Source organism: Psychrobacter sp. FME5 (genome assembly GCF_014861375.1).
Classification (GTDB): domain Bacteria; phylum Pseudomonadota; class Gammaproteobacteria; order Pseudomonadales; family Moraxellaceae; genus Psychrobacter.
On the sequence record NZ_RRYX01000019.1, the window covers coordinates 1 to 42,370 of the forward strand.

Consider the following 42,370-nt stretch of genomic DNA (forward strand, 5'->3'; position numbering starts at 1 on the left):
ACCGTTCGCTATTTTTTTTGCCATCAATTTGTCGCCAATGTTCAACACGCCCTAATAGAGATCAATAGAAAACCAAACAACCACTAGGACGAATCTGATAAAAAGTATCCTAGAGTCTGTGACTATGAGCCTACTGATCTCGCTTTGACTGCGAAAAATATCTATGACTGTTTCACTTCCTTACTTATATTCTTTTCGTCGCTGTCCCTATGCCATGCGCGCGCGGCTTGGTCTTTTGTTTGCTGGATTGCAAGTAGAGCTGCGAGAGATAGTCCTTAAAAACAAACCAGCCCAAATGCTGGCCATTAGTCCGAAAGGCACCGTACCTGTATTACAGCGTATTGATGGGACTGTGATTGAAGAGAGTCGAGAGATAATGCTGTGGGCGCTTGAACAGCAAGACCCGCAAGGGCTGTTAGACTCAGAGACTTTGCCTCAGGCAAATGCTTTAATCGAGCAAAACGACAACGAGTTTAAATATTGGCTGGATCGTTATAAATATGCCGACCGCCATCTTGAAATGACCCAGACAGAATATCGCCAACAGGGTGAAGAATTTTTACAGGTTTTAGAAGCGATGCTCACTAAAAAAGCTTATCTACTGGGAGACAGTGCAAGCATTGCCGATATTGGCATTATGCCTTTTGTTCGCCAATTTGCCCATGTGGATCGTGAGGTATTTTACAGTTTACCATATCCAAAACTACAATCATGGCTACAAAATTGGCTTGAGCATCCCATCTTTTTGCAGGCTATGACTAAGTTTCAGCCATGGCAAGAAGAAGATGACGTGGTGGTTTTTCCTGCGTCTTTTATACCGTTATGTTAAAAGGGCTAAATGGCTATTGTGTACACTTGTACTCTTAGGTTAAGATGCACGCATAATATGTGGCCAATTAAATATGCGTGAGTCATCTACAAGGGAATGCTGAAAATGTCAGAAAGTGCAATTAAAAATAGCGAATTGGAACAGTTGGGTATCGTTTTAGAAGAGCAGGTTTTAGAGATTGGTGTTCAAAATGAGTATGCGGACAAGATAGCTGCTGAATATTTAGAGAAGCTCGCAAGCGCAAAAGGGGATAAAAATAGCGTCTTATATAAATCCTCTAAAGTGAAGGAACGTTATAAACAGTCAGACTTGCATCAGTCTATCAACCGTATTATTAATAAAATTGAGCCTTTGCGAGTCGCCATTATACGTGAGCACTTAGCATTGAAGCAGGCAGTCGCTGAAGGCAATAAGCAGGCAGCAGATGAGAGTATTAAGGCTATCGCGAAAAATAAAATGGAAAAAGGTAAGCTTGAAAAAAACCTTAACGCACTTATGAGTAGTGCAAATAAGCTTAAGCTTGCTAGCTAATAAGACAGCCAACCAGCCAAAACCTTCTACGTTATTTCTGTATAGCATAGAAGGTTTTTATATTTGAGAAACCCCATAACTAAATCACAAGTGATGCATATACCTCTTTTAGCTATCTATATACCACCATGTAAGGATATCAATAGTCATAGTAGCAACGTAACTTAAGTGATAATTTTCTGTTATGAATTCTTTAGCCATAAGCTGAATGGTTTTGTTATAACGCCATTGCATACATTGTGTAGGACACTGCACCTTTAATGTCTTTATACCTATTTTAGTAATGACAGTTTTTAGTAATGACAATAGGGATCATCGGGATAGCGAACACTAATATTTGAATGTTCAACAGACCCTGATAACAGCGTCTCTATTAAATATCCTCTTAATAACCAATTTGATAACCAAAGAGAGTGTTTTAGGGTGTGGTTTTTTACAATTATTAGGAAGTATCATGCGCACTATGAAGGATCGGATTCGCCATACTTTAGCCTTTCAAATAATAGGTTTATTAACTTTTGCCCCTTTAGCAAGTTGGGTGTTTGGATTTGAGATGCAATTGATGGGCACTATCGCCGTGGTAGGCTCTGTCACTGCGACCATTTGGAACTATATTTATAATTTGTTGTTTGATCATGCCTTATTGAAACTACGTGGAGACAGCCATAAAACAATCTCGCTACGAGTATTACATGCGTTGTTGTTCGAAGCAGGACTGCTATGCTTACTGTTACCATTTATTGCTTGGTACTTGCATATGAGCCTTTGGGAAGCCTTTAAAATGGACATTACTATGGCTACTTTTTATCTGGTATATGCTTTTATCTATAACTTGATTTATGACAAAATTTATCCTATACCGCCAGCAGTTAAATCTTTGGCTTAAAAAAACCACTTGTTATAGGCAATTCTAAATAAAATCGATACGATTGTCAGAAAGCCCAGAAGTAATAAGCCACGTGCTACTGTTATAAATTTTTCCTGCTTGCTTGCTGCTCGCAAGCGTGACAGAGGCTGCAAAAAATTTACTCCAGCAGCACTGTATCGTTTTTAAAGTGAATCAACTAGACCTCTTCCTTTTCAGTGACGTTAAGTTCCTGATTTGGGCGCTTATTCCCTTCTAAAATAACCATCATCTCAAATATCCCCACTATTTTTTGAATCTGTTGAACATTCAAGTATTGGGATCGCTGATATAACTACTTATGACAAGAGTTATCTGCAAGGCTGTTTAATATTCCACATGACTCGGCTGAGGCCTCGTTTATACATTTCTGCCGTAAAGCTATTAAATGTTGCTTTAACTGTGTCAACTCCTTCATCCGTATTTCCACAGCGTGAATATGCTCATCCAACAAGTTATTGACATCACCACACTCTCTGTCAGGCTCATCCCAATACTGTAGTAAGGTTCGAACTTCATCCAACGTCATGTCCAATGTACGGCAGTGTAGGATGAATTGTAGTCGTGCCATATGCGTTTCGCTATATAAACGATAATTGCCTGCGCTGCGTGAAGGCGCTGGTAACAACTGCTCTTTTTCATAATAGCGAATGGTTTCTACTGTGGCGCCTGTGCGTTTAGCAAGCTCACCAATTTTGATTGGCATAACAATCTCTAGAATCTAAAACATTAGAGTAACTATAATGTTTAATATCGGATAAATCAAATTTATAGGCTTGAATATAAAGGACATTGAACAGATATTGCATTCTAAAGTAAATTCACTATATCGATAAAAATCGACCATCACATTAATATATTTGATGTGCTATTCTTTTATATCCATTATGGTGATGACCGATGTCAGCATGCTTGTTAGAACAGCACCAAAACTTTTAGTCATTGTTATGGCTTATTGTCTTCAAGGAGTAATTCTATGAAACCTATTGACAATGAAAAACCTATCGAAGGCGGCAAGTACGATAAAGTACCTGAGCATTACAACGGTACAGTCTTTATTTGCCCCATGCATCCTGAAGTCAGAGATATCGAAGCGAGTGATTGTCCAATATGTGGGATGTTTCTTAAACCTGAAGATGAGGTTGCTGACTCAAGCGATAATGAAGACAAACAAGCACAATGTCATAGCACTGATTCAACCAATACCAATAATACTGATGTAAAATCCGTCAAAGGTGGCAAATACGACAAAGTGCCAGATGATTATGAGGGCACAGTCTACACCTGTCCCATGCATCCTGAGGTCAGAGATGTCGAGAATAGTGGCTGTCCAATATGCGGTATGGCGTTAGAGCCCGAAACGCTCACTGTCGGTGAAGAAGATACCTCAGAGCTTGACGATATGACCCGTCGTTTTTGGATCTGTACCGTACTCACTATCCCGCTTTTCTTGTACGCCATGAGCGATATGGTCGGGATAAATTTAGATAGCATTGGTCAATTTGCTATCTCTTCACAAGTCGCGCAGTGGATACAATTAGCCTTAGCAACCCCCGTTGTCGTTTGGGGTGCAGCGCCGTTCTTTGTTCGCGGTTGGCAATCGATAAAAAGCCGTAATCTAAATATGTTTACCTTAATCTCCTTGGGCGTAGGTGCCGCGTTCGGTTTCAGTCTAGTGGCCACTTTCTTCCCAGATATCTTCCCCGACAGCTTTAGAGACTCGGCTGGTCAAGTCGGTGTTTATTACGAAGCGGCCGCCGTTATTACTACCTTAGTCCTATTGGGCCAAGTTTTAGAATTAAAGGCTAGAAGCCAAACGTCAGGCGCGATTCGAGCGTTACTTGAGCTAGCTCCACCGACCGCGAGGCGAGTAAACGCTGAGGGCGCTGAGGAAGAAGTTGCTTTAGAGGAAGTCATCAGTGGCGATAAGCTGCGCGTCAAACCAGGTGAAAAGCTCCCCGTAGATGGCACCGTTATTGAGGGTAATAGTAATGTTGATGAATCGATGGTCACTGGTGAGCCGCTTGCTGTCGCTAAAGTGACAGGCGATGCCGTTACTGGGGGCACCGTCAATGGTACTGGCACTTTATTAATCGAAGCGGTCAATGTCGGTGACGATACCGTATTATCCAAAATCGTACAAATGGTTAGTGAGGCTCAGCGTAGTCGTGCGCCAATACAAAAAATAGTCGATCAAGTAGCGGGTTGGTTCGTGCCGATTGTGCTTATCTGTTCAGTCATCACTTTTATTGTTTGGGCTATTTTTGGACCTTCTCCCGCCATGGCTTTTGCCATCGTTAACGCTATCGCGGTACTCATCATAGCTTGCCCTTGTGCGCTCGGTCTAGCAACCCCCATGTCTATTATGGTTGGTACCGGTAAAGGCGCACAAAATGGCGTGCTTATCAAAAACGCTGAAGCGTTAGAGAGTATGGAAAAAGTCGATACCATTGTCGTTGACAAAACCGGAACGCTGACTGCTGGCAAGCCTGAATTAACGGCAATCGATGCGCTGGCAGACCAAGATGAAAATGAGTTTTTAGCGCTCGTAGCCGCTGTAGAAAGCGCTAGCGAGCATCCTTTAGCAGAAGCTATCGTTAGAGCTGCTGAGGACAAATCGCTTACTATTCCTAAAGCCAGTGATTTCAATTCAACAACTGGTGAAGGTGTACAAGCCATAGTCAATGGCAAGCAAGTCGCTATCGGTAACTCAAAACTGATGCAGAGCTTAAATAGTTTCGATAAAGAGCTATCAGGCAAAGCCGATATTCGCAGAAAAGAAGGCGAAACGGTGATGTTTGTGGCGATAGATGGTAAAGCCGCTGGTCTGGTTTCAGTCGCTGATCCGATCAAGCCCAGCACTGCCGATGCCATAAAATTGCTACATGACGCCGGATTAAAAGTTGTCATGTTAACCGGTGACAACGAAAAAACTGCAGCGGCCGTCGCCAATAAATTAGGCATTGACGAAGTACACGCTGACGTCTCACCCGAGGATAAAAACCGCATCGTCAAAGAGATGCAAGATAACGGTCAATTGGTAGCTATGGCAGGAGACGGTATTAATGACGCGCCTGCACTAGCGCAGGCTAATGTCGGTATCGCTATGGGTACTGGTACTGATGTAGCGATGGAGAGTGCCAGTATTACTCTAGTCAAGGGCGATCTAATGGGCATTGCTAAAGCCTATAAGCTTAGCCATTCAACCATGCGTAATATCAGACAAAACTTGTTTTTTGCCTTTATCTATAACGCTATTGGTATACCGATTGCCGCGGGCGTATTGTATCCAGCTTTTGGGCTATTGCTAAGTCCAATGATCGCCGCAGCTGCGATGAGCTTATCGTCAGTGTCGGTGATTGGTAATGCGCTTAGATTGCGTCGGTTAGAGTTATGATGTAATACCATTCACAAAATTAGAGTAGCAAGGAAAATGTGTGCAAGTGCTACGCACTATAGACTAAACGAGTTTGACACGGCTAATCGTACGTTTTGTGAATGGTGTAATGACACGCCCTAGTGCGCTTGGTTTATCTCATAAGCACTCGGCTCTCGTAATATAACTATCGGAACTGTCTGTTCTGCTGTCCAACGAATAAGTCCCATATTTGAAAATTGCTCAAGCCATCCCTTCATCGGCCAATGCAGCCATTTCTCATAAAAGCGATTGGCAGAGGACTTATGGATATTAAAATCCATACCAATTAAATACTTAGGATTCAGTTGTATACTTTGAAATTTGAAGCTACTTTAACAAGAGGTTCACTAAGCTTTTATTATGAGCAATGCCCTCAGCAACTTGTATGCTACTTTAAGATACGCATCCCTCAGGCTTAGACATCGAGCGCCACAACATATCAAATAGGGCATCAAAATTTGCATTTAGCGGCGTATCTGCTTGACGAATATTCTGCATAATGCCAAGTCGACTGACAAACCCCATAAACACATCAAATAAAATATGTAGTGGTACCGTATCAACGAGTACTCCTCGCTTTTGACCATCTTCTAATACACTCAAAAACGCGTTAATAAGCTCTTTATTCTTATAAATAGCAATGTTATGAAAACGCGCTATCGATACTTTAGATAGCACCATCACAGCGTCAGGCTGAGTATCTACAAAATCAAGACATACCCACAATGTCTTGCGTAAGCGATCCTCCACACTGTCAATACCTTGTAGGTGATCCATCATTCTCGCCGCCAACCTTCCCAGCACCAAGTCCATAATAGTGTAGAGCACCGTTTGTTTATCACCAAAATACTTATAGAGCGTTTGCAGCGACACGTTTGCCGCATTGGCAATCTGTATCATAGTGATATCGCTTGCATCATGACCTGCAAATAACTGGCGCACCGCTTTTTCTATTTTGTCTAAAGTAGCGGGTCGCATATCGGATAAAGGAGTCAAGGATGAGGGCTTACTCTGAGCCTCTTTTTTGGCAACGGTACTATTGGTTTTACTATTAGTCTTAGCATGAGTCTTGCTAACTCTATGATTAGAGTCAGCATCAGCACTGAGTTTTGGCTTTGAGCGAGTGGTTTTCATAGCTTATGGTTCCTTTATGGTAGTAGCTTTTGGATGGTTTTAGAGTTTATCGTAAATCAATAAAGATAATATATATTACCATTATAAAATAATTGATTGCACAAGTTGTATTAATTTTCTAATATAATAGCCATATGTATTAATGTTTAATTAGATTATAAGTATTTTATATAAAGGTAATATTTATTACCATTTTTTTATAAATACAATATAGCTGTTATTTTCCAACTCTATTTATCATCTGCAAAAAGGGATTTTTTATGACTGAGACTGCCTACATTTATGAGTCACTTCGCACACCACGTGGCAAAGGAAAAAAAGGTGGTTCGCTTTATCAAGCGCCGCCTATTTGGCTAGTTCGTACCTTGTTAAAGAAGATGCAGCAGCGTCATCACTTAGACACCAGCTTAGTTGATGATGTGGTGCTGGGCTGTGTAACTCCAGTTGGCGAACAAGGTTCTGATATTGCCCGTATTGCGGTCATTGATGCAGGCTGGGATCAGAGTGTCGCAGGCTTAACTTTATCTCGGTTTTGTGCGTCCGGTCTGGAGTCGATCAATCTTGCCGCTGCCAAAGTCATGTCAGGTATGGAGGATATGGTGGTCGCAGGTGGCGTTGAATCAATGAGTCGTGTCCCGATGGGCTCTGATGGTGGTGCGTGGTATATGGATCCACGCGTCAACGAGGCGACACACTTTGTTCCGCAAGGCGTTGGTGCAGATACCATAGCGACGTTGAAAGGTTTCAGTCGTACTGATGTCGACGAATTTGCCACCGAGTCGCACCGCCGTGCCGCTGCGGCGTGGGAACAAGGCTACTATGATAAATCAGTCGTCCCTGTTACTGACATGAATGGCATGCTGTTGTTAGACAAAGATGAAACCATTCGTCCAAACACAGATGTAGCCACTTTAGCTGGGCTTAATCCTTCTTTTGTTATGCCGGGAAAAATGGGTTTTGATAGCGTTATATTAGATAGATACACCACCATTGAACACGTCAACCACGTCCATCACGCGGGTAACTCGTCAGGCATTGTTGATGGCGCTGCGCTCTGTTTAGTCGGTAGCGCTGCTGCTGGCAAAAAGGCCGGTCTAAAACCTCGTGCCAAAATCACCATGGCTTCAGTCATTGGCTCGGAACCTGCCATCATGCTGACGGGTCCAACGCCTGCCTGTCAAAAAGCCCTTGATAAAGCTGGCATGCAAGCCTCGGATATTGACCTTTGGGAGATTAATGAAGCCTTTGCTGCCGTACCACTCAATACTGCCAACGACTTTGGCATCTCACTTGATATTGTCAACGTCAATGGTGGCGCTATCGCGATGGGTCATCCCCTTGGCGCGACAGGCGCGATGCTTATGACGACGGTACTTGACGAATTAGAACGTCGCGACTTGAAAACAGCGATGATCACCTTGTGCGTAGGCGGTGGTATGGGCATTGCGACTATCATTGAGCGCGTCTAGCACTGATAGGTTTTTAATGATTGTCATTAGTTTTTAGTGATTAAAGCGACATACAATAATATAAGAAGGACTTAATATGAGCACAAATAGCGTAGATGCCATCAATGCATTGAACCACTTTTCTGCCGAATCTGATAATGGAATTATCACTGTTATTATCGATCAAGCAGATCGTAAAATGAATGTCATCGGTGATGGTTTTACAGACTCCTTTGCTAAGATGACCGATAGCTTTATCAACGATGCGTCTGCCAAAGGTTTGATTTTAACCTCTGGTAAAGAAACCTTTGTCGTTGGTGCCGATATTGACCAATTGGCTAGTATCCAAACCGCTGAGCAAGCATTTGACTTAGTAGAAGATCTTAAAGGTAGCTTACGTAAACTTGAAATATCAGGAAAACCTGTCGCCGCCGCCATAACTGGAACGGCACTTGGCGGTGGCTTAGAGCTAGCATTGGCTTGTCATTATCGTATAGTGATTGATTCTCCTAAAACCAAGCTGGGTCTACCTGAGGTTAAGTTGGGTCTGTTGCCGGGCGGCGGTGGTACTCAGCGTTTACCGCGCTTGGTTGGTATTCAAGTAGCATTAGAGCTCATGACTCAAGGTAAAGAGCTGCGTCCAGCTGCTGCTAAAGACATGGGTCTGATTGATGCCGTGGCCACTGATCAAGCAGATATGCTAAAGCAGGCCAAAGACTGGATCAAAGCCAATCCTACTGCGCAGCAACCGTGGGATAAAAAAGGCTTTAAGATTCCAGGTGGTGATAGCAAAAACCCTAAAATAGTACCGATATTTTCTATTGCTCCTGCGATGGCCAATCAAAAATCACATGGCAATTATCCGGCCATCACCCACATTATGTCTTGCGTGTTTGAAGGCTGTTTGGTTGATATCGATACCGGTCTTGAGATTGAGTCACGCTACTTTGTCGCCTGTGTGCTCTCAGCTGAATCCAAAAATATGATTAATACCCTTTGGACACAGCTTAATAGCATCAAAAAAGGCCAATCACGACCTGAGGGTTTTGAGCGCTATAAAACTAAAAAGGTCGGTATTCTTGGTGCTGGCATGATGGGGGCAGGTATCGCTTATGTCTCAGCCAAAGCAGGCATGGAAGTGGTTCTTTTAGATACGGCGATCGAAGGTGCTGAAAAAGGCAAAAATTATTCTACTAAGTTGTTAGATAAGGCTATCAGCCGTGGTCGCTCAAACGAGGACAAAAAACAAGCGTTATTAGATAAAATCAAAACGACAGTTTCTTATGATGATCTAGAAGGCTGTGATTTAATTATCGAAGCGGTCTTCGAAGATGTAGATGTTAAAGCAGAATGTACTCGTAAGTCTGAAGCAGTGATACCAGAAACTGCTGTTTATGCCTCAAATACATCGACGCTACCTATTACTGAACTTGCGAAAGCGAGCACACGTCCAAACCAGTTCATTGGCCTGCATTTCTTCTCGCCAGTCGATAAGATGCCGTTGGTTGAGATTATCGTTGGTGAAGATACGGATGATGCAACCTTAGCCAAAGCCTTTGATTATGTCGGTCAAATTGCTAAGACGCCAATCGTCGTTAACGATAGCCGCGGTTTTTACACCTCTCGTGTATTCGGTACTTATGTCTCAGAAGGTATTGCAATGTTAAGTGAAGGCATACATCCGCGCAGCATCGAAGTGGCCGGTATGAAATCTGGCATGCCGGTGCCGCCACTGGCACTGCAAGATGAAGTATCGCTCAGTCTATCCTTACATGTGATGCAACAAGCTAAGCGGGCACTAGAAGCTGAAGGTAAAACGTTCACGCCACACCCTGCAATGCCAGTGGTTGAAAAAATGGTTAATGAGCTTGGCCGTGAAGGGAAGAAGGTCGCTAAAGGCTTCTATGATTACCCTGAAAATGCTGAAAAACGCTTATGGCCTGAGCTCACTGAGCTATATCCAACTAAAGACGAGCAACCATCGCAGCAAGACTTGGTAGACCGTTTATTATACGTTCAAGCTAATGAGACCGCGAAATGCTTCGAGGAAAATGTCGTACGTACCGTGGCGGATGCCAACATCGGCTCTATCTTTGGCTGGGGTTTTGCACCTAACCAAGGCGGTACGTTGCAGTTCATCAACTCAGTAGGTGTCGACAAATTTGTAGAGCATAGCCGCGAGCTTGCTAGCAAGTATGGTGAGCGTTTTGAACCGGCTCAAATTCTAGTAGATATGGCAGAAAAGGGTGAGGAGTTTGTAGATGGCTAATTCACCTCACTCTATGACAGATTGCTTAGATGGTTTGCGCGTCGTTGATTTGACACGCAATCTGCCAGGACCTTTTGCCACTAGACTGCTTGCAGACTTAGGTGCTGAGGTTATCAAGATTGAGCCCAAAAATGGAGATCCTGCGCGTGCATTGGGTGATTTGTTTACCGCGCTCAATCACGGTAAGACGATTGAGAAAGTTGACTTTCGTGACCCTAAAGGTATTGAAGCTATCAAAGCGCATCTTAAAGATGCGGATGTGATGATCGACAGCTTCCGCCCTGAAGTGCTTGAGGGTATGGGTTTAGATGCCAAAACCTTACATGCTCTTAACCCAAAGCTGGTCATGGTTTCAATCACGGGTTATGGCGTCGCTGATGGAATGTCTGACGACAGTAACGACTCTCAAATTAAGCCGCATATTAAACATAATTGGGCTAACAAAGCTGGTCACGACATCAACTTTATGGCGATGAGCGGCGTGCTTGACCAGCTCAAGACTGCCGCTGGCGAACAGGCCATGCCTAATATCCAGTTTGCTGATTTGGCAGGCGGTAGTGACACGGCAGTGATTGCCCTTTTGGCCGGCGTATTTTCAGCACAGCGTACCGGAAAAGGTCGTCACGTTGCGGTCAGTATGACGCACAGCTTATATCAGCATATGGTCATGCCTAAAGCGACTGGGAAGCTGGTAAAAAGCTTCACTGGTAAAAATCCAAAGCCGCAACATGATTTTTTAGGAGGCTTACTGCCTTGTTATCGTTTATACAAAACAGCCGACGAGCGTTATATGGCAGTAGGTTCGCTAGAGTTGAAGTTTTGGCAAGGTTTATGTGACGTTTTAGAATTGCCTGAGCTCAAAACCAAACACTGGCAAATGGGCGTCATGCCGAATACCACAGACAGTCAAGAAGCAGCTCAAGTGGTCGCTGATACCTTTGCCAGCCAGCCGCTTGCTTACTGGCAGCAGATTTTTGAGTCAGCAGATGTTTGCGTTACTCCGGTGTTGACGTTGGAGGAAGCTCGCGTGCATCCTTTATTTGCCCATCAAGATGAACATAGTGCGACACCAGGTTGGCAGTAAAGCATAGTCAGTCCTATATAAATCAGATACGGTGTCAGGCTCGCTTAGTCTACTATTTATAGTACTTTTACTCGCCTTCCTTGTATCCAAATTATATTGAACTGACTATAGCTTATCGAGTTAACCATCAATGATAAAAAACCAAGGAAGGTTTATTATGAAAAAGGTTTGGCTAGAGAATTATCCTAAAGGCGTCGTAGCTGATGTCTCAGCGACCAACCAATCCCTTTTAGAGCTATTTGAGCGCTCTTTTGCAAAATTTTCTCAAGATGAGCTGATCACCAATATGGGCGTGACTTATACCTACGCTCAGGTTGATGAGGCATCAAAAGTGGTTGCCGCTTGGATACAAAACCTAGGTCTTAAGCAAGGATCGGTGATTGCCATTATGATGCCTAATGTCAATCAGTATCTGCCTATCGTTATTGGTGCACTGCGAGCAGGTATGGTCATTACCTTGGTCAACCCGCTATACACAGCTCGAGAGCTTGAGTACCAACTTAATGACTCTGATTGTAAAGCCATCTTCATTTTGACGCCTTTTTGCGCAACGCTTGAAAAAATAGTCGGGGAAACGGGTATAAAAACCGTTGTGTGTAGCGATGTCGGCGATATGTTAGGCACTGTCAAAGGTAAAATCGTTGATTTGGCGGCCAAGTATGTCAAAAAATCGGTTCCAGCCCACACGCTTAAAACCAATAGCCAGTATAAAGTCTACGCCTATAAGTCCATCTTGAAAAAGGGTAAAGATATGAGCTATACCCGCCCTCAAGTTGGTGCTAAAGATGTGGCGTTGTTGACCTATACAGGTGGTACGACAGGTAAGGCTAAGGGTATTATTATCAGCCATCACAACATAGAGATTGCAACCATGCAGTATGAGGCTTGGTTTCAACCTATTTATGATGGAGTGACTAGCAAGGAGCAAATAAATACTATCGTTGCTTTGCCTCTATACCATATATTTGCTTTTGTAATCTCTATGGTAGGTGTCAGATTGGGTCAGCACCTGATGCTAATTACCAATCCGCGTGATATCGATGGTTTTATCAAAACACTCAAATCGCGTCCATTCCATCTTTTACCCGCAGTAAACACTTTATTTCAAGCGTTAATGGCGCATCCTCAGTTTAAAACCATTGATTTCTCTGAGCTAAAACTGTCTGTTGCTGGTGGTATGGCAGCGACGCCAGAAACGGCTAAAAAGTGGCTTAAAGCAACGGGTCATCCTATCTTAGAAGGTTGGGGTATGTCAGAGACCATGGGCGTAGGCACCGCCAATCCTTTTACCAATAAGGAGTTTAACGGTAGCATCGGCATGCCATTACCCGGTATAGATATCAGCATCCGTGATGAAGCTGGAAACGTTCTACAGTTAGGAGATGTAGGAGAGCTCTGTATCAAAGGCGATAATGTCATCTCTAGTTATCACAATATCGACAATGCGGGATTTTTCACCGCTGATGGTTACCTCAAAACAGGTGATATCGGCACTATGGATGATAAAGGCTACGTAAAAATATTCGATCGCAAAAAAGATATGATTATTGTGAGTGGTTTTAATGTTTATCCCAATGAAGTCGAAAATGTCATTGAAGCACATCCCAAGGTGGCTGAATGTTCGGTGGTCGGCGTTGATAGTGAATCACAAGGTCAATCAGTCAAAGCCTACGTGGTAAAGTCGGATTCTAGTGTCACGGAGGAAGAGATTAAAGCGTTTTGTAAAGAAAGCTTGGCAGGCTATAAATGTCCTCGTGACATTGAGTTTATCACCGAGTTGCCCAAGTCAACGGTTGGTAAAATACTGCGTCATGAACTGCGAAAAAAAGCCAATGAGGCGGCTTAAGATATAGTTTTTAGGGTAATTTTAATTACCGATATAACTGACTATTATTTTAATTGTTACTTGACTATAAGGGTGATCTTAACAAATAATAGGTCTTGCTAAGCAATAAGGATGTTATTTATGGTAATTTAAATTACCTATGATAAATATATAGTTTTTAAGATAAATACTTCTTACTTTTATCATAAAGAGTAAGAAGGGTGCTTTGCCTAAATAGTGGTTTTTTATAAACCTTATACCAACTCAAATTTAATAAACTATCAAGGAAGGTTTTATGGCTATCGCCTGTTTTAAACCGAAATGGATGGACGAAGAGATTGAGATGCTGCACGAGAGTGCGCTAAAACTTTTTAAAGATTGGGAGCAGCATGACGAAAAGTGGCGTGAAAGTGGCATGCTGGATCGCGAAGCGTGGTTAGAAGCTGGCGAAATGGGCTTTTTATGTGCCTCTATGCCAGAAGAGTATGGCGGAGCAGGCGGTGACTTTCGTCATGAAGCGGCATTAATTTATGCTCAGGCAGAAGCCAACCAAGCCGGGTTTGGCGGCTTTTTGCATTCAGGAATCGTAGCGCCTTATATCTTGCATCACGGAACAGAGGCGCAAAAGCAGAAATGGCTACCGAAGATGGCGACCGGTGAGCTTATTGGCGCTATTGCTATGACTGAGCCGGGTACAGGCTCTGATTTGCAAAACATCAAAACCTTTGCCGTCAAGGATGGTGATGACTATATTATCAATGGCTCAAAGACTTTTATTACCAATGGTCAATTAGGCAACTTAATCATCGTTGCTTGTAAAACGGATAGAGATCAGGGTGCTAAAGGCGTCTCGCTAATTGTGGTGGAAACCGACAATGCCCCAGGATTTGAGCGCGGTAAAAAGCTGAAAAAGCTAGGTTTGGCTTCACAAGATACCTCAGAGCTATTCTTTAGCAATATGCGTGTGCCGCAAACGAATTTGCTCGGTACCGTTGAAGGTATGGGTTTTATGCAGTTGATGCAAGAGTTACCGCAGGAACGCTTGATCGTAGCATTGGCAGGTATTGGCGCTATGAAACTAGCACTAGATTTGACCATTGACTATACCAAAGAACGTACTGCTTTTGGCAAACCAGTCTGGGGCTTTCAAAATACTCGTTTTAAACTGGCTGAGTGTAACAGTCATTATATCGCCGCAAGTGCGCTATGTGATGCCGCTATAGAAGCGTTGTTAGACAAAAAGCTTACTGTACAACATGCTGCATTAATTAAGTATTGGGTGACTGAAAAGCAATGTATCGTCATGGATGAATGCGTGCAATTATTTGGTGGCTATGGCTATATGATGGAATATCCTATCGCTCGACTCTATGCCGATGCACGGGTACAAAAAATCTATGGCGGCACCAATGAGATTATGAAGGAGCTTGCGGCACGTTTCATGTAAAAGTGGTTTGGTAAAACCACCTGATTTATATAGGTCAGGTGTCGGCAATTACCTTTTTTTGGGTGTTATGAACATACTTGTCATTTTGAATTTTTAACCTTTGATGAGTTTGCTAAATGAGATAACATCCAACTATTCAGAACGAACTTTCAAGGAGGAAAGTATGCTCGGACAAATGATGCACCGTCCATTGCTGATTAGTCATTTAATTGAACGTGCAGCCAAATATCATGGCGATACCCCAATTATCTCGCGTGAGACGGATGGTAGTACCACTCATTTGGATTGGAAACCCATACATAGTAATAGTAAGCGTCTGGCTAATACTTTAGTGAAGAGTTAGCGCTTGAGCCCGATGGTTGGTTCGATACAGGCGATATTGCAACCATCAACGAAGACGGGTATTTAAGAATTCGAGATCGTGCCAAAGACTTAATCAAGTCGGGTGGTGAGTGGATATCATCAGTAGAGCTAGAAGATATTGCTATGTCGTATCCTTCGGTAGCTATGGCAGCGGTTATTGGCGCCACACATCCGAAATGGGATGAACGTCCGATTATCATTACCCAATTGGCGGTTGGCGAGCAGGTAAGTGAAGAGGCGCTAATCGCTCATTATGAAGGTAAGGTAGCAAAATGGCAGCTTCCTAATGCTGTCATCTTTGTAGAAGCGGTTCCATTAAATGGTACTGGAAAAATGCTCAAAAAAGACTTGCGCGAGCAGTATGGTAATTACCTTATTGAGCGCAATTTAATCGATTAAATAAGCAATATTAAGACTTTTGTCTAAAAATAGAAAAGCTGTTGACCCTACAAAGTACTCAGGGTCAACAGCTTTTTTTAAAATGGATTTTAGGTAGTTCACTAGCTTATATAGCCCTAAATTGACCGATAAGACGCTTTGAGTAGTAGGGAGGAAATCATAGGTTTTTCAATTACAATAAATAGTGCTCTTGAACATATGCCACACACAGCTCATAAAAAGTTTGGGCTGGCGGGGAGATAGTTTTATTCGCCAGTTTAAATATACCGATTTGTCTGTTTAAAGAGGGATCAAGTAAACTTATCCAAACCAGCTCAGGCTCGTTAGAAGGAAAGGCAAGTTTCGGTAGGGTAGTGACACCTAAATCATTTCTTAATAATGAGAATAGGGAGGTTATGTTTTCTACCGTGTAGCGAGCTTTACGATTAAGGGCTTCAGCAGGTGTGTTTTCAAGTAGCTTACAAGTGCCATTATAGATAAATGGCTGCGTTAAGAGCTGTTGCCATTTTAGCCCTTTTTGCACTTCAGTTTTTGACGACTTTGATAGCTGCTCTGATAAACGGTTTAGCTCATTGCTTTTCAGGCAGACCACACCGATGGGGTCTGATATGAGCGGAGTAAAATCAATATCCGCTTGATTGATACTCGTACAGTTGCCTAATGCTAAATCAACTTCTCCTGTCAGCAAGCGATTTGCCACACCCACCGCATTATCATCTATCAAGACGACTTCGATATCCGGAAATTTTTTTGAATAGGCGACCAAGACGCTAGGCAGTAGCTTAGTCACCAATGATGGCACGCTGGCAATCCTTATCTTTCCTTTATCCCCTGAGGCGATTGCTTGTAAATCATCTTCTAATCCTTGATAAACACTAAGGAACTGCTGAATTTTGGGTACACAGCTTTCTCCAAAACTTGTCAACACCGCTTTATTTCCGACTTCAAATAAACGCTGATTCAGCGTCTTCTCTAACTCCTTTATAGATGCTGATATGGCTGCTTGCGAGCGACTGGCACGATTGGCGGCCGCGCGAAAGCCGCCTTCTTCTACTACAAATAAAAAATGTCTTAACTGCTGCAGTTTCATAGTGGTTAGCACCTTTATGCTTGCTGATATCTCGAAAAAACATGATGGCTTCAAGTGATAGATTAAATCTATCATATTTAATATTTAATTGGTTAGATTTATCATATTTAAATAGGTAGCATAAGGGTTAGAAAGTAAAGGATTGATGCAACCATCTACTTAAAGGATATAAGAAATGACTACCCACTCAACCAAACAAGCCGTAAAAACCTCGCTATATGCCTCTAAGTCGCCACTTGAGTGGGCAGTGACTAATAATGGCACCTTATATACTGCGCAAATCCCTATTGATGAAAATGGTGAGGTGGTCGCAGGTGGTATCGAAGCCCAAACTCGCCAAACACTTGATAATTTAAAGCATACCCTAGAATGTGCTAATACTAATATGGACTCGGTATTACAGGTATTAATTTATGTCACTGACCGCGACTATCTAAAAGTGGTCAATCAGGTTTATGCTGAATACTTCACCGCGCCTTTCCCAAATCGCGCTGCTTTAGTAATATCAGGATTGGCGCGTGAAGAAATGTTGGTCGAGCTAGTTGTTTATGCGGCTGTACCTTAGGCTTTCATTTGTAATTTTCTATTTATTTTATGACCCAAATCTATTGTATTCTTTATTTAAATAAACTCACTAAAAATTGTTATTAAGGATGTTCTTATGTCAACTCAAGTAACTCAACAAGACCCACAACGCTCACTTTATATCAACGGTGAATGGCAAGCAGGTAGCGATACGATTTCTAATATTAACCCATCTGATGTTACGGAAACCATCGGTGAGTTTGCTCAAGCCAGCAGTGACCAAGTACAAGATGCTATTGCAGCTGCGCGCCTTGCCCAGCCAAAATGGGAAAAGACGCCCATAGAAAAAAAGCAGTCAATTCTACAAGCCATTGGCGATGAGATGATTGCGCGTTGTGATGAGCTAGGTACTTTGCTATCACGCGAAGAAGGCAAACCGTTTGCGGAAGGTCGAGGCGAGATTTATCGCGCTGGTCAATTCTTTCATTATTATGCCGCTGAAGTATTACGCCAAATGGGCGACCTTGCTGACTCGGTACGTCCTGGGGTGAAAGTCGAGGTAACCCGTGAAGCGGTCGGAGTCGTCGCTATCATTTCTCCTTGGAACTTCCCAACTGCTACCGCTGTCTGGAAAATTGCACCAGCGTTAGCCTATGGTAATAGCGTCATTTGGAAGCCTGCGAATCTAACGCCAGCCAGTGCGGTGGCGTTGGCAGAAATTATTCACCGTCAAGGATTGCCAGAAGGCACGTTTAACTTGGTACTTGGTGGCGGCTCATCAGTTGGTGATGCGTTGATTAATTCAAAAGACATCGATGCGGTCAGCTTTACTGGCTCAGTCGCGACTGGTCGTAAAGTTGCGGCGGCAACCGCACCAAACTTTGTCCGTTGCCAGTTAGAGATGGGCAGTAAAAATGCCTTGGTCATCGCTGACGATGCTGATTTGCAAGTGGCTATTGATGCTGCCGTTGCTGGCGCGTTCGGTGGGTCGGGTCAGAAATGTACCGCCTCTTCACGTCTGATTGTGATGGACGGTATTCATGATGCTTTCGTTGATGGCGTTATTGCAAAAATGAAAACCTTAAAAGTCGGTCATGCGCTTGATGACGGTATCTTTATGGGTCCAATCGTTGATGACAAGCAGCTTGCGTCTAACATGGATTGGATTGAAAAAGCCAAGCAAGTTGGTGCCAATTTAGCCTTTGGTGGCGAGCGTTTAGACATGCCGCATGACGGTTATTATATGTCGCCTACCTTATTTACCGAAACTGATAATAGCTGGGACGTTAACCAAGAAGAAGTATTTGCGCCGCTTGCTTGCGTCATGCGTGTGCAGAACTTGGAAGAAGCGATTGCTATGACCAATGACACCCGTTTTGGCTTAACTGGCGGCATTATTACCCAAAGCTTGCGTAATAGCGCGATGTTTAAAGAACAAGTCCAAGCAGGCTGCGTGATGGTCAATCTAGCAACGGCGGGTACGGATTATCATGTGCCATTCGGTGGTCGTAAAGAATCAAGCTTCGGTCCACGCGAACAAGGAACGTATGCCAAAGAGTTTTATACCATCGTTAAAACTGCTTATCAGAAAGCGTACTAGAAACGGATTAAAAGGATGCTAGCCGCAGTTAATTGATTAATTAATTAAACATGGTGCAACTGGTTAAACCTGCGCCGAGCGGCTACTTACAAAAGCATAAAAGGAGTTTGAGATGTACCAAGATCATATCATCATTGACGGATTACAGTATAGCCATTGGGATCGTGATTATTTCAAGATGCTACAAGCCAGTGGTATCGATGCGGTACACGCCACCTTGGTCTATCACGAGGATGCGCGCCAAACCCTAACGCGCTTTGCTGAGTGGAATGCACGCTTTGAGCAAAATAGCGATCTGATTTTGCCCGTGTATTCAGTCGCAGATATTGAGACTGCTAAGCAACAAGGCAAAGTGGGTATCTTCTTTGGCGCGCAAAACTGCTCGCCTATCGATGATGAGATTGGTTTGATTAGTGTCATGCGCCGCTTAGGTTTATTGATTATGCAATTGACTTATAATAATCAAAGCTTACTAGCGACGGGTTGTTACGAGCAAAATGATTCTGGCGTAACGCGTTTCGGTCAACAAGCAATCGCTGAGATGAACCGAGTCGGTATGATTATTGATATGTCGCATAGCGCGGAGCAGTCAACGCTTGAGGCCATTGAGATATCAAGCCGTCCAATCTGTATCAGTCATGCCAATCCGAGTACTGCCCATGAGGCGCTGCGCAATAAATCCGATACTGTCATTAGTGCTTTAACCAAAGCTGGCGGGCTGTTAGGTTTCAGCTTATACCCGTTTCATCTGCCAAATGGTAGCGCCTGTACGCTCAATGACTTTTGTAGAATGATTGCTGATTGTGCTGATAAATATGGCGCCCAGCATTTAGCGATTGGTAGTGACTTATGTCTTAACCAACCGCAAGCCGTGCTTGAGTGGATGCGTAACGGTCGCTGGTCAAAGGCGATGGATTATGGTGAAGGTAATGCCAATAATTCAGGCTGGCCTGATACGCTGCCGTGGTTTGCTGGCAAAGACGGTATGGAAAATATCTATAACGGTCTATTGCAACATGGTTTCAATGATACAGACGCTGGCAAGATTATCGGTCAAAACTGGTTCGACTTTCTTGAGAGCGGTATAAAGCCTCTAGCTTAAATGTTTAAGCGGTATTTAGTGCGCTATGACGCTACATATTATTTGAATAATTAAAAGGTAAAGCAGGACAAGATAAGGTAAGAAAAGTAAGACTGTTTAGATAACTCTCTAATTTAAATGACACATCATTATGGAGCCACACCATGGCTGACTTAAAGGGATTTAATAGCAAGGATAATGGGCAAGGACGCTCTAATGATGCCGTTAAGATAGCGGATACTTCAGCCCATGCAGAAGCCTCATCCGATACGCTAGGGCTCAAAAACCCAGCATTTTGGTACAGTGGTGGTTTCATTATTATTTTTGTTCTCATGGCGATCTTTGCAGAAGAGCGCTTATCGAAAATAGTGGACTTGGGTTTTGTGTGGTCGGCTAAAGTTTTTGGTCCTTTTTGGCAAATCTTATTGTTAGCCACTTTTGTGATTGCGTTAGCAGTTGGCGCTGGTCGCACCGGAAGGGTCATTTTAGGCAATCTACCCAAGCCTGAAATGGACAACTTTAAATGGATGGCGATTCTATTTTGTACGCTACTTGCGGGTGGTGGAGTCTTTTGGGCAGCCGCTGAACCGATTGCTCACTTTGTGACAGCACCACCTCTCTACGGCGAATCTGCTGATATCCAACAACGTGCATTTAATGCTTTATCCCAGTCATTTATGCACTGGGGTTTTTTGGCGTGGTCGATTGTCGGTAGCTTGACCGCTATCGTGGTAATGCATTTGCATTATGACAAAGGCTTGCCACTTAAACCTCGTACGCTCCTGTATCCTATGTTTGGCGAACGTGTTCTACATGGTCAAACGGGCGCAATCATTGATGCCTGCTGTATTGTCGCGGTTGCTGCCGGTACGATTGGTCCCATTGGTTTTTTGGGACTGCAAACCAGCTATGCACTCAATACACTATTCGGTGTTCCTGATACGTTCGTTACCCAACTCGTTATTATCATCTTTGCCATTGCCCTTTATACCATCTCAGCCATTAGTGGGCTGGCTCGCGGTATGCAATTACTTAGTCGCTTTAACGTTATGTTGGCTGTAGCACTTATGGTCTTTATCTTGGTGTTTGGGCCAACCAATTTTATTGTTAATGGTTATATCCAAGGCGTTGGCACGATGGTGCATAACTTTATCCCGATGGCGACTTTTCGCGGTGATGAAGGCTGGCTCGGTGGCTGGACAGTATTCTTTTGGGGTTGGTTCTTGGGTTATGGACCGATGATGGCTATCTTTATTGCCCGTATCTCACGCGGTCGTACCATTCGCCAATTAATCACCACGGTTTGTATTATTGCTCCACTAGTGACCTGCTTTTGGTTCACGGTCGTTGGTGGCTCAGGTCTGGCGTTTGAGATTGCCAATCCGGGTAGTGTTAGTACCGCTTTTGAAGGTTTTAATCTACCGGGTGCTTTGTTGGCTGTCACTCAGCAGCTGCCATTCCCCTTAATTACCTCGCTATTATTTATTATTTTAACCATGGTCTTTATCGTCACAACCGGCGACTCAATGACCTATACCATCAGTGTTGTTATCAGTGGTGAGCGCGAGCCCAACGCTATGATCCGTACCTTTTGGGGCATTATGATGGGGGTAACGGCTATCGTTTTAATCTCGCTGGGTTCAGGTGGGGTGACAGCTTTGCAATCCTTTATCGTGATTACCGCGGTACCGGTGTCATTCGTTCTACTGCCATCATTATGGAACGGACCCAAGATTGCTCAGCAAATGGCACGCGATCAAGATCTTTATCGTCCTAACCGAGTTGAGACAGATCATAAAATTGCGGAAGAAAAGCTTGCTAGACAAAACACTACTAAAGAAATCGATTGAATGCGTCATGGATATAGCGGATAACCTATTTACGCATTGATGTCAGTATTTAAAAGTAGCAGATAAATTATTGGCTTAATATATTATTTAAGGTGAGAGTCATATGGAACATAGCTTATTAGGTAATAGTAACCCAAACAATGGAAAGCTAGCCAACGATAATTTAGACGCGGTCAGCTTTCGTACCCCAGATGTAGTGATGCAATCTGAGAGATTGGGCGCGATGCACCAAACGCGTATTAGCTTTGTGCGTACGCTCCTGCGTAAAATTGATAAAGAAAATTGGACGCTAACTAAGCATCTTTGGGGTTGCAAACAGTTAAATAAAACATATACAAACCTACCTATTTATTACTATAATAGATAGATTATATCTATAATATAGAGAGCAAGTTATGGGGAAACTGGTTAGTATTGGGGAGGCTGCCAAACATTTCGGGGTTGCTCAATCCACATTAAGACGTTGGGATGAGGATGGTACGTTAGTCGCCAAGCGAACCGAGAACGGGCATAGGCGATATGATTTAAGTGAAATCAGACCGCATTCCTTGAATACACCACCTAAATTAGACCGAAAAACCATTGCTTATGCTCGTGTGTCGAGTCGTGATCAAAAAGACGACTTACTTCGCCAGTCTCAAGTTTTGGAACTTTATTGTGCCAGGCAAGGCTGGACTTTTGAGACGATTACCGATCTTGGTAGTGGAATGAATTATAAAAAGAAAGGCTTAAAAAACCTGCTTGATGACATACTGAGCAATAAAGTTGAACGGCTGGTAATTACCCATAAAGACAGGCTTTTACGATTTGGTGCAGAACTGGTTTTCATGTTGTGTGAGGCTCGTGACGTTGAAGTGGTAATAATCAATCAAGGTGAAGAGTTGAGTTTTGAGCAAGAATTAGCCCAAGATGTATTGGAGATTATCACCGTATTTTCAGCGAGGCTATACGGCTCTCGCAGCAAGAAAAACCAACAATTAATAGAGGCGGTTAAAAAAGCATTATGATCCGTGGACACATTATCGAACTCAAGCCAAACAACGTACAGGCAAATCACCTTGCTCGTGCTTGTGGCGTGGCGAGAAAAGCCTACAACTGGGCTTTGCATGAGTGGCAGCGGCAGTATGCGCTTGACAAAGCGTACCGTGATGCGTGTTTGGCCGCAGGCGTTGAGGTTGATACTAAAAATCTAAACAAGCCCTCACAGGCGAAGCTCAGACGCGAATTGAACGCCATTAAGCGTGAATTATTCCCCTATATGCTGGAAGTGACCAAATGCGCTCCGCAGGCGGCAATCATGCAGTTGGGTGATGCTTATAACAACTTCTTTAAAGGCTTAGCGAAATACCCAACCGCTCGTAAAAAAGGCCGTGACGATAGATTCAGTTTATCCAACGACCAATTTGCCATTAAAGGTAAATCCATTCGTATCCCAAACTTGGGCTGGGTTCGCTTAAAAGAAGCTTTACGTTTTGACGGCAAGATCATGTCAGCCACCGTCTCTAAACGTGGCGGTAAGTGGTTTGTTAGTGTGGCTGTTGAAATACAAAAAGCTGTAATTCCTACTAAAAAGACAGGTAAAAGCGTTGGTGTTGATCTTGGTATTACCGACTTACTGGTTTTATCAGACGGCACTAAAATTAAAGCGCCAAAACCACTTCAAGCAAACCTTAAAAAACTAAGAACGCTAAACAAAGCGCTCAGTCGCACTAAAAAAGGCAGTAAAAACAGAGAAAAAGCGAAAACCAAGCTCTCTCGTTTGCACTATAAGATCAGGTGTATTAGGCAAGATTCTCTCCATCAAATCACAACAAGTCTGGTTAATGAGTTCGATGTGATTGCGATTGAGGATTTGAATGTCAAAGGTATGGTTAAGAACAGGCGGCTATCAAGAGCTATCAGTGACTTGGGTTTCTTTGAGTTTAAGCGACAGCTTATCTACAAAGCCACTGAGCAAGGCAAGGTTGTGAAATCAGTCGGACCCTTCTACCCAAGCTCAAAAACCTGTTCAAACTGCAATCATATCCTTGGTAAAGATGAGCTAACATTGAAAATGCGTGAGTGGTTGTGCCCTAACTGTCAGGTTTCTCATGACCGTGACCTCAACGCCAGCATCAATATTTTAAATAACGCGACTGTTATTTTAACAGCTGCATAATCCTGTTTATTGGACGGTGAGTTCCATCGCCAATTAAAAAAGTCTGTGGAGTCGTGGTCAGTCTAAATCTCAAATGAGAAATAGCGCGTGACAATGAAGCAGAAAGAAAACGTCAAACCTATCTAATAGTCAATATTGGCTAGGTTTGAGTAAGATTTTTGGAACGGTTTGGATGACAATGGCTACGGACAAGTTATCTATCGTTTGCAAACGCCGGAGCACGTTTATCACTTGGTGGTGTTTTGCAATCAGATTGCCGATGAAGAACGCAATGATCGCGTGATTGCGCAAAAGTGGGATGTGACATTTGCTTTGGTTTATGGCGAAATTGGCGATGAGCTATTGGCAAACCTAAAAGCTAACGTGCCGCTACAAGAAGCCGGTCGCAACTCAAACATGGTGATGGTGCTGGCACGGGCTAATAAAAGCGTGCGAGTCTTTGAGCATATTGTCAGTGCGCTTGCCGATGGACAGCAACCTGATTTGGACGTACTGGCGCAAGTCGGTTATATCCTGCGCACCACTGCGGTTTATGGCAATGGTAAGTTTGGTATTTTTGACTTTAAACCACTCGATCATAGCGAAGACTTCAACCAATCATTTCGTGCGCAAATGTGTGCGGTGTATTTGCTTCGAGAGTTTAGCCTCGACTGGGTCGATTATTTGGCTAAGAAAAAAGGTGGCGATAAGGCAGTCAGCCTACACCCAGAGATTAAGCAATATTTGGGTATTGGTAATGCCACTGGTTTGGGTATGGCGCCTTATTTAATCAATCATCCTTGTGTCGTTGATCAGTGGCTAAGTACTCGCGAAGGGGCGTTACAAGCGGTATTGGTTTGTGATATTGAGCATCAAGCGGATAATAATAAGATACAGCAGTTCTCAAGCTTAATGAATCGTGCTATTCAGCATTTTTCTGAAGTAGTTACTATCAATGAGCCACAAATTATTATCAATAACATCATTGTGCAGGAATTAACGAGCCTACAAAACAATCTCACATCTGAGCTCAAAAAGTGTAAAACATGGGCTGATTTTTTACAGCGCAATGATCATTTAATTTTTGAGAGTCAAGAGGTTATTATCTCTTGCTTGATGGAGCTTTATCCTGATCTTGTAGATGAGTTTGCAGGGCAAGTAAACGCTGATGAGACCATGTCACTGCCCAGTGGCAAAGTCCTTCAAGACTTAATTGAGGTTTTAGAGGCGCGTTATCAGTGGGCAATCAACATTGATTTTGCTGCAGAAGAAAATGTCTATTGGTTTTGGTATCGCTCTGAGGATAAAGAAGAGCCGAGAATGGGCGTGCGTGGACAAGAGCGTGGCGATGATAAAGAGTTCTTGCTCGATATTGGCAGACAAGCGAATACTTTGTATTTAGCGTTACAGCAGGCAAATCCACAACAGTTGCTATCAGAATTTATCTTAACCCAGCCAAAATATCGCACCATCGCCCGTCGTGTTTGGACGATGGGTCATAAGAAGATGGGCGATATTCAGATTAACGTATTGCAAAAAACCGCATTACCGATGCATTTATTGCGCTGTAAATTGTCTATGTTTGGTGCAACTAAGTTTGATCCACGTTCAGATCGCTGGGTGCGTGTGACCTTGTTCCAAGGTGCGCCGTTATTCAATGATGTGCATAGTGATGAATGGCTATTTCCTCTTTTACCAAAAATAAATGAGTTGACCACCTTACCGTTAACTGCCCAATAAGGAGTATTGAGACATGATTGTATCGCATAATGAAATCGTGACCATGGTGAATAAAGCCTTTTTGGGGTTGCAACGTGAGGTGGGTGAGGCAGATCTTATTGCTTCTATGGTAGCGGAGCTACAGATGGCTGGACTCAATGGTATTTTACATTTTAATAATGCCAGTCCTTTTATACTGTCCGAACGTGATGTGGCCATTGATATCGTTCATCAAACTGAGGAAGAGCTCATCTTAGATCTGCATGGCAGCAGTCTGGTCTGTCATTTACCGGTGGTGATGGACTACGCCATTGAAAAAATGGGCAATCGTGAGCATTTCAGAATCTACTTGCGTAACTGTCATAACCGCTGGCTGGCTTATAGCGAACTGGTAACTCTTGCGGCAAAAGGCATCGCTTGTCTGGCTAAGTGGGATAATGGCAGCGCCCCTAAGCACACCATCTTTACTTTGGATAAAAGGTTTGTCTATCCTGATTTATATTTCTTTAATGAGGGGCAGGAGAATTATAATACCAATGATATGGTAATTGAGCTTGCGACCTCTAATTTTGATATTGAACAAGATATTCAGTATTTTGACCATAAAATATCAACGGATGAGCTGTTCGAAACCCATCAGCGCGCTTGGAAAGAAGGCGTTTATGTCGACGATGAGCAATGGGCAATACTTAAGAAAAGTGCTGCGGCGATATTGGTTGAAAATAGCGAGGCATCAAGTAAAGGGGCAGGGGGCGTGTAGGTGACAGAACGAGTCTTGAGCGATAAAACTCTAGGGCGTATCACCATTTTCAAAATGAGGACAGGCCCCAGTATACTGCATAGCCAAAATTAAGAGTTAGCATTTTGGCTGCGTAAAGGCTCCAGTAATAACTTCTCTTTCTTATAATAGCGGCAGTAGAAACTACTGCCGCTATAAGCATTTTTATTTCTTCAAATAATGCCCTCTATAATCTAAAACAACAAGGCAGTTTGATGATAGAAAATCAAACTGCCTTGTTGTCAAAAACCTTGACTCTGAAGCCACTACAGGGTTCATAATGCCTTCAATAAAAGGATAAATGATTATGCAATATCATATTGAAGGTATGGACTGTGCGAGTTGTGTTGGCAAAATTGAGAGGGCGCTAATACGTATGCATGGCGTCTCTGAGGTGCAGCTAAACTTTGCTACCCAAAGGCTAGAGCTAACCCTAGCGCCTGATGCAACGACTGACGTTGAAGAGATCAAAAAAACCATTAAGCGTCTGGGGTTTGGTGTGTCAGAGTTAACCGACCAAAAAAATAAGGTGGGCATTGATGGTAGTCAAGCAGCTGTAGACGATAAGCGCTGGTGGCAGACCATAAAGGGCAAGCAGGTCGTTGGTACTGGGCTTTTGATGAGCGCAGCATATGTGTTGTCTTTAATTTTCCCTGAATATGGCGCATGGGCTTTTGTGGCTGCTGTGGCTATTGGTGTCCTGCCATTTGTCCGTAAAGCTTTTGTACTGGCGTCAACAGGTTCGCCTTTTTCAATCGAAATGCTCATGTCCGTTGCTGCTATCGGTGCCCTTATTATTGGTGAAGCTGAAGAAGCCGCTGCCGTGGTATTCTTATTCTCTGTTGGTGAGTTGTTAGAGAGCGTCGCGGCTGATCGTGCTCGCGCAGGGATCAGAGCTTTATCGTCACTAGTGCCAAAGACGGCTATCTTATTGGACGCGCAAGGGCAACAACGTCAGGTAGCGGCAACTTCATTACAGGTTAACGATAAAGTTCTCGTGCGTCCTGGTGATAGAGTCTCTGCTGATGGAGTCATTATCCAAGGTATATCCAGCCTTGATGAGTCGCCTGTGACGGGAGAATCTGTTCCTGTTGCCAAGACCATAAACGATGATGTCTTTGCTGGATCTATCAACGTTGATGGAGTGCTACAAATACGTGTGGAGAAAACGGCTGCGGATAATACGATTGCGCGTATTATTGAGCTTGTGGAGCAGGCGCAAGCGTCCAAAGCACCGACCGCGCGCTTTATTGAGACCTTTAGCCGCTACTATACCCCTATCGTCATGGCAATTGCTGCCTTAGTCATTATCATTCCACCGCTGCTGATGGGAGGAGAGTGGGCGACATGGCTATATCGTGGTCTTGCGCTATTACTGGTTGCCTGTCCTTGCGCTCTAGTACTATCAACACCCGCTGCTATTGCCTCAGGTTTGGCCGTTGGTGCGCGTCATGGACTGCTTATCAAAGGCGGTAATGTCATGGAGTTGGTAGGTCAGGTCAGTACCATCGCTTTTGATAAAACGGGTACCCTGACCGAAGGCAAACCACGGGTAACCGATATTATTGGCTTCACAAAATCACATATAGACGCTGAGGATCAAGATAAATTATTGGCACTGTTTGCGAGTGTAGATTCCGCTTCTAGTCATCCTCTTGCTCAAGCTATTGTGGATCATGCCAAAGCCGCTAAGGTGATTATACCTGATGCCTCTAATGCTTCTGCTACTGCAGGTAAAGCCGTTCATGCAACTGTCGCTGGACGTTCTTTAGCTATCGGCTCACCCGTCTACGTAGCTGAGAAAGTTATGTTGTCAGCTGAGCAGCAGGTTCAAATTGAAACGCTACAAAATGACGGCAAGACGGTTTCGATTTTGTTTGATGAGCAAACGAGTGAGGCGCTAGGGTTGGTGGCTCTACGTGATGAGTTGCGAGAGGATGCACAGCAAGCTATTGCCCAGCTTAACAAGATGAATGTGCGCTCTGTCATGCTTACAGGCGACAATAGCCGTACGGCAAAAGCGCTTGCCAATCCGTTAGATATAGAGTGGAAGGCTGAACTGTTACCTGAAGATAAGCTGCGTCTACTCAGCGAGATGCAAGCCAATAGTAAAATAGCGATGATTGGTGATGGCATCAATGACGCACCCGCTTTGGCAACGGCAGATGTCGGCATTGCGATGGGTAGTGGTACGGATGTGGCTATCGAAACGGCTGATATCGCACTATTAAAAAGCCGCGTGATGGACGTTGCGAACCTTATTGCCTTATCCCGCGCCACCATGAGAAATATCCATCAAAACGTCATCTTTGCACTGGGCTTAAAAGGTATATTTCTAATAACAACGGTGCTCGGCATTACAGGACTTTGGATTGCCGTATTGGCTGATACTGGCGCTACTGTGCTAGTCACGCTGAATGCTTTACGGTTACTGCGCTTTAAAACAAGGTCTTCTACTTAACGATAGTTAAAGAATAAGGTGGTGTATCAGAAAGTATGCTGAGGAGATAAAAGGAGGGTGACAGCCAAAGCAAGATGATATATTTGAGGTTATGAAGACACAAATAGATATCAGCTGCCCCGACTGTCACAGTCCCAGTTTAAAGAAAAACGGCATAAAAAGCTATGGCAAGTAGAACTATCAGTGTAAGGACTGCAAACGTCAATTCATTGGTGACCATGCCTTAACTTATAAGGGCTGTCACTCTAAAATAGAAGACATCATACGGCTAATGACGGTTAGAGGTTGCGGTGTTAGAGATATTGCTATTATAGCCTCAGTTAGTATAGGTAAAGTGCTCAATACTATAGGCTCATCTGTTTATAAGATCGCGCCTAAGAAGCGCTACTATGAACGCTTAGAGGTTGATGAATTCTGGACTTACGTGTATCGCAAAAAGCGTAAAGTTTGGCTTATTTATGCTTATGATCGCGCTACTAATGAGATTGTCGCTTATGTTTGGGGCAAACGTGACCTAAAAACGGCTAAGAAGCTAAGAGCTCGTCTCAAGCAGCTTAAAGTCAGCTATGACTCGATTAGCATGGATAACTGGGACAGTTTTATAACCGCCTTTAAATTTGACCACAAACGAGTTGGCAAATCTCATACGGTAGGCATTGAAGGTAATAACTGCCGTCTTAGACACCGATTGCGTCGGGCGGTTAGAAAAACTTGTTGTTTCTCTAAGAAGCTCGATAATCACTTCAAAGTGTTTGATATGGTGTTCTTTTACATCAATTATGGCTACGTCTAATGCCAGCATACTTTTTAGAACACCACCTAAAATTCAATCCCTGTCATTCTATGCTTCCTTGTATAGGTGAGTGATTATTTCAAACCCTCATGAGTCTAATATAACAGGGATGTTTTTACATATCTATAAGACAATTCTGAGTTGCTTAGGACTTATTTTTATTAGGTACTATTAGTAATGACCCCTGCCGTCAAGCACACTCTAGTCTATATTTATTAAGTTACCTTTTTTGTAAGAGTATTGCCATTAATCAAATGGCTTTTTCTACCTTCTACTTAAATGAATTCAAATGTTATCTGACTCCTAACTTCCAGTTCAGATTGAGCTATGCTGAAGAAATTGTAGAGGTAAACCAAGCATCATAACAGGAGTTTACCAGGATCAAGAAAGTGATAACCTATAGTGGTGAGTTTAAAGCCAGAGCTATTAAAAAGATGGCGGACAATAACGGTAATGTTTCAAACTCTGCAAAGCAGCTATGCAATTAATAAGCTACGACTGCTGATTTAGTTTGCGCATGTCTAACCCATGAAGTAACCAGTGGAGTATAAGCAATAAGCTAATATTTTTATACGTATTATTAAACCACCCTCTTCGATGCTGAGACCTTCTAAGCACTGCGTCCGATCTTATCAGCAAGAACTTGCAGTTTAGCGACCATCGTCAGAGCATAATTGTCCGCATCCCAATTTGCTCGAGGCACACTGGCATTGAGCGAATATGCATATTGACCTGTTGCAACATCAAAGACACCAACGGCCACTGCCAATATATCAGTAGAGAACTCACCATCTGATACTGTATAGCCATACGCTTTATAATGCTCTGCTGCTTTAGAGAGAGCTGACTGCGCGTGGTTATAATCCTCTGTAGATAAATGCTCTTTTAAATTACTGTCAATGATAGCCTGTCTCGCTGGCGAGCTAGCCGCATAAAAAGCGCGTCCAATAGCGGTTCGGGCTACGGGCACTGCTGAACCAACTTGCAAATTGACAGATAGGCGAGCAGGGCTACGACAACAAGCATGATAGCGCATTTCTCCTTCGACCTCGGTCGCTAGATTCACCGATACTTCATTGCTACTGGCAAACTGTCGTAGCAACGGCTCAGCTGCCGCCACCATATCATGACGACTCCACGCAGTAGCACTTAATCGCACGGCACTACTACCCAATTGATACTGTCCGTACTCCGTAATGCGCAAAAATCCAAGCGTCATCAAGGTGTGAATCAGACGAGTGATGGTCGCTTTTGGCAGGGTAGTCATCTGGCATAGCTGCTGATGGCTCAGTTGATCATGATGCTCAAAGGCTGATAATAAAGTCAGTCCACGCCCCAATGCAGTCACGAATTGTCTGTCATTATTTTCTTTGCTTTGCTCAAGTATGGTATTCATTCGAGTCAGTAATGGTAGAGCTGCTGATATATTTTTTGTCATTTTATGCTCATTTTTTTTGATAAAGGTTTACAGCGACCTGAAACTTTGTTTTAATATATTTAAATTATGAAACTAAGTTTCGCACAGCGGAATTAGTAAGTCAATAACCTATTAAGTCAATTTACTCATTAATTACTACTCGTCGGTCAGGATGACTGATATCAAGGAGCAGCACATGGCAACATCTACGCGTCCAAGTTTTGACTGGGAAGATCCTTTTTTATTGCGCGATCAGCTTACTGACGAAGAGCGCATGGTAACGGACAGCGCCCGCCAGTTTTTTCAAAAAGAGCTGATGCCTGGCATCGTTGAAGCCAATCGTCATGAGAATTTTGACCGCAATATCATGCGTCAAATGGGTGAGATGGGCTTACTTGGTGTCACGATTGAAGGTTATGGCTGTGCCGGTTTATCTAGTGTTGCTTATGGTCTGATTGCCAAAGAAGTAGAGGCAGTTGATTCAGGCTACCGTTCAGCGATGAGTGTGCAATCTAGTTTGGTAATGCATCCTATTTGGGCATACGGTACCGAAGAGCAAAGAGAAAGGTATCTACCTAAGCTTGCCACTGGTGAATATATCGGTTGTTTTGGTTTGACCGAGCCAGATTCAGGTTCAGATCCTGCATCGATGTCGACTCGTGCACGTGCCGTTGATGGCGGTTATGAGCTGACAGGTAATAAAATGTGGATTACCAATAGTCCTATCGCTGATGTATTTGTCGTTTGGGCAAAAGATGATGCTGGTGAGATTCGCGGCTTTATTTTAGATAAAGAGATGAAAGGTTTATCAGCACCGAAGATTGAAGGTAAGTTCTCACTACGTGCTTCAGTGACGGGTGAAATTGTCATGGATAAAGTCTTTGTTCCTGAAGCCAATACTTTTCCAGATATTCGCGGTCTTAAAGGTCCATTTGGCTGCCTTAACAAAGCCCGTTACGGTATCGCTTGGGGTTCAATGGGCGCGGCTGAGTTCTGCTGGAAAGCGGCTCGCCAATATACGCTAGATCGTAAGCAGTTTGGTCGTCCGCTTGCCGCAACGCAGCTCGTTCAATTGAAGCTTGCCAATATGCAGACGGAGATTACTTTAGGATTGCAAGCCGCGCTGCGTGTCGGTCGTTTAATGGATGAAGACAATGCGGCCCCTGAGATGATTTCACTGATTAAGCGTAATAACTGTGGTAAAGCGCTGGATATCGCCCGTATTGCTCGTGATATGCATGGTGGTAACGGTATTTCTGATGAATTTCATATCATTCGTCATGTGATGAACTTAGAGGCCGTCAATACTTATGAAGGAACGCATGATATTCATGCGCTAATCTTAGGGCGTGCTCAAACAGATATTCAAGCTTTTTATTAATTCTCTAGGAAAAAATCGTTAATACGGTTTACCTGATGACGTACGTTACTGTTTGGCTTTTTACGAAGCACTTATCAGCAGTAGCGTACATTTTTTAGTTGCTATCCATTATTTACTTATCATTGTTTGTGGATAAAAGGTAAATGAGGCATAGCAATTTTAGGTTAAGCAAGTCCAGGATACGTTACACAATAAGGAATTATTATGACTGTTGATACAGTGAGCTCACCAACGGCTGAGTCTGATGCTAATAATAAAGCCATGTCACAGGGTGCATTGCACGGTATCAAGGTGCTCGATTTATCACGTGTATTAGCAGGACCTTCTTGTACGCAAGTACTCGCAGATCTTGGTGCCGAAGTTATCAAGATAGAGCGTCCTAGTGTGGGGGATGAAACCCGCCACTGGGCACCCCCAAAGTTCAGCGATGATACGTCCGCTTATTACGCCACCATTAACCGTAATAAAAAATCGCTTACCGTCGACATCAATACGCCAGCAGGCCAGACGATTATTAAACAGCTTATTGCTGATAGCGATATCGTCGTTGAAAACCTTAAAGTTGGCGGTCTGAAAAAATACGGTTTAGATTACGATAGTCTAAAACAAGACAATCCGCGCCTGATTTATGCCTCATTGACAGGTTTTGGTCAAACAGGCCCCGATGCTAAGCGCCCCGGTTATGATTATATTATCCAAGGGCTATCAGGATTGATGAGTATCACGGGTCCTCGTGATGGCGAACCGCATAAGGTCGGCGTGGCTGTCGTGGATTTGTTTGCAGGCTTACAGCTGACCATTGGTATTCAAGCAGCATTATTAGCGCGTCAAAATACTGGGCTCGGGCAATATGTCGATGTGGCATTACTAGACAGTGCGCTAGCAATGCTAGCCAACGTTGGGATGAATCATTTGGCCTCAAATGATGTGCCGCCAAGACTGGGTAATCAACATCCCAATATTGTACCCTATCAAGTATTTTCAGGGCAGGGTGAAGCGCATTTTATTTTAGCCTGCGGTAATGACAGTCAGTTTGCCAAACTTTGTGATGTACTGGCTGTTGACTGGCATACCGATAGCCGCTTTACGACCAATCCACAACGCGTTATTAATCGCCAGCTGTTGTGCAGTGAGCTTGCTAAAAAATTCTCTGAGAAACCTCGCTCTTATTGGTTAGAGGTTTTGGATGCGGCCGGTATTCCGAGCGGGGCGATTCATAATGTCGCTGAGGCACTGGCGATGCCGCAGGCTCAAGCACGTGAAATGATTGTTGATTTCGCTGCACAAGGTAGCCCAGTCCGAGCACTTGGCAATCCAATTAAGCTATCAGCATCGCCGGTTACTTATCGTACGCCGCCGCCACAATTGAGCGAGCACACGGATAGCACGCTTGCTGATTTGGGTTATGACAGCGACATGATAGCTAAGCTCAAAGCAGATGGGATTGTTTAGCTTGTTTATACCTTTTAGCACCGAATCATGAAGATTAGTAAGTAACTTAGTAAATAACAAAGCTATGCTGAATGTTCAGTAGTAAAACCGAGGCGCTGCTCAATCTGTTCGGCGAGTTCGATTAATACGGTACTGACCTCAGCGCGTTTAGATTCATACTCTGCTTGTAGAAAGCTGATTGCCATACCTGCAATGGCATTGCCTGACGCATTACGGATATAAGTACCTAAGCAGTACATACCATCGCGCAGTTGCCCATCATCTAATGAGATGCGGCTACTGTGAATGGCATTTAGCTCGTCAGCTAAATCGATAAAGTTACTGACCCCATTGGGAGTAAGTGGTTTAGGGAAGTTGTCATTATATAAAGATTTTATGGTGTGAATGGGTAGAGTTGAGAGCATGGCTTTACCAGTTGCTGAAAAGACCGCCGGTACACGTACACCAGCACGGAAAGTAAAGCCAAGTGGTGCAGGGGCTTCATGACACGCTAAAAATACGACCTCGCCTAAATCTAACTTAGATAGAGTGACGGTATGTTGTAGCAAGATAGGGTATTGCACGATAAGGTCTTTAAATAGTTGAATAACACCCTGCTGCTGCTCATATTTTCCTGCCCAATATAGTAGGTATGAACCTAAATAAAAACGGTTATCACTATCTTTATAGATGACATGTTTTACCAATAAGCTCTGTAATATATTATGCGTCGAGCTTCGAGGCAGACTTAACTCCTTGGCTATATAAGCAGCCGTCAATGGCTGCTGACTTGCCGTAATTAAATCTAAAATTTGAAAGGTTTTGTCTAATGCAGGAACGGCAGTTGTGCTCATAAGTTACCTATGAAAATGTAAGAGATACAAGTTTTCCGAATAACACTCAAAAAAACAGTTGCAAAAAGTGTGGCATCATTCCTATAATGGTGTCTCGTATATAGAACCTGTGTTCAGTATACTGAACAATATATAAGTTATCAATAGATATGAATGACTGAATATTTCAGTTTTAACGATTATTTTAAACGCTATTTATTATTTTCTATTTTAACGAAATTTGCTAAATAGCTTCATTAATAATCAACCCTAAAAGAACGATAAACATGGAGTGTTACGATGCAAAATACGACACAAAATACTAAGCAAAAAAACCCGTTAAACCTCTCAAACCCTGCCTTAATCAAAGAGCAGTGCTTTATTAATGACGGCTGGTACGCTGCCAACGACAATTGCACTATTGAGGTGAGCAACCCATTCACAGGTGATGTGATTGGCTCTGTACCAAGTCTGACCAAAGATGATGTCAATGAAGCGGTCGCTTACTCTTATGATGCTCAAACCGCTTGGGCAGCAAAAACATCGCAAGAACGTAGCGTTCTGCTGCAAAAGTGGGCGGATCTTATTGATGATAATAAAGAAGATTTAGCCATTATTATGACTGCCGAGCAGGGCAAGCCTTTGGTCGAGTCACGTGGTGAGATTGGCTACGCCAATAGTTTTATCCGCTGGTTTGCAGAAGAAAGTAAGCGCGTCTACGGCGATGTCATCCCTGCTACCAACTCGCAATTGCGTTATGTCATTTTAAAACAACCTGTTGGTGTCTGTGCAGCCATTACTCCATGGAACTTTCCAGCAGCAATGATTACTCGTAAAGCGGCACCTGCATTGGCAGCTGGCTGTACGATTATCATTAAACCTGCCTCTGAAACACCGTTTTCTGCTCTAGCATTGGGCGTACTAGCAGAGCATGCGGGTATCCCAGCAGGCGTCATTCAAGTAGTCACTGGTAAATCCTCAGTGATTGGCGATATCTTAACGGGTGATTCTCGTATCCAAAAACTATCATTTACTGGCTCAACTGAAGTTGGTCGTACTTTGATGGCGCAATGTGCCCCAACGATTAAAAAGCTGTCTTTAGAGCTTGGTGGTAACGCCCCTTTTATCGTATTTGATGATGCTGATCTCGAAAAAGCCGCTGATGGCTTAATCGCCTCCAAATATCGTAACGCTGGCCAAACCTGCGTTTGTGCCAACCGCGTCTATATTCAAGACAGTATCAAAGATAAATTCTTAGGTATTTTTGTCAAAAAAGTCGAAGAGCTTAAAGTTGGTGATGGTATGGATGAGAGCGTCGATATTGGACCGCTCATCAATCAAGATGGATTAGAAAAGGTACAGGCATTATTAAAAGATGCGCTTGATAAAGGCGCAAAAATCATCACAGGTGGTGATATGAATGACGCCTCCGCGCTGAGCTTTAATCCAACCGTTATTACTAATCTAAATGACGATATGGATATTGCTAGCGAAGAGATATTTGGTCCTATCGCCACCATATTTACCTTCTCCAGTGAAGAGGAGGTCATTCGTGATGCCAATGACACCATTTATGGTCTTGCCGCTTATTTCTATAGTGGGGATTTTGCACGCGCTTGGCGAGTAACAGAAGGACTTGAGTACGGTATGGTTGGTCACAATACGGGTCTGATTTCTACTGAAGTTGCACCGTTTGGTGGCGTTAAACAATCAGGTTTTGGTCGTGAAGGTTCAAAGTATGGCATCGAAGAATATGTCGTGACCAAGTATTGGTGTTCTGATGTTAGTTAACTTTATGGTTGAGACTTATTTACCTCAATGTCAATAATTTAAGTGCTTGGTATCTATTCCAGGTAGGTGCCAACTATATATAGCATTTAGCTACATTTAGTATTTATCTTATAACCGCCACTGACTAACGCAATATTGGTATTTGCTTAACATTGGCACTTACGTAAAAAAGAAAGAAAAGGATATTCTTATGACTACTAATCAATCATTGCTCGAGCGCCGTAAAGCGGTTCTACCAACTGGACTTGGGGTTGCTTTTCCTATCTTTGCAGAAAAAGCAAAAAACTCCGAAGTCTGGGATATTGAAGGCAATCGTTATATCGATTTTGTCGGTGGTATCTCAGTCCTAAATACTGGTCACAGCCATCCTAAAATTACTCAACGTGTGCACGAGCAGCTTGATAAATTTACGCATACTGCCGCGCAAATGATCAACTATGAATGCTATGTTGAGCTTGCCGAAAAGCTCTGTGAAAAATCACCTATTAGCGGTAAGAAAAAAGCGTTCTTTTTGACCACTGGTGCAGAAGCAGTTGAAAACTGTATCAAAATTGCACGTGCTAAAACCGGTCGCCCAGGTGTCATCTCGTTTGTTGGCGGCTGGCATGGCCGTACCTTAATGTGCATGAGCTTGACCGGTAAAGTGTTGCCTTACAAAAAGAACTTTGGTCCGATGCCAGGTCCTGTCTTTCATGCGTTATTCCCTGCTGAAGAATTAAACGTTACCGAGGCACAAGCTTTGCATAGCCTTGAAATGATTTTTCAAGCAGATATCGATCCAAGTGAAGTGGCAGCGATGATAATTGAGCCAGTTCAAGGCGAAGGTGGCTTCCATCAAGTAACTCCATCCTTTGCTAAAGCTTTGCGTGGTATCTGCGATGAGCATGGCATCGTGCTGATTTTTGATGAAGTACAGTGTGGTTTTGCGCGTACGGGTACTTTGTTTGCCAGTGAGCAGTTAGGTGTTGAGCCTGATTTAATGACTAGCGCAAAAAGCTTGGCTGGCGGTTATCCTATATCTGCTGTTATCGGTCGTGCTGATATTATGGATGCGCCGCAAGTTGGCGGCTTGGGTGGTACGTACTCTGGTAACCCATTGTCTTGTGTGGCTGCATTGGAAGTGATGGAAGTGATTGAGGAAGAAAACCTAATAGAGCGCAGTGTTGAGATTGGCGACAAGATTGCGTCTTTTCTAAAGGATTTAAATCTAAATAGTATCGGTCATATTCGCCATAAAGGTGCAATGCTTGCGTTTGAGCTAATCGATAGTAATGGTCAGCCAGACACGGAGATGACTGCTAATCTAAAGGTAAAGGCTTTTGAGCAAGGCTTGCTGCTAGCGTCTTGCGGTATGTATGGTAATGCCATTCGTGTGATGGTGCCATTAACGGTAGAAGATGAAGTGCTGCAAGAAGGTCTTGATATCATCAAAGGCATATTAGTAGCCTAAATATTTTGTCAGCCTATTGATTGCACTGGATAGATTAAACGTTAATGGTAGCAGCATACAGGTCGCCTTCAGAGTGTTTACTCTGGCCATGCTTTACAACGGCGCCTTGCAAGTCAAGACGCCGTTGCTGTCTCTGCTAGGCAAATCTTATAAATACAGTTAAACCTATCGTCTGATGGGTATGGAAAGATAAAGACAAAGGGCAAGACCCTACTAAATAAAGAATAATTAGTATCAGTGTAATTGAAAAAGGACTGACACGGATGACACACGGACAAGGAGCAAATTATGTCTGAGCTAAAAAAATCGCTAGGTATGTTTGATATTATTGCCTTAGCATTCGGCGCTATGGTCGGTTGGGGGTGGGTGGTTCTGGCAGGTGATTGGATCATTGCTGCAGGAACATGGGGTTCCATGTTAGCGTTCATGATTGGTGGTTTGGCTGTCATTATGATTGGCGTTAACTATGCTGAGCTGGCCTCATCTATGCCAGTGACGGGTGGTGAGCATACCTATACACATCGAGCACTAGGAGTCACAGTCTCTTTTATTTGTTCATGGAGTATTTTGTTTGGTTACTTCTCCGTCGTTGCTTTTGAAGCTGTGGCATTGCCTACCGTGGTTGAGTATTTTATTCCTAATTATAACCAAGGTTATCTGTGGACGATTGCTGGATGGGATGTTTACGCCACTTGGGTCGGGGTGGGTATGCTTGGCTCAGTGATTGTGACTTGGCTCAATATTCGCGGGATGGAAGTCAGTGCTTGGTTCCAAAAAACAGCGGTACTGGGTATTTTATTCGTCGGTACGTTATTATTCATTGGGGCGGTGCTCTATAGTTCTGAGACTTCAACAGCAGTTCAAGCGCCAGCATTTATCGGTGGTATTGGTGGCATGATGACGGTGATTGTCATGGTACCTTTTATGTTTGTCGGCTTTGACGTTATTCCTCAAGCCGCAGAAGAGATTGACCTTACCCGTCCTAATATTGGTAAGTTTTTGATTGTCTCTATTATTATTGCTGTCATGTGGTATGTCGGTGTGGCGTGGAGTGTCGGTCGCACATTACCGCTGATACAAGCGCAAGGCTCTACCTTAGCCACTGCAGATGCCATGACAAATGCGTGGCAAGGTAAATGGGCTGGTATTTTACTGGTCATTGGCGGTGTGCTTGGTATTTTATCTAGTTGGAATGCGTTTTTAATTGGTGGTAGTCGTCTACTATATGCAATGTCAAAAGCTCATATGCTACCAGCATTTTTGGGTAAATTGCATCCGAAATACAAGACACCAAAGAATGCTATTTTATTAATTGGTGGTCTTGCTACTCTAGCACCATTATTTGGGCGTAAAATGCTGGTATGGATTGTTGATGCTGGTGGTTTTGGGATTGTCATTGCTTATACGTGTGTTGCGATCTCTTTCTTAGTCCTGCGCTACCGTGAGCCGGATATGGTACGTCCATTTAAAGTACCAGCTGGCAAGCTAGTAGGTATGTTTACCATTGTACTAGGCTTTGGTTTGCTCATATTATACATGCCAGGTATGCCTTCAGCGCTTAGTGCCATTGAGTGGTGGATATTCTTTGGTTGGACAGCACTTGGGATTGGCTTATATAGCTATGCCATCATCAAATATCCTGGTATCAGTGAATCTATCATGGCGGAAGAGTTACGAGAGTTAAAAATCGTGAATCAACTATGGTTAAAAGACAACCCACCTAAATAGATAACAGACTTTACTTAGTTAATAAGAAAGCCTAACGTTGAACGCTAGGCTTTTTTTATATAGTCAGTGAAAAGCAATGTCGTCACGTTTTTAACAGTATCGCGCACTCATCCCCCTACCTCTAAGGTAGGGGGATGAGTGCGTATTTGAGTTTTAGAGTATATGTAGTGGCTCAAACATTGGGATTGCTTCAGGATTAACTGACTTTATCGTCTTATCGGACGGTAGCAAAGTGGCTAATCCTAAGTTTCTCACAAAGTTGGCCCGTGCATAGAAAATACTGGATAAAAGTAGATAATTTTCTAAAGCAGATCAGTGCAAATTAAACGACTGCCGCTACTATCAAAAGCAAAAAAACAAAGTCGCCAAGATTTACGAGAAAATAACGAATAGTCGCAAAGACTTTCTACACAAACTCTCATTCAATATCATCAAAAACCACGATGTTATTGCCATAGAGGACTTGAATGTCAAAGCCATATCAGACAGCTCATGGTCAACGTTTACCACCATGCTGAGCTATAAAAGTAATTGGTATGGTAAAGAGCTTGTTAAAATAGGCCGATGGTATCTGTTCTCTAAGACCTGCTCAAACCCTGATATTAAGAGCGTCACCTAAGAAAACCAGTAAATGAGTAGAGGTGGCTCACGCTATACTATGTATAGTTCTATAAGGATTTTCCATTGTTCATAAGGTTTGTTCGTTATATAGATACTTTTAGTATACTGGTAATTTTGCTCCCTCATTAACAGACTTATTCGCACCTAACAAATTATGAGCTGCCCTATAAAGTAAGTTTTTATGGTATTATAGTCATTGAAAAACTACGTCTCTGAATGGAAATTGCTGACTAATACTAAGCTTAGTTCTCAGCTCCTGCGACACAGTCACATTACTATCGCTGATATCAATTATAGAGTAGGCGGCCTCAGTCATGTGCGGTTCAATAAGCCCTGTGGTTTCGGTGTCGAGTATGTATGTGCTCATAATTGGTCTTGGTCGTTTTGACTTGATATAGATAGTTCCATTATATCTCTAATGGTCTATTAACCATAGAAAAACCAGACTATTTTAAATGTCTAGCTTTTCTATAGTTAATATTTTTTGCATATCAACTTTATTTAACTGCTGAAAAGTTAGTTATGGTGTACCAGCATGACCAACTTTAACCTGTGTAGAGAGCATACGACCTTTAGTCTCAGCGGTACGTAATGCTTCATCCCAATCAGGTGCTGCACACATAAACAAGGTCTTACCATCTTGTCCGCCAAGAGCCACTGCAAAAATACCATCAGGTGCAGTATCAACGACTTCTACAATTTCCCCGCCCTCTTTAATACGAACAGCTCGCTGGTTCAAATCCCGATATTAACAGCGTCACCTAAGTAAACTATCAAATGAGTAGAAGTTGCTAACCCTATGCTATGTATGGCTTTATAAAACTTTACATTGTTTATAAGGTTTATTTGTTATATAGATTCGGGTGGTGTATCAAAAAGTATGCTGATTAAAATTTAAACAATTCTTGAAGCTTTTAAAGCGCTGTAGGATTATAGAACGTAGCATAGATTTCTTATTGACCTTTATCGTCAGCATACTTTTTAGAACACCACTACCTCTGCGTATAACTGAGAAAAATATGAAGCATATTACCTATATTCATGAATATCCAGAGTTGAGCTTCAAAGCAAGTTAAGCAACCAGACACGCAGCCACAAAAAAGCCCCATTATAAAGATATAGTAGGGCGTTTATTCATCATTTGCCGTGATAAAACATGCCAGCATAGGCCGGTCAGCAGGGCAACTTAACCACCAATATCTCTCACTTGACACCGCTTGGGACATGGCATAAATCCTTGTAAGGCGCGAATTTATCAGCAAAATCAGACCTCAACGCTTCACTTTGCGCTTTATATTCAGGCTCTCCGACGGGTAACTCATTAGCCCTTGCATAGAACTGGTCATATAAATCAACACAGGTTTTAATCGTAGCAGTGATTTCATCTGCCTTGGCCTTATCAAGCCTAGTAAAGCTCGTAGTAGAGCTACCGCTTTGCCCGTTTAGAGTTTGGCCATCGTCTGACAGGCTTAGCTCCATTGTGTCACCTCTTTCACTTTCCGCTAATAACTTGCTGTCACTAGGTTTTAACATCACTTGTGTATTTTCACTAAAGTCATTAATGGAAAGATCGAAGTTAACGTCAGGATTTATCATGTAATTATCACCGTCTTTATATATCTCAGAAACCTTAGTGTGACGAATTCTAGAGGCAGCATTGCTATGCCAGTAACCAATATAGTCAGAATAGGTGTCTCCTGAATTTACTTGGCTTACTTGCTCTTCGCTTGTGCTCTCATTGCCTGAAGAGCTTGTGTTCTCGTCGTTTGAAGAACATGCTGTTAACATGCTGACAAGAAGGACTGATAGCAATAGACGCATAAGTTTTAACTCCGTTAAACTCTATATCTTGTATTAAATAATTGTTTTGGTGGTTTGAGATTATGATTATCATAACATAGCAAATACTCAGAACAGAAACTTTTATATTAAAATGAGGTGGTGTATCAAAAAGTATGCTGAGGAAATAAAAGAAGGAGTGACAGCCAAAGCAAGATGATATATTTGAGGTTATGAAGACACAAATACAGATC

The 42,370-nt window shown here is 43.0% G+C and carries 34 protein-coding genes and 3 pseudogenes; 29 read left to right on the plus strand and 8 right to left on the minus strand.

Going from position 1 to position 42,370, the window contains the following annotated elements; all coding sequences use genetic code 11:
• Positions 1 to 163: 163 nt before the first annotated feature.
• The 3 genes from EI161_RS04550 (at position 164) to EI161_RS04560 (ending at position 2,246) form a co-directional block, all read left to right on the plus strand.
• Positions 164 to 829: a glutathione S-transferase gene (locus tag EI161_RS04550; protein ID WP_192529083.1), complete on the plus strand. Its 666-nt coding sequence runs from the start codon at positions 164 to 166 to the stop codon at positions 827 to 829.
• A 105-nt stretch (positions 830 to 934) separates the two neighbouring features.
• Entirely contained in the window at positions 935 to 1,360 is a 426-nt protein-coding gene (locus EI161_RS04555) for a hypothetical protein (RefSeq protein WP_192529084.1), read from the plus strand.
• 454 nt (positions 1,361 to 1,814) lie between these two features.
• Positions 1,815 to 2,246: a PACE efflux transporter gene (locus EI161_RS04560; RefSeq protein WP_192529085.1), complete on the plus strand. Its 432-nt coding sequence runs from the start codon at positions 1,815 to 1,817 to the stop codon at positions 2,244 to 2,246.
• Positions 2,247 to 2,559: 313 nt separating this feature from the next.
• Here the strand turns inward: EI161_RS04560 and cadR are convergent, their stop codons facing one another.
• On the minus strand, positions 2,560 to 2,970 hold the full coding sequence (gene cadR / locus EI161_RS04565; protein ID WP_225735223.1) for a Cd(II)/Pb(II)-responsive transcriptional regulator: 411 nt from the start codon (positions 2,968 to 2,970) through the stop codon (positions 2,560 to 2,562).
• A 270-nt stretch (positions 2,971 to 3,240) separates the two neighbouring features.
• Here cadR and EI161_RS04570 point away from each other — a divergent pair, with 270 nt between their 5' ends.
• Positions 3,241 to 5,661 carry a copper-transporting P-type ATPase gene (locus tag EI161_RS04570; protein WP_225735224.1) on the plus strand — a complete coding sequence of 807 codons (2,421 nt, stop codon included), beginning with the start codon at positions 3,241 to 3,243 and terminating at the stop codon, positions 5,659 to 5,661.
• A 119-nt stretch (positions 5,662 to 5,780) separates the two neighbouring features.
• On the opposite strand, the gene EI161_RS04575 is transcribed toward EI161_RS04570, so the two are convergent.
• Positions 5,781 to 5,963: a hypothetical protein gene (locus EI161_RS04575; protein ID WP_192529086.1), complete on the minus strand. Its 183-nt coding sequence runs from the start codon at positions 5,961 to 5,963 to the stop codon at positions 5,781 to 5,783.
• Positions 5,964 to 6,075: 112 nt separating this feature from the next.
• On the minus strand, positions 6,076 to 6,816 hold the full coding sequence (locus tag EI161_RS04580; protein ID WP_192529087.1) for a TetR/AcrR family transcriptional regulator: 741 nt from the start codon (positions 6,814 to 6,816) through the stop codon (positions 6,076 to 6,078).
• A gap of 260 nt (positions 6,817 to 7,076) precedes the next feature.
• Here EI161_RS04580 and EI161_RS04585 point away from each other — a divergent pair, with 260 nt between their 5' ends.
• The 7 genes and pseudogenes from EI161_RS04585 to EI161_RS04615 all read left to right on the plus strand — a co-directional run.
• Positions 7,077 to 8,285: an acetyl-CoA C-acetyltransferase gene (locus tag EI161_RS04585; RefSeq protein ID WP_192529088.1), complete on the plus strand. Its 1,209-nt coding sequence runs from the start codon at positions 7,077 to 7,079 to the stop codon at positions 8,283 to 8,285.
• A 76-nt stretch (positions 8,286 to 8,361) separates the two neighbouring features.
• A complete protein-coding gene (locus EI161_RS04590; RefSeq protein ID WP_192529089.1) occupies positions 8,362 to 10,533 on the plus strand; it encodes a 3-hydroxyacyl-CoA dehydrogenase NAD-binding domain-containing protein in 2,172 nt (723 codons plus the stop codon).
• Positions 10,526 to 11,617 (plus strand): CaiB/BaiF CoA transferase family protein, encoded by a 1,092-nt coding sequence (locus tag EI161_RS04595; protein WP_192529090.1) that lies wholly within the window; start codon positions 10,526 to 10,528, stop codon positions 11,615 to 11,617. The genes EI161_RS04590 and EI161_RS04595 overlap by 8 nt, the downstream gene beginning before the upstream one ends.
• A 157-nt stretch (positions 11,618 to 11,774) precedes the next feature.
• Positions 11,775 to 13,463 carry an AMP-binding protein gene (locus tag EI161_RS04600; RefSeq protein ID WP_192529091.1) on the plus strand — a complete coding sequence of 563 codons (1,689 nt, stop codon included), beginning with the start codon at positions 11,775 to 11,777 and terminating at the stop codon, positions 13,461 to 13,463.
• 274 nt (positions 13,464 to 13,737) lie between these two features.
• Positions 13,738 to 14,889 (plus strand): acyl-CoA dehydrogenase family protein, encoded by a 1,152-nt coding sequence (locus EI161_RS04605; RefSeq protein WP_192529092.1) that lies wholly within the window; start codon positions 13,738 to 13,740, stop codon positions 14,887 to 14,889.
• 163 nt (positions 14,890 to 15,052) lie between these two features.
• Positions 15,053 to 15,232, plus strand: a complete 180-nt coding sequence (locus EI161_RS04610) for a hypothetical protein (RefSeq protein WP_192529093.1) — start codon at positions 15,053 to 15,055, stop codon at positions 15,230 to 15,232.
• A pseudogene (locus EI161_RS04615) lies at positions 15,214 to 15,651 on the plus strand (AMP-binding enzyme); the annotation flags it as partial. The gene EI161_RS04610 and the pseudogene EI161_RS04615, both read left to right, overlap by 19 nt.
• A gap of 172 nt (positions 15,652 to 15,823) precedes the next feature.
• Here EI161_RS04615 and EI161_RS04620 read toward each other — a convergent pair.
• A complete protein-coding gene (locus EI161_RS04620) occupies positions 15,824 to 16,741 on the minus strand; it encodes a LysR family transcriptional regulator (RefSeq protein ID WP_192529094.1) in 918 nt (305 codons plus the stop codon).
• Positions 16,742 to 16,916: 175 nt separating this feature from the next.
• Here EI161_RS04620 and EI161_RS04625 point away from each other — a divergent pair, with 175 nt between their 5' ends.
• The 11 genes and pseudogenes from EI161_RS04625 to EI161_RS04675 all read left to right on the plus strand — a co-directional run bounded on the left by EI161_RS04625 (position 16,917) and on the right by EI161_RS04675 (position 29,685).
• Entirely contained in the window at positions 16,917 to 17,306 is a 390-nt protein-coding gene (locus EI161_RS04625; protein ID WP_192529095.1) for a RidA family protein, read from the plus strand.
• Between the two features lie 96 nt (positions 17,307 to 17,402).
• Positions 17,403 to 18,866 (plus strand): aldehyde dehydrogenase family protein, encoded by a 1,464-nt coding sequence (locus EI161_RS04630; RefSeq protein WP_192529096.1) that lies wholly within the window; start codon positions 17,403 to 17,405, stop codon positions 18,864 to 18,866.
• Between the two features lie 112 nt (positions 18,867 to 18,978).
• The gene (locus EI161_RS04635; RefSeq protein WP_192523092.1) at positions 18,979 to 19,968 is read left to right on the plus strand and encodes a membrane dipeptidase; all 990 of its coding nucleotides are present in this window, start codon (positions 18,979 to 18,981) and stop codon (positions 19,966 to 19,968) included.
• Positions 19,969 to 20,111: 143 nt separating this feature from the next.
• Positions 20,112 to 21,797: a BCCT family transporter gene (locus EI161_RS04640; RefSeq protein WP_192523093.1), complete on the plus strand. Its 1,686-nt coding sequence runs from the start codon at positions 20,112 to 20,114 to the stop codon at positions 21,795 to 21,797.
• A 103-nt stretch (positions 21,798 to 21,900) separates the two neighbouring features.
• Positions 21,901 to 22,164: a hypothetical protein gene (locus EI161_RS04645; protein WP_192523110.1), complete on the plus strand. Its 264-nt coding sequence runs from the start codon at positions 21,901 to 21,903 to the stop codon at positions 22,162 to 22,164.
• A 28-nt stretch (positions 22,165 to 22,192) separates the two neighbouring features.
• Complete coding sequence (locus EI161_RS04650) at positions 22,193 to 22,804, plus strand: IS607 family transposase (RefSeq protein ID WP_068404139.1); 612 nt, start codon at positions 22,193 to 22,195, stop codon at positions 22,802 to 22,804.
• Positions 22,801 to 23,955, plus strand: a complete 1,155-nt coding sequence (locus EI161_RS04655) for an RNA-guided endonuclease InsQ/TnpB family protein (RefSeq protein ID WP_192523094.1) — start codon at positions 22,801 to 22,803, stop codon at positions 23,953 to 23,955. Before EI161_RS04650 ends, EI161_RS04655 begins: the two co-directional genes overlap by 4 nt.
• 168 nt (positions 23,956 to 24,123) lie before the next feature.
• On the plus strand, positions 24,124 to 25,674 hold the full coding sequence (locus EI161_RS04660) for a hypothetical protein (RefSeq protein ID WP_225735225.1): 1,551 nt from the start codon (positions 24,124 to 24,126) through the stop codon (positions 25,672 to 25,674).
• Between the two features lie 13 nt (positions 25,675 to 25,687).
• Positions 25,688 to 26,413, plus strand: a complete 726-nt coding sequence (locus EI161_RS04665) for a DUF3726 domain-containing protein (protein WP_192523095.1) — start codon at positions 25,688 to 25,690, stop codon at positions 26,411 to 26,413.
• 325 nt (positions 26,414 to 26,738) lie between these two features.
• The gene (locus EI161_RS04670; RefSeq protein WP_192523096.1) at positions 26,739 to 28,892 is read left to right on the plus strand and encodes a heavy metal translocating P-type ATPase; all 2,154 of its coding nucleotides are present in this window, start codon (positions 26,739 to 26,741) and stop codon (positions 28,890 to 28,892) included.
• A 91-nt stretch (positions 28,893 to 28,983) separates the two neighbouring features.
• Positions 28,984 to 29,685: pseudogene (locus tag EI161_RS04675) on the plus strand (IS1 family transposase).
• Between the two features lie 610 nt (positions 29,686 to 30,295).
• Here the strand turns inward: EI161_RS04675 and EI161_RS04680 are convergent.
• Positions 30,296 to 31,123, minus strand: a complete 828-nt coding sequence (locus tag EI161_RS04680; RefSeq protein WP_192523097.1) for an IclR family transcriptional regulator — start codon at positions 31,121 to 31,123, stop codon at positions 30,296 to 30,298.
• 175 nt (positions 31,124 to 31,298) lie between these two features.
• Here EI161_RS04680 and EI161_RS04685 point away from each other — a divergent pair, with 175 nt between their 5' ends.
• Together EI161_RS04685 and EI161_RS04690 are read left to right on the plus strand one after the other, a co-directional pair.
• Positions 31,299 to 32,483, plus strand: coding sequence for an acyl-CoA dehydrogenase (locus EI161_RS04685; RefSeq protein ID WP_192523098.1), 1,185 nt, complete (start codon positions 31,299 to 31,301; stop codon positions 32,481 to 32,483).
• Positions 32,484 to 32,744: 261 nt separating this feature from the next.
• The gene (locus EI161_RS04690; protein ID WP_192523109.1) at positions 32,745 to 33,935 is read left to right on the plus strand and encodes a CaiB/BaiF CoA transferase family protein; all 1,191 of its coding nucleotides are present in this window, start codon (positions 32,745 to 32,747) and stop codon (positions 33,933 to 33,935) included.
• A 62-nt stretch (positions 33,936 to 33,997) separates the two neighbouring features.
• Here the strand turns inward: EI161_RS04690 and EI161_RS04695 are convergent, their stop codons facing one another.
• Complete coding sequence (locus EI161_RS04695; RefSeq protein ID WP_192523099.1) at positions 33,998 to 34,768, minus strand: IclR family transcriptional regulator; 771 nt, start codon at positions 34,766 to 34,768, stop codon at positions 33,998 to 34,000.
• Positions 34,769 to 35,047: 279 nt separating this feature from the next.
• Here EI161_RS04695 and EI161_RS04700 point away from each other — a divergent pair, with 279 nt between their 5' ends.
• From EI161_RS04700 to EI161_RS15080, 5 genes and pseudogenes are all read left to right on the plus strand, one after another.
• Positions 35,048 to 36,538 (plus strand): NAD-dependent succinate-semialdehyde dehydrogenase, encoded by a 1,491-nt coding sequence (locus tag EI161_RS04700; RefSeq protein ID WP_192523100.1) that lies wholly within the window; start codon positions 35,048 to 35,050, stop codon positions 36,536 to 36,538.
• A gap of 190 nt (positions 36,539 to 36,728) precedes the next feature.
• Positions 36,729 to 37,988 carry a 4-aminobutyrate--2-oxoglutarate transaminase gene (gene gabT, locus EI161_RS04705; protein ID WP_192529097.1) on the plus strand — a complete coding sequence of 420 codons (1,260 nt, stop codon included), beginning with the start codon at positions 36,729 to 36,731 and terminating at the stop codon, positions 37,986 to 37,988.
• 288 nt (positions 37,989 to 38,276) lie between these two features.
• On the plus strand, positions 38,277 to 39,716 hold the full coding sequence (locus tag EI161_RS04710; protein ID WP_192523102.1) for an APC family permease: 1,440 nt from the start codon (positions 38,277 to 38,279) through the stop codon (positions 39,714 to 39,716).
• A 331-nt stretch (positions 39,717 to 40,047) separates the two neighbouring features.
• A pseudogene (locus EI161_RS15075) lies at positions 40,048 to 40,191 on the plus strand (transposase); the annotation flags it as partial.
• Positions 40,180 to 40,335: a zinc ribbon domain-containing protein gene (locus EI161_RS15080; protein ID WP_192523103.1), complete on the plus strand. Its 156-nt coding sequence runs from the start codon at positions 40,180 to 40,182 to the stop codon at positions 40,333 to 40,335. The pseudogene EI161_RS15075 and the gene EI161_RS15080, both read left to right, overlap by 12 nt.
• 522 nt (positions 40,336 to 40,857) lie before the next feature.
• Here the strand turns inward: EI161_RS15080 and EI161_RS04725 are convergent.
• Together EI161_RS04725 and EI161_RS04730 are read right to left on the minus strand one after the other, a co-directional pair.
• A complete protein-coding gene (locus EI161_RS04725) occupies positions 40,858 to 41,076 on the minus strand; it encodes a hypothetical protein (protein WP_225735226.1) in 219 nt (72 codons plus the stop codon).
• A gap of 464 nt (positions 41,077 to 41,540) precedes the next feature.
• Complete coding sequence (locus EI161_RS04730) at positions 41,541 to 42,158, minus strand: hypothetical protein (protein WP_192529098.1); 618 nt, start codon at positions 42,156 to 42,158, stop codon at positions 41,541 to 41,543.
• Positions 42,159 to 42,370 lie beyond the last annotated feature (212 nt).

Bases quoted from the DNA above. Each gene is read 5' to 3' on its own strand.
- EI161_RS04620 (WP_192529094.1), bottom strand. From the start codon at position 16,741: ATGAAACTGCAGCAGTTAAGACATTTTTTATTTGTAGTAGAAGAAGGC.
- EI161_RS04690 (WP_192523109.1), top strand. From the start codon at position 32,745: ATGTCACAGGGTGCATTGCACGGTATCAAGGTGCTCGATTTATCACGT.
- EI161_RS04695 (WP_192523099.1), bottom strand. From the start codon at position 34,768: ATGAGCACAACTGCCGTTCCTGCATTAGACAAAACCTTTCAAATTTTA.
- EI161_RS04635 (WP_192523092.1), top strand. From the start codon at position 18,979: ATGTACCAAGATCATATCATCATTGACGGATTACAGTATAGCCATTGG.
- EI161_RS04640 (WP_192523093.1), top strand. From the start codon at position 20,112: ATGGCTGACTTAAAGGGATTTAATAGCAAGGATAATGGGCAAGGACGC.
- EI161_RS04670 (WP_192523096.1), top strand. From the start codon at position 26,739: ATGCAATATCATATTGAAGGTATGGACTGTGCGAGTTGTGTTGGCAAA.
- EI161_RS04555 (WP_192529084.1), top strand. From the start codon at position 935: ATGTCAGAAAGTGCAATTAAAAATAGCGAATTGGAACAGTTGGGTATC.
- EI161_RS04600 (WP_192529091.1), top strand. From the start codon at position 11,775: ATGAAAAAGGTTTGGCTAGAGAATTATCCTAAAGGCGTCGTAGCTGAT.
- EI161_RS04570 (WP_225735224.1), top strand. From the start codon at position 3,241: ATGAAACCTATTGACAATGAAAAACCTATCGAAGGCGGCAAGTACGAT.
- EI161_RS04575 (WP_192529086.1), bottom strand. From the start codon at position 5,963: ATGGATTTTAATATCCATAAGTCCTCTGCCAATCGCTTTTATGAGAAA.
- EI161_RS04685 (WP_192523098.1), top strand. From the start codon at position 31,299: ATGGCAACATCTACGCGTCCAAGTTTTGACTGGGAAGATCCTTTTTTA.
- gabT (WP_192529097.1), top strand. From the start codon at position 36,729: ATGACTACTAATCAATCATTGCTCGAGCGCCGTAAAGCGGTTCTACCA.
- EI161_RS04645 (WP_192523110.1), top strand. From the start codon at position 21,901: ATGGAACATAGCTTATTAGGTAATAGTAACCCAAACAATGGAAAGCTA.
- EI161_RS04665 (WP_192523095.1), top strand. From the start codon at position 25,688: ATGATTGTATCGCATAATGAAATCGTGACCATGGTGAATAAAGCCTTT.
- EI161_RS04655 (WP_192523094.1), top strand. From the start codon at position 22,801: ATGATCCGTGGACACATTATCGAACTCAAGCCAAACAACGTACAGGCA.
- EI161_RS04630 (WP_192529096.1), top strand. From the start codon at position 17,403: ATGTCAACTCAAGTAACTCAACAAGACCCACAACGCTCACTTTATATC.
- EI161_RS04590 (WP_192529089.1), top strand. From the start codon at position 8,362: ATGAGCACAAATAGCGTAGATGCCATCAATGCATTGAACCACTTTTCT.
- EI161_RS04650 (WP_068404139.1), top strand. From the start codon at position 22,193: ATGGGGAAACTGGTTAGTATTGGGGAGGCTGCCAAACATTTCGGGGTT.
- EI161_RS04605 (WP_192529092.1), top strand. From the start codon at position 13,738: ATGGCTATCGCCTGTTTTAAACCGAAATGGATGGACGAAGAGATTGAG.
- EI161_RS04595 (WP_192529090.1), top strand. From the start codon at position 10,526: ATGGCTAATTCACCTCACTCTATGACAGATTGCTTAGATGGTTTGCGC.
- EI161_RS04580 (WP_192529087.1), bottom strand. From the start codon at position 6,816: ATGAAAACCACTCGCTCAAAGCCAAAACTCAGTGCTGATGCTGACTCT.
- EI161_RS04625 (WP_192529095.1), top strand. From the start codon at position 16,917: ATGACTACCCACTCAACCAAACAAGCCGTAAAAACCTCGCTATATGCC.
- EI161_RS04550 (WP_192529083.1), top strand. From the start codon at position 164: ATGACTGTTTCACTTCCTTACTTATATTCTTTTCGTCGCTGTCCCTAT.
- EI161_RS04560 (WP_192529085.1), top strand. From the start codon at position 1,815: ATGCGCACTATGAAGGATCGGATTCGCCATACTTTAGCCTTTCAAATA.
- EI161_RS04700 (WP_192523100.1), top strand. From the start codon at position 35,048: ATGCAAAATACGACACAAAATACTAAGCAAAAAAACCCGTTAAACCTC.
- EI161_RS04710 (WP_192523102.1), top strand. From the start codon at position 38,277: ATGTCTGAGCTAAAAAAATCGCTAGGTATGTTTGATATTATTGCCTTA.
- EI161_RS04610 (WP_192529093.1), top strand. From the start codon at position 15,053: ATGCTCGGACAAATGATGCACCGTCCATTGCTGATTAGTCATTTAATT.
- cadR (WP_225735223.1), bottom strand. From the start codon at position 2,970: ATGCCAATCAAAATTGGTGAGCTTGCTAAACGCACAGGCGCCACAGTA.
- EI161_RS04680 (WP_192523097.1), bottom strand. From the start codon at position 31,123: ATGACAAAAAATATATCAGCAGCTCTACCATTACTGACTCGAATGAAT.
- EI161_RS04730 (WP_192529098.1), bottom strand. From the start codon at position 42,158: ATGCGTCTATTGCTATCAGTCCTTCTTGTCAGCATGTTAACAGCATGT.
- EI161_RS04585 (WP_192529088.1), top strand. From the start codon at position 7,077: ATGACTGAGACTGCCTACATTTATGAGTCACTTCGCACACCACGTGGC.